This window comes from Parvibaculum sp. (assembly GCF_030694575.1).
Classification (GTDB): domain Bacteria; phylum Pseudomonadota; class Alphaproteobacteria; order Parvibaculales; family Parvibaculaceae; genus Parvibaculum.
In genome coordinates, this window is record NZ_JAUYUS010000023.1 from 1 (window position 1) to 57,671 (window position 57,671).

The window sequence follows — 57,671 nt, forward strand, 5'->3', positions numbered from 1 at the left end:
CGCCATGCGTGCCGAAACGCAAGTCCTCGCCGATGAAATCAAGCAGTCGCTCGCGCTGCTGAGGAGGCATCTTTGACTGGGATGCTGCCCTTCGCCGTTTCGATGAACTGACGGCCAAAGCCGAAGACCCCGATCTCTGGAACGATCCCGCCGCCGCGCAGGACATGATGCGCGAGCGCACGCGCCTCGAGGAAGCGATCGGCCGCTACCGCGCGCTCGAGGCGAGCCTCAACGACAATCTCGAACTGATCGAAATGGGCGAGGCCGAAGGCGATGCCGCCATCGTCGCGGAAGCCGAAGCCGCGCTCAAGGCCGCGCGCGACGTCGCCGCCGAGGCCGAGATCGAGACGCTGCTCTCCGGCGAGGCCGACGCCAACGACACCTATGTCGAAATCCATGCCGGCGCCGGCGGCACCGAAAGCCAGGACTGGGCGCAGATGCTCTTGCGCATGTATACGCGCTGGGCCGAGCGCAAGGGCTACAAGGTCGAGCTGATGGAGCGCCACGAAGGCGAAGAAGCGGGCATCAAGTCGGCCACCATCCTCGTGAAGGGCCACAACGCCTTCGGCTGGCTGAAAACCGAATCCGGCGTCCACCGCCTCGTCCGCATCTCGCCATACGACAGTGCGGCGCGCCGCCACACCAGCTTCTCCTCCGTCTGGGTCTATCCGGTGGTCGACGACAAGATCGACATCGAGGTGAGCGAGGCCGATGTCCGCATCGACACCTATCGCTCGTCCGGCGCCGGCGGCCAGCACGTCAACACGACCGACAGCGCGGTCCGCATCACCCATATCCCGACAGGCATCGTCGTCGCCTGCCAGAACGAACGCTCGCAGCACAAGAACCGCGCCACCGCCTGGGACATGCTGCGCGCGCGGCTTTACGAGGCCGAACTCCAGAAGCGCGAAGATGCCGCCGCCGCGCAGGCCTCCGGCAAGACCGACATCGGCTGGGGCCACCAGATCCGCTCCTATGTTCTCCAGCCCTATCAGATGGTGAAGGACCTCCGCACCGGCGTCGAAACCTCGGACACCGACGGCGTCCTCGGCGGCGACCTCGACCCCTTCATGGCCGCCGCCCTCGCCGCCCGCGTCAAAGGCGGCGTCGAATCCGTCGAGGACATCGACTAGGTCCGAAGCTCGGCCTAACTCCCTCTCCCCTGGGGGAGAGGGAAGGGGCCCATTGGACCGGCGGAGCCGGATCAATGGGAAGGGTGAGGGGGTGAGAGGCGGTTCGCGTAGCGAACGAAAAGGTCCGCTGGACCTTTTCGAGCCTCGAACGCCCTGAGCCATGCGAAGGGCAGGGTGGCACTGCATCCCAAAAAAACCAGTGTCACCCCGGCGAAAGCCGGGGCCCATTGGTTCCCTCAGCAAGAAAAAGCTATGCGCGGCGTGAACGCCATTCATTCTCTCTTTGCTGCGGCAAGAGACGCTGCGAGTGGGCCCCGGCTTTCGCCGGGGTGACATTTGTGGAAGAGGTCGGTGCAATCCCTCTTATCCGTTTTTCGCAACCAAAAAGGACTCCCATGCCCACTCCGTCCGCCTTCGACGTCATCATCCTCGGCGCGGGCGGCGCCGGCCTCTTCTGCGCGGCTGAAGCAGGCCGCCGCGGCCGCCGCGTCCTCGTGCTCGACCATGCCGCCGCGCCCGGCGAGAAAATCCGCATCTCCGGCGGCGGCCGCTGCAATTTCACCAATCTCCACACCGCGCCGAAAAACTTCCTCTCCGAAAACCCCTCCTTCTGCATCTCCGCGCTCAAGTCATACACGCAGCACGATTTCATCGCGCTGGTAAACCGCCACGGCATCGCCTGGCACGAAAAAACCCTTGGCCAGCTATTCTGCGACGGCTCCTCGCAACAGATCATCGACATGCTGCTCGATGAATGCGAGAAGGCGGGCGTGACGATCCGCCTGCGGACGAAAATAACCGCCGTCGAAAAATCCGAAACCGGCTTCCGCGTGGAAACGGATGCAGGCCCGCTCGCCTGCGCCTCGCTCGTCATCGCCACCGGCGGCAAGTCGATCCCCAAAATGGGCGCCACCGGCTTCGGCTACGACATCGCCCGCCAGTTCGGGCTCCCGCTCGTCGAGCCGCGTCCCGCGCTCGTCCCCTTCGTCTTCGACGAAAAATTGAAGTCCCGCCTCGAAGGTCTGGCGGGCGTCGCCGCCGACGCCACCGTCGCCTGCGGCAAGACGCGCTTCGCCGAGGCGCTGCTCTTCACGCATAAGGGCCTCTCCGGCCCCGCCATCCTGCAGATCTCGTCATATTGGGCGCCCGGCCGCGAAATCACCGTCGACCTTGCGCCCGGCACGGACGTCTTCGCCTTCCTGAAGGAAGCCCGCACCGCCCAGCCGAAGCAGGATGTCGAAACCGTCCTCTCCCGCCTGCTGCCGAAGCGCCTCGCCGACCGCCTCTGCGCGCTCGCCGACGTGCAGGGCAGGGTGGCCGACCTCTCCGACCTCCGCCTCCGCGCGCTGGCCGATGCCGTCAACCGCTGGCGCATCGTCCCCGCCGGCACCGAAGGCTTCCGCACCGCCGAAGTCACCGCCGGCGGCGTCGCCACCAGCGCCCTCTCGTCAAAGACGATGGAAGCCCGCGACATCCCCGGCCTCTTCTTCATCGGCGAAGTCGTCGACGTCACCGGCCACCTCGGCGGCTTCAACTTCCAATGGGCCTGGTCGTCGGGGTTTGCGGCCGGGAAGGCGGTCTGACCTTCACTCCCTCTCCCCCCGGGGAGAGGGGTGAGAGGACATAAGAAAAAGTCCAGTGGACCTTTTCGTCCTCGAACGCCCGGAGCGAAGCGAAGGGCCGGGCCCCCCAAAGGCGGGAAGGGTGAGGGGGGCGCCACCCACCGGCACCAGCATCGTCATTGCGAGCGAAGCGAAGCAATCCAGAAGCCGCGCCTCGCGCGGCGTCTCTCTTCACAAAGACTCTTCCGCCGCCAAAACCGCCGCGCGTCCCACCCAAAGGTGTCACCCCGGCGAACGCCGGGGCCCACTCGCAGCGCCTCTTGCCGCAGCAATAATGATGCCCGAACCCGCTTTCCCAACATCGTCATTGCGGGGTTAGGTCCTTTGTTGTTCGGTCAAGCGGGTTCGATTGCCGGAGCGCCGTATTTCATAACCCAAAACGTCATGGCCCGCTTTATGCGGGCCATCCACGTCTTTGCGACGGGCATGAAGAGTTGATACCGCGCAATGCAGCCGAAGCCTACCGGAACGACGCCCGATAATTCGCCGCGTCGAGAATAAGCTGGCTCTCCAGCGGCGGCGCGATCTTGAAGGCCTTGGCGTCTTTCGCGAAATCGTAGAGCCGGAAAATCCGGAAACCGTCAGGCCGCTCCTCGGCAAACGCCTTCTCGTTGCGTGAAATGAAGAAGGGCGTCTGCATATGTCCAGCCGTCGTCTTCACTTCGAGAAAGCGTTCCTCGCCGCGCGCGGTGAAGGAAAGAATGTCGTAGCCCGCGCCGTCGCCTTCCTCCTGCGCCACCCAGCGCACCTTGCGCGCGAGATCGTCGCGGCCTTCGCCGCGCAGCCGCGCCTGCTCCGATTTCAATACCCGCTCTTCGCCAAGCCGCCCGAGCGCGCGGTTGCGTTCGTCGCGCGCCGCCGGATCGAACTTGCGCACGAGGCGGGCAAGCGCGGGGTTTGAATCCTCCGGCCGCTCGATCTTTTGCGGCGCTTCGCCGATGAAAAGCGCACCCTGCTCGGCAAGCACCATTTCCTTTGCGGGCAATGGGAGCGCAATTTCGCCGCGACGGTCGAGAAACCGTTCGACGCCGCCGATCAATGCCTTCTGAAAATTCATTGCCGGTTTGTAGCCGGCGATCCACGGCTCGCCGAGCGTCATCAGAACGGCGCTGATATTCTGGTGCTTGAATTCGATGGAGCCTTTCGACCGGCCCGTCAGCTTCTGCAACTCGGCATTGCGCTGCGCCTTCACATAGGGCTCGCCGCGAAGCTCCTTGTCGCGCATGTCGAAATAGTCGGCGACGATCAGGTCGATTTCCTGCTCGTTCCAGTCCTCGCCTGTCCGGTCGCTCGCCGCCATCCACCCCTCGCCTGTCGCCCGGCCAGGTTAGGCAGAAGGCGCGGGCCTGTAAAACCGGCCAGTCCTGACTTCCGTCTCCGCGTGCCAAATCCCTGCCGCGCGTCCCCCACCCGCGACCCGTGAGATTTCCTCACACAGGGGATAAGCGGGCGCACGCTGGTCCGCACGCCCGGGCGTCCTTCCCGATGTACCTCTCGACGTGACGGCCGGTGTAAACGTACATGCCCATGCACGCGCCCGTGCACGCGCCCGGTCGTTGCTGCGCGTGCGCGCGGCGTCCCGCCGGCGGTCTCCCCGGTCCCCCGAAGCTGTTTGTGACAGATTTTTGACAGTTCGATGACAGCGGACGCGAAAACGGGGACAACTTGCGTTGTCCCCGCTCCCGAAATCGCTCGAAATGCCGTAGCCGTGCTTACTGCGCGGCCGGCCGTTTCACCACCACGCCGCCGTCGTTCACCACGACCGGGCTGTCGCCGGTCGGGGCGGGGCGGGGCGTTGCGCGCGGCAGGTCGCCGAGCAGCGGTGCGCCGCCCGGGCGGGGTGCCGTCGTCGTGCGGGCCGGTGCCGCCTGGCTGATCGGATCGTCGGAATGGCGGCAGTTTCCTTCGAAAAACGCGCCCGTTTCCACGGCCAGCGCCTCGTGCAGGATGTCGCCTTCGACATGACAGGTGGAAGAGAGCTGCACGCGCCGTCCCCGGATCGTGCCCATCACGCGGCCGCGGATCACGATGTCTTCCGCCACCACTTCGCCGGTAATCGACGCTTTTTCGCCGATCGTCAGCGACTGGCTGCGGATATCGCCTTCCACGGTGCCGTCGATCTGGATGTCGCCGGTGGCGACCAGATTGCCATGCACCACCAGATCGCTTGAGATGATCGACGGTGCCGTTCTCACGCTCGGGCGCCGGCTGTTGCTGCCGCCGGGCGCTGAAACGGGCGCGGATGCGGCGGGAACCGGTGCTTTTTCGGTGTCTTTATCCTTGCTTCGCGAAAACATAATGCCCTGCCTCAATGAACTTGGAGGGGTTGCGGACGATACCGTCGAACCAGACCTCATAGTGAAGATGGGGCCCGCTGCTGCGGCCAGAAGACCCTACTTTGCCGATGACCTCACGGAATGCAATTTTCTGGCCAGCTTTGACGTCGATCCGTCCCAGGTGCCCGTAGCGCGTCCGGAAACCATTCCCGTGGTCGATTTCGACGACCCGGCCATAGCCGCCCTTCCAGCCCGCATAGCTGACCGTGCCGGCCCCCGGCGCGAACACCGTGGCGCCGTAGCTGGCCGCCATGTCCTCGCCCGAGTGGAACGCCATGCGGCCGTTGAAGGGGTCGCGGCGGGCCCCGTAGCTGCTCGTCTTGCGGTACGAAACGAGCGGTTCGGCAAGCGGCATTCTGGCAATGGAATCCTCAAGATCGGCCATTTTCTTCAGGTTCTCGCTCACCCTGAAGATCTGCCGCTGGAAGCTCGTTTCATCCTCCCCGCCGGCCAGCGCGTCGGAACCCGCCAGGCTGATGAAGGGGCCGCCCTGCGCGTCGCCCCGGGCCTTGCTGCCGCGCTTCAGAAGCTCGTCCGGATCGATCACCTTCGTCATGCTGATGATCGATTTGAGCTCCCTGACACGGCGGTCGGTGATTTCCTCGACATTGTTGATGAAGCCCTGCTGGGCGTGGTCGAGGCGGGAAAGCCGCGTGTCGATCTGCGACACCGTGCCGTTCTGGGCGCCGCCTTCGGCGCCGGCGAGGCCGGTAATGTCGAAAAAAGCGCCGTTATCTGCGGCTTCGATGACGAAACGCTCCAGTTCGGCGGCCCGCTGCGGACGCTCGGTCGTCGGCACGAGGTCGGGACCCTCGGAGGGCTCGTCGACGCGCATCAGTACGGTATTGCTGCTGGCCTCGCCCTCGCCCTGGCCGTGCAGGGTGGCGGCGTAACGGCGGCGCATGGTTTCGAGCTGCGAACCGGCCGTCTGGCGCTGGCTCATCAGGGCCGAGAGCTGCTTGTGCTTGTCCTCGAGCTGCCGCGTGGTCGCGAGGAAGCGCTCCTCGGTAATGACCAGCTGGCCGTTGAGCTCGTCGTAAGCCGACTGCAACTGCGCCATCCGCTCTTCGTATGCGGACTGCATTTTGACGTAGCGGCGGTCCTTCGCCGCGATGATCTGCTCCTTGAAAACCACGTTCACCGAAGAAAACGCGATCCAGCTCAGGAACACGAACGCGATCGCCGCAAAAACCGTCTGCGTCAGCGGCGACAGCGATATGAACTGCACATGCCCGTGGCTGCGGATATAAATCTGCCGCTCCACATACATATGCCGCACAAAATTGCGGAATTTATCGGCCCAGCCCGACCGTTGGTGCATGCCCCTCAATGCCCCATAGCCCCCTGTTGTAAGTGCCTATATCACCCCAATTTGGCACAGGCTGACAACATACTCGTGTCTGGTTTCGAAGTTAATGGTTAATATGAATTTACCATAGCGCTAACGCATGCACAGACCCGTCAGTCCCGCGCGAGGGGTTCGTAGTAGCGCGCCGGAAGCCCCGCCTTGTCGCGCGCCGCCGCGTTGAATGGCCGTTTAAGTGCGCCCCTGAAATGACGGCGAACGAGATGTTGGAATGTCTCTTCCGGTTCGAGTTCGCGCTCAGCGCAGAGAAACCGGAACCATGTCGCGCCTGCCTGCACATGGCGCTGTTCGTCCGTGTAGATCGTTTTGAGAATATCGGCGCTTTCGGTGTCTCCGGTTCTTTCCAGCCGTTCCATCATGGCGGGAGTCACATCGAGGCCGCGCGCCTCCAGCACCATCGGTACAACGGCAAGACGCGCCAGCAGATCGTGACATGTCTCTTCGGCCGCCTGCCAGAGCCCGTCATGAGCCGGCAGATCGCCATAGCGCGCGCCGAGCGATCCCAGACGTGCCTGCAGCATGCCGAAATGCCGTGCCTCATCGTCACCTACGGCAATCCAGTCGTCGAAGAAGGCACGTGGCAGCGGCTCCATCGAAAAGCGGCCCACGAGGTCGAAAGCGAGATCGATCGCGTTGAGTTCGATATGGGCAAGGGAATGCAGAAGGGCGACGCGGCCCCGCGCGCCTTTGAAGCTTCGGCGCGGCATGTCTCGCGGCGGCAGCAGTACAGGCCGCTCGGGCCGGCCCGGGCGGCCGGGCATCGAACTCCCGGCTCCGGCCGTCAGCGCCCCCGCTCGCCACGCGGCGGCAACGCTTCGCGCATGACGCGCCTTTTCATCGGCATTCGCACAAAGAAGTACGCCGCGTGCGGCCTCTGCAAGAGAGCCGACGGATGCTTTGGCGGGGAGTTCCAAGGGGCCTAAATCTCTTTGACGGCGGCGAGCACTTCCTCGGCGTGACCGGCTACTTTGACCTTCGGCCAAACCTTCCTCACCACACCCTTCTCGTCGATAAGCAAAGTCACGCGGTTGATGCCCATGAACTTACGGCCATAGAGGCTCTTTTCACCCCAGACGCCATAAGCCTCAAGCACTTTTCCCTCTTCATCCGACAGAAGGCGCACCGTCAGGTTGTGCTTATCGCGGAACTTGCAGTGCTTCTCGATCGGATCCTTCGAAACGCCGAGCACGATTGTACCGGCGGCATCGAACTTTTTCTTGAGGGCGCTGAACTCGATACCCTCGGTCGTGCATCCGGGGGTGTCGTCCTTCGGGTAGAAGTAAAGAACTACCTTTTTGCCGGCGAGCCCTTTCAGCGTGACGGTCGTGCCATCATCTGCCGGAAGGGAGAAGGGCGGCGCTTTCCTGCCTTCAGCCGGAATTCCGTCGGCCTTTGCCGTTCTCGTAGTCTTCGGTGCTGCCGTTTTCGCCATTCGGGCCTCCATCGGGTCTCGCGGGGCCGTTACGCCGCCGCCGCATAAACATTGCCAATATGATAGGGATGCCTCGGGGAAGCCAGACGCGTTAAGGCTGATATCCGCCGATCCTTCGCGGGACGCCAATTTTGCAGACTTGGACCGGGCCAACGGCTAGAAAGGGCTGACTCGCTTTCGCCTCATTGTGCGATTTCCATGGCGCGGCGAGCGAGAGGAGCTACAGCGTTTCTTGATCCGTCGGACCAGTAAGATTGCATTGGAGATTATCGGCGCTGCCGTCGCAGTGACGACGGTCCTGCTTGCCGTTCTCGCCTGGCGTCTTTCGGCCGGCCCCGTTTCCGTTTCGATCCTCAACCAGATGATCGAGGACGCGGCCCATCCCGCGCTCCAGGGCGGAGCGCTCCATATTGGAGACACGGTCCTCATTTGGGCGGCTGAGGAGCGCGAGCTCTCGCTGCGGTTGACCGACGTCCGGCTTACAGGCGCGGACGGCAACGCAATCGCCAGGGTGCCTCAACTTGCCTTCGATTTGAGCGTGCCCGCCCTCTTTCGGGGCATGTTGGCGCCCACAGCAATCGATCTCTACGGCGTGAGGGCGACAATTCTCCGCCGGCCGGGAACGGGCATCACGCTAGCGCTCGCCCGTGCGGATGAGCAGCCCGATCCGGAGGCGGCATCACTCATAGGTCCAATGCTCGAAGCGTTGGTGGCGGACGACGACCGCTCGTCGCAGCTCGGTTATCTCAAACGTCTCGGTATTCGACAGGGCAAACTGCGTTTCATCGATGAGGTGAACGGTGTGCGCTTCGACGCCCCGTCCGCACGTCTGGAGATATCGCGAGGGAAGGAGGGCCTCGCCGGTGTATTGAGCGCCGAGGTCGTGATCGGCGACACGACAGCGCAGCTGGAAATGAATGGCATTTTGCCGACGGGGGAGGACAGGGCGCACATTCAGGCTAGCGCGACGAAACTGGTGCCGGCGGCTCTGGCGCGTATGTCGCCTGTTTTCGCGGATTATGCCATTTTCGATGCGCCGATTACCGCCGAAGGCAGTTTGGAAATCAACACGGACGGCTCACTCCATTCCGCTCATCTTTCACTGCGCGCAGGGCAGGGCGAGATCAATCTGCCGGAACCCTGGGCGGCTACGATCCCACTCGAGAAGGCGCAAGGCGAAATCAATCTTGACGGTGTCGCGCGGCGCCTCGAATTCGAAGAGCTTTCATTCAAGGCGGGACCGCACGAGGCATCGCTCAAGGGCACGATGGATTATCGCATGGGCGACGGCTTGAATATCGCTTCCGCCGTCGTGAACCTTGTCGCCGATCGGTTGCATACTGAGGTACCCGAATTTTTTGAGGGGCCGGTCGATCTGGACGCGGCGCGGCTGAAGGCCGACATCGACTTTGATGCATTGCATGCCGATGTCGAGGAGCTTTTTATTGGCGCCGGCGGCGGGGGCCTTCGGCTGTCGGGTAGCATCGCGGACGCCGAGCGCTCTCCTGCGATCAAGGTCGCGGGTGTGATCCAGCCGATGCCGTTTGACGAACTAACCGCGATCTGGCCGCTTCCGCTCGCAAAGGGTGCGCGCGTATGGGTCGACAAGAACCTGTCCGGTGGCACGGTAACCGGCGGTGCCTTCGACATCGATTTGGCGGGGGGCATGATCGCGGACATGGAGGACCATAAGCCGATACCGAAAGAGAGCCTGCGCTTCGAATTTTCGGCCAGCGGCGCGACCATGAAATATTTGGGCGAAATGCCGCCAATGGAAAATGTGGAAGCGCGTGGCCTTGTCGAGGGCGTCCGGTTCGATGCCTGGGTGTCCTCGGCGGTCATTCGCCAGCAGGGTTTGGGCGACATAGCAGTCAGTGACGGGCATTTTTACGACGACAGAATTCATATCAAGGGAGCGCCGGGGCACATCTCCTTCACCGCCGGCGGCGCGACCGCCGATATCCTGAGCCTCCTGGACCACGAGCCGCTCACCCTCATCAGCGAGTTTGGTCTCGACCCGCGCAGTATCGGCGGAACCGGCAGGCTTACCGGCAAGATCTCCCTTCCCCTCGTGAAGGACGTCACGATGGATCAGGTTGAGGTCTCGGGCGTCGCCCACGTGGAAAATGTCGCCATTCCCGATATTCAAAGGGGCATTTCGGTTACATCGGGCACGCTCGACGTGAACGTCACACGGACCGGGCTTTCCGCGAAGGGGCCGATCAGCATCAACAATGCCGCGCCGCTCGAGCTTGAGTGGCGGGAGAATTTCAAACGCGAAGCCAGCCCGAGTTCGACCTACCGGCTGCGCGGCGATCTTGACGATCCCGGTCGTGCGGCACTCGGATTGCGCCTCGACGATTTCCTCGCCGGTTCCGCGACTATCGATGCCACGTTGATGGGCGATGGGCGCAGCGTCAATCGGGCGTCGATCAAGGCCGATCTGACGGACAGCATCGTGAAGCTTGATCAGGCCGGATGGTGGAAGAAGGCTGGCACCGTCGCCGTCACTGCGTTCGACATCGCGTTTCTCGAAGACGGCGGTTATCGCATCTCCGGTTTTTCTCTGACGGGCGACGGCATCGAAGCCAGCGGGTCGATCACGCTCGGTGACGACGGGCGCATGGTCGCCGCTAATTTTCCCGTCGTGAAGCTCGGCGCGCATAATGATTTTGCGTTCGTCGCGCAGGCCAGCGAGGATGCCGCCCTCGCCATGGATGTCACAGGCGCGAGATTCGATGCCCGCGGTATCCTTGGCGATCTCTTCTCTGGAAGAGACGCGGAAGAGGCGGGAAATGTTCCGGGAGAGCCTCAGCCGCTTCTGAGTGGAGTTGAAGCGGGCGATCCACTTCGCCGCAGTACGCTCCGCGCCCACCTGACACAGGCGACCGGGCATAACGATACAAGCTTCAACGATGTTCGCGTGGACATGGTGGAGGTCGACGGCCGCATGTGGTCGATGGATATCGACGCCGTCGATCAGGGTGGCACGCCCCTCACTTTGAAAATCGGACCGGACGCCAGCGGCGTCCGGTCCCTCGCCGTTGCCTCCAACGACGCCGGCAATGTCTTTCGCGCACTCGATTTTACGCGAAGTGTGCGGGGCGGCATTTTGTCGGCGTCGGGTAGCTACGATGACGGAAAGCCGGGCTCGCCCCTCGCGGGTACGGTGACCATCGAAAATTTCCGCATTGTCGATGCGCCCGTGCTGGCAAGCATCCTCACCCTCGGTTCGCTCACCGGCATCGGCGACACGCTGCGCGGCGAGGGCATTCTCTTCAACCGCCTGGAAATGCCTTTCACTGTTACGGAAAGCCGAATCCGCATTGATGACGCACGTATGTCCGGTCCGGCGATCGGCCTTACAATGAACGGTCAGATTGATCGGTCAGCCGATCTGGTCGATATGGAGGGAACACTCGTGCCCGCCTATACGATCAATTCGTTTCTGGGACAGGTGCCGTTACTTGGCCCGCTGATTGTCGGGCGCGAAGGTGAGGGTATTTTCGCCATTACTTATAGCGTCCGTGGAAAAGCGGATGATCCCACCGTCGTGGTGAACCCCCTTTCGGCCATCGCCCCCGGTTTTCTGCGGCGAATATTCGAGTTCGGCAGCACGATGCCATCCGAATCCGGAACAGGCCGCAGGGAAGGAGCGTCTCCGGAGGCCGAGCCCTCTCCGCCTGCGGATGCTGCGCAAGCACAGGAGGGGCCCCCCGAATTGGAGCGCTCTGTGCCTCCCGCAGTGCAAAATTAGCATTCGGCGGCATTTTTAGATTGCGGAGCAAAGCTCCGCATATGACTATTGCTTCATCTGGAATTGATCGGACAGCGGAGGAGGAGCCTATGTCCACCAATCAAAAGATGACGACGGACGCCGCCTATGAAGCGGTGGCGCCGGACGATTTCCCGGCGATGATGGAAGTCGACCGCTATGGCAACCGTTCCACGGCCTTCGACAAGATCATCTCGGCAACCCACGACCATTTCTGGGATCCGCTGGACAGCAAGTATATCGACTACACGCAACCCTGGGACCTCGACAACGAGTTGTTGATGCCGGCCGATTTCAATATGGAGTTGAAGACGGCCGTTTCCGACAAACTGGACGACAAGCAGAAGATTTATCTGGTCAACGAAAGTGTCCGCTGGACCATGTCGTCGATACTGCATGGTGAGCAAGGTGCGCTGGCTCTCTCTGCAAGTCTTTGTCACATCCTGAAAGATCCGGGTGCGCAGGAGTACGCCGCGAACCAGACGCGCGAGGAAGCGCGCCATGTGACCGGTTTCGCCAACTATGTGCAGGCCCGCTGGGGCAAGCCCAAGCCCTGCGGCGTCGTGCTTGAAAAGCTGCTCTGCGAGATCGTCGCGACGCCGCTCGTCTGGAAGAAACTCGTCGGCATGCAGATGATCGTCGAGGGGCTCGCTATGGGCACCTTCGCGACCTTCTACGCCAAGACGAACGACCCGCTGATGCGCCGTCTCATGCAGCTCGTCATGACGGACGAGGCGTTCCACCACAAGTTCGGGAAGATCTGGGCGGATCGGACCGTGCCGAACCTGCCGGCGGCGGAGCGCGATCTCATCGAGGATTGGGCACTTGAAGTCTTCATGACGCTCATGCGCAACTCCACGGGACCGGAACAGAAGAAGGAAATCTACGAGAAGATCGGCCTCGATTGGCGCTGGGTACAGGGCGCTCTCGCGGAGGCGTTGACCGACAAGAACATGCGCCGTGAGCTTCAGGAGTCGACCAACGTCTTCCGCGTGCTCATCAAGACACTCGTCAAGGCGGGCATCGTCACGAGCCGCACAGCGCCAATGTATGCCGCTTATGTGGATATGGCCGAACTCTATGGCGAGGGAGACCGAATGGTCGGCGATGACATTGCCGAAGAGGGCATCAAGTATCTCCAGCAGATCAACGGCGCCGGCGGCAGCAATGCCGTCTTCGCCCTCAGCGGTGCAACCGCCGCCGAGTAGGAGCCAAGCGGCAGCCAATAGCCGCAGAACGCGACAACAAGAAGAAAGAAAAAGACCAAGAAATAAGGGAGCGTTCAGGAAGAGGCCCTCTCCGGAAACGGAGAGGGCTTATTTCTTTCGCTCAGGCCTTTGGCTTCAGCAGCACATGCTTCTTCTTGCCGAGCGAGAGCTTGACGACGCCGTCTCCGGTAAGGCTTTGCCGGTGGAGCACCATCCTCTCGTCGGCCACAGCCACATCGTTGACACGCACGGCGCCGCCCTTGATCTGGCGGCGCGCATCGCTCGTGGAAGCACATAGTCCCGCTTCAACGAGCGCGTTGAGAAGTCCGTGACCGGTGTCAAATGCACCGGCGTCGATTTCCACGGTTGGCAGATCGGCACTGATGGCGCCTTCTTCAAAAGCGGTACGCGCGGCTTCCGCCGCTTTTTCCGCGGCTGCGCGGCCATGTGCCATCGCGGTCGCTTCGGTCGCGAGAATTTTCTTGGCCTCGTTCATCTCGGCGCCTTTGAGCTTTTCGAGGCGCTTGATTTCTTCGAGCGGTAGCTCGGTGAATAATTTGAGGAAGCGCCCGACATCGGCATCTTCGGCATTCCGCCAGTATTGCCAATAGTCGTAGGGCGACAGCATGTCCTCGTTCAGCCACACGGCGCCGGCCGCCGTCTTGCCCATTTTCGCGCCGGAGGAGGTGGTGAGCAGCGGGCTCGTGAGCCCGAACAGGGATGCGCCGTCAGTGCGCCGCCCCAGCTCGATGCCATTGACGATGTTTCCCCACTGGTCGGAGCCGCCCATCTGCAGGGTGCAGCCATGTTTGCGGTTCAGCTCCACGAAGTCATAAGCCTGCAGGATCATGTAATTGAATTCGAGGAACGAAAGGTTCTGTTCCCGCTCAAGCCGCAGCTTCACGCTGTCGAAGGACAGCATGCGGTTGACCGAAAAATGGCGGCCATAGTCACGCAAAAAATCGATGTACCGCAGATCGTCCAGCCAGTCGCGATTGTTGACCATGACGGCGTCGGTCTTGCCGTTACCAAAATTCAGGAATTTGGCGAACACCGCCTTGATGCCGGCCAGGTTCTCGTCGATCTTTTCATCCGTCAGCAGGGGACGTGCATCGTCGCGGAAGCTCGGATCGCCGATCCGCGTCGTGCCCCCGCCCATCAGCGCAATCGGCTTGTGCCCGGTCTTCTGGAGCCAGCGCAACATCATGATCTGGACAAGGCTGCCGACATGAAGGCTCGGCGCCGTCGCGTCGAACCCGATATACCCCGTGACGATCTTCTCAGCCGCCGCTTCGTCGATGCCGTCGGCATCGGAAAGCTGGTGGATGAAGCCGCGCGCTTCGAGTTCGCGCAGGAAGTCGGATTTGAAATTGGACATCTTCACGGGCTCGGGGTTTCGGATAGGCTGGAATGCGCGGCTGGTGTATCACGCTTTGGCTGAGGGAAAAACGGACAAACACCCATGATTCGTGCTTTGGGGCTTATGAGCGGCACCTCGCTCGACGGTATCGACGCCGCCATCATAGAGACGGATGGCGAAGGCGCCGTGCGCTCGGGCCCCTCGCTTGCCGTGGCTTACAAGCCGGAGGAGCGTCTTTTGCTCAGCCTGGCTCTGGAGGCAGCGAAGAGTTGGGAGCCCGGCGAGCCGATGCCGGAAGAGGTTGTGGAGGCGGAGCGGCATCTGACGCTCGCAAACGCGCTGGCGGTCCGTTCACTTCTGAATGAAGCGGGTTTGAAGCCTGCCGACATTTCCGTGATCGGCTTTCATGGCCAGACCGTGCTGCACCAACCGGAGCGCCGCCGTACGGTTCAGATCGGCCTCGGCGACGTCCTGGCCCGATTGACCGGAATCGACGTCGTGAACGATTTCCGCAGCGCGGACGTCGCGGCGGGAGGGCAGGGCGCACCGCTGGTGCCGCTTTATCATCAAGCATTGGTCAGAAGCGCGGGTATCACGGAGCCGGTCGCCCTCATCAACATCGGCGGCGTCGGGAATATTACTTATGTGGGTACCGACGGCACGCTCCTCGCCTTCGATACGGGCCCCGGAAACGCTCTGATCGACGATTGGGCTTTTGCGCATACCGGTGAGCCGGTGGATCGGGACGGCTCGCTCGCCGCGGCGGGCGAGGTCGACATGGATGCGCTCGAAGCGCTGATGGAGCACGCCTTCTTCGACGCACCACCGCCGAAGTCGTTGGACCGCTTCTCCTTTTCGCCGGACGCGGTAAAGCACCTGCTTCCCCCCGACGGCGCCGCAACACTCACCGCCTTCACTGTCGAGGCGATTGCCCGTGGCCTCGCCCATGTGCCGGGCGTTCCTTCGCGCTTCATCGTTTGCGGAGGCGGGCGACACAACCCGGTGCTGATGTCGATGCTGAGCAGACGACTTCAGGGCGGCGTATTGCCGGCTGAAGACCTGGGCTGGCGAGGTGACGATGTCGAGGCCGAGGCTTTCGCCTATCTCGCCGCCCGCTCGTTGCGAGGCCTTCCGCTCAGCCTGCCGACCACGACGGGCGTGCCGGAGCCGACCCGAGGGGGGCAACTCCACAGGGCAGGCTCATCCGGCGGATAATCAGGATTTTTCCGGCGCTGCTGCAAGTCTCTTGTCGAGATAAGCACCGACCATGACCGCCAGCGGTTCCAGCTGGTTTTCGAAGAAATGGTTCGCGCCTTCGACTGAGGCATGCTCGATGGTGATGCCCTTCTGCGTCTTCAGCCGCTCGACAAGCTTCAGCACGTCCGCCTGCGGCGCAACCTGGTCGGTACCGCCATTGATGATGATGCCGGAAGACGGGCACGGAGCAAGGAACGAGAAATCGTACATGTTGGCGGGCGGGGCGACCGATATGAAGCCTTCGATCTCCGGGCGCCGCATCAGCACCTGCATGGCTATCCACGCGCCGAAAGAGAAGCCGCCGATCCAGCACTGTGAGGCGTCGGGGTTCTGCGACTGCAGCCAGTCGAGCGCCGCCGCCGCGTCCGAAAGCTCCCCGATTCCGGAGTCGAAGGCGCCCTGGCTCCGTCCGACACCGCGGAAATTGAAGCGGAGCACCGAAAACCCGCGGTTCACGAATGCCTGAAACAGGGCATAAGTGACGGGATTGTTCATGGTGCCGCCGAACTGCGGATGAGGATGCAGCACCAGTGCAACGGGTGAATTGGCCTTCTTGCTGTGGTGGTAGCGGCCCTCGATACGGCCGGCAGGACCATTGAAAATCACTTCAGGCATGTCTGGGTCTGTCTCAATCTGTAGGGCCCCGGGGCCGGTTCGATCGATCTCCTACCATGGGTGTAGGAGAAATATCAGCCGCTATCCGCCGATTCCTCTGGAAAATCTGTCACGAGATGCTAAGTAGTTGACTAAGACGCTCGGAAATCCTAAGGCCTAGCGCCTGAGGCCTTAACACTGGTCCGCATCCGCGCTCATTGCGCGAGAAGGGCGGTTGTCGGTGTCGGGGCGCACGTTCTTAACACAGGCGACGGCCGGTTGTGCAAGCTTTTGACCGCCTTTTGCCACTGTCATGAAGGAGTTGGCCCGTGAAGCTCACCACAAAGGGACGCTATGCCGTGATGGCGATGGCCGATCTGGCGCGTCATTCCAGCGGTAGCCCCGTGGCGCTCGCTGAGATCGCCGACCGGCAGGAGATTTCCCTGTCTTATCTGGAGCAGCTTTTTGCGAAGTTGCGGCGGGGCGAGCTGGTAAAGAGCGTTCGGGGGCCGGGAGGCGGATATCTCCTGTCCCGCAGTGCAGACGAAATCCGCATATCCGATGTGATCCTGGCCGTAGACGAACCGATCAAGGCAACGCGCTGTGATCTGGGTTCGCCGAAAGGTTGTCTGCCGTCGTCCGGGCGCTGTATCACCCATGATCTATGGGAGGGGCTCAGCCACCAGATTCAGGTTTATCTCGGTTCGGTCTCGCTGGGCGATGTGATCGACGGACGTATTGCCGCCCGGTCGGGTTTCGATACCCGTCGCAGCGGAGCGAGCGGCATCGCGGCGAACGCAGCCGATTAACGGTATCCTCGATCACTTGGCCGGAATGCTGAAGGCGAAGACGATGAAGCGCGCCTATATGGACCACAATGCGACAACGCCCCTGCGCCCCGAAGCGCGGGCGGCGGTGCTGCGCGCGCTGGATGTTCTGGGTAATCCGTCATCGATCCATGCCGAGGGAAGGGCAGCCCGCGCTCTTGTGGAAGACGCGAGGGCGGATGTCGCGGCGCTTGCCGGCGCCAGAACCGCTGAGGTGATTTTCACGAGTGGGGGTACCGAGGCGGCACGCTTGGCGTTCCATTCAGCGAGGGTCGCCCAGGGCGTTGAGCGCTTGATCGTCTCCGCGGTCGAACATGACGCGGTGCTGGCCTCCGCCGAGGGGGCCGGTTTGCCCGTGGAAATAGTGCCGGTCGATGGCAATGGCCGGCTGGATTTGACGGCACTCAAGGCGCTACTTGCGGGATCGGAGAAGCGGTCGCTCGTTGCGCTGATGCTGGCGAACAACGAGACTGGCGTCCTTCAGCCTGTTGCGGAAGCGGCGCGGCTGGCGCACGAGATTGGCGCATCGCTGCTGTGCGATGCCGTGCAGGCAGTAGGCAAGGTGCCGGTCGATTTCGACTTGCTCGGTGCGGACATGTTGATGCTGGGCGGCCACAAGATCGGTGCACCGCTGGGTGTAGGCGCTTTGGTCGTTCGCAATGGTCTGCCATTCGCTCCCCTCGCCGTGGGTGGAGGTCAGGAAATGCGCCGCCGTGCCGGCAGTGAGAACGTTTCGGGGATCGCGGGCTTCGGCGCGGCCGCCCGCGCCGCGCTCGCCGGACTGGAAGAATTTGCAAGGCTGACTGCGTTGCGCGACCGTATCGAAGCCCGCATCGCCGATATGGCGCCCGACGCGGTGTTCTTCGGCCGCGATGCGGAACGCCTGCCGAATACCAGCTATCTTTCGGCACCGGGCCTCGACGCAGAGACATTGCTGATGGCTCTCGATCTTGACGGCGTCGCCGTCAGCGCCGGTGCGGCATGTTCGTCCGGCAAGATTGGCCGTCCGCGTGTGCTCGAGGCGATGGGGGTCGAGTGGGATATTGCGCGCGGTGCCATTCGCGTCAGCCTTGGCTGGTCAAGCGAACCGGAGGATGTCGATCGCTTTGTCGAAAGCTGGTTGAGGGTCTATGCCCGCCTTCGCGGGAAGACCCCCGCAACTGTAAGCATGAATGTAACCGCAGGCAGGCGGGAAACGCCCCGGCTTGCGGCATTGGAGAGTTGATATGGCTGCCGTACGGGAAACCGTCGAGACCGTTGGTGAGGTGGAGAAGTACAAATATGGCTTCTTCACGGACATCGAGTCCGAGAAGGCTCCGCTGGGTCTGACGGAAGACACGGTTCGTTTCATTTCCGCGAAGAAGAACGAGCCTGAGTGGTTGCTCGAATGGCGTCTTGCCGCCTTCCGCCGCTGGCTTACCATGACCGAGCCGACCTGGGCGAAGGTGACCTATCCGCCGATCGACTTTCAGGATGCGTACTACTATTCCGCACCGAAGCAGATGGCGAAGCTCGACAGCCTGGACCAGGTCGATCCGAAGCTCCTCGAAACCTATGCAAAGCTCGGCATCCCGCTTACAGAACAGAAGATGCTGGCCGGCGTTGCCGTGGATGCGGTTTTCGACAGCGTGTCGGTTGTAACGACTTTCAAGGAGAAGCTCGCCGAAGTTGGCGTCATTTTCTGCCCGATGTCGGAGGCAGTGCAAAAGCATCCCGAGCTCGTGAAGAAATATCTGGGTTCGGTCGTACCGACCTCGGACAACTTCTACGCGACGCTCAATTCAGCGGTCTTCTCGGAAGGCTCTTTCGTCTACATTCCCGAGGGCGTTCGCTGCCCCATGGAGCTGTCGACCTATTTTCGCATCAACGAGAAGCAGACGGGCCAGTTTGAACGCACGCTGATCATCGCCGACAAGGGCTCATATGTGAGTTACCTTGAAGGTTGCACGGCGCCTCAGCGCGACGAGAACCAGCTTCATGCGGCCGTCGTCGAGCTCGTTACCCATGATGATGCCGAAATCAAATACTCGACGGTGCAGAACTGGTTCCCGGGCGATGAGGAAGGGAAGGGCGGCGTCTACAATTTTGTGACGAAGCGTGGCGATTGCCGTGGCGTGAATTCGAAGATTTCCTGGACACAGGTTGAAACGGGCTCGGCCATCACCTGGAAATATCCGAGCTGCATCCTGCGCGGTGACAATTCGCGCGGCGAATTCTACTCGATCGCGATCTCGAATGGCCACCAGCAGGTCGACAGCGGCACGAAGATGATACATCTCGGCCGCAACACGACGAGTCGTATCATCTCGAAGGGTATTGCCGCAGGCCACTCCTCGAACACCTATCGGGGCCTCGTCAGTGTCCACCGCAAGGCGGAGAACGTTCGTAACTTCACGCAGTGCGACAGCCTGTTGATCGGCGACCGCTGTTCCGCACACACCGTCCCCTATATTGAAACGAAAAATCCAACTGCCGTGCTGGAACATGAGGCGACGACATCGAAGATCAGCGATGACCAGCTTTTCTATTGCATGCAGCGCGGGATTGGCGAAGAGGAAGCGGTCGCACTCATTGTCAACGGTTTCTGCCGCGATGTGCTGCAGCAACTGCCGATGGAATTTGCCGTCGAGGCGCAGAAGCTCGTCGGTATCAGTCTTGAAGGAAGCGTCGGCTGACGCTTGAACGTGAAAGAAACGAGTATGCTTGAGATTCGAAACCTGCACGTAACTGTGGATGGAAAGGAGATTCTGAGGGGAATCGACCTTGATGTCCGTGCGGGCGAAGTGCACGCCATAATGGGCCCGAACGGTTCCGGCAAGTCGACGCTCTCCTATGTCCTTGCAGGCCGCGAAGGCTATGAAGTGACGGAAGGATCGGTCCGCTTCAAAGGGCGCGATCTTCTGGAAATGGGTGTGGACGAGCGTGCGGCAGCCGGCATCTTTCTGGCCTTCCAGTATCCGCTCGAAATTCCAGGCGTCACCACCATGACCTTCCTCAAGACCGCGCTCAACGCGCAGCGCAAGGCGCGGGGCGAGGGGGAACTCGACGCCGTGCGTTTCCTGAAGCTCGTGCGCGAAAAGGCGAAACCGCTCAATGTCTCCGACGACATGCTGAAGCGTGCGCTGAATGTTGGATATTCAGGAGGCGAAAAGAAACGTGCCGAGGTTCTGCAGATGTCGCTGCTCGAACCCGCGCTCGCTGTGCTTGATGAAACCGATTCCGGGCTCGACATCGACGCACTCAAGACCGTCGCCGACGGCGTCAACGCTCTTCGTTCATCCGATCGGGCGATGGTCGTGATCACGCATTATCAGCGCCTTCTGGACTATATCGTGCCGGATGTGGTGCACGTCCTTTCGCAGGGCCGCATCGTGAAGACGGGCGGCAAGGAACTGGCGCATGAACTCGAGAAGTCCGGCTACGCCGCCTATGGCGCGGATGCCGCGTGAGCATGAATATGACTGAAAAGGCAACGCAGAACTTCATCGAGACTTATGAGCGGACGCAAGCCCGCCTTCCCGGCGCAGATAGCTGGCTCTCGCGCCGCCGCGAGACGGCCGTGAAGGCATTCGCGGAAGCCGGGCTGCCGCACCGCCGTCTCGAGGAATGGAAGTATACGGATCTTCGCCAGGTGCTGGAGAAGGCCGCCTTTGCGCCGGCTCCGGCGCATGAGGGGGCTGTCATTTTGCCCGACAGCCGGTCAGCCGCCGCATTCGCCGCGATCGACCGGTATACGGTCGTTTTCGTCAATGGTCGCTATCGCGCGGACCTCTCCCATACGTCGCGGTTGCCTAAGGGTGTCGAGTTGCATCCGCTCGTCGATGTAGTTCATGAACAATGGGCAAGGGATCTCGTCGAGCGCCGTCTCGACGATGGCCGCCAGGCCGAGAATGTTGTTGACCTCAATACGGCCTTGATGAACGACGGCGCATGTCTGCGCATTCGCAAGGGTGTGAAGCTCGACAAGCCGCTTCATCTGCTGTTTTTCACGGCCGATGCCGGTGCGTCCCACACGCGCAACCTCATTCTGATCGAGAACGAAGCGGAAGCGACCATCTTCGAGACGCATGTCGGTGCCGAAGCCGGCTTTGCCAATATCGTGACGGACGTCTCCCTCGCGGAAGGTGCGCGGCTCGGTCATCTGAAACTTCAGGATGAAGCGACGGGCGCTGTCCATCTGGCGACGATGCGCACGCGTCTTGAAGCAAGCGCCCATTTCACGAGCTTCACGCTGACGCTTGGCTGCGGCGTCTCGCGCGGGCAGAATTTTGTGCTTTTCGCGGGCGAGGGCGCCGAAGCCCATGTGAATGGCGCCTATGCGCTCAGAGGCACACAGCATTCCGACCAGTTCTGCGTCATCGATCACGCCGTGCCGGGCTGCACCAGCCATACGCTCTTCAAGGGCGTACTGGACGATTCTTCGGAAGGCGTTTTCCAGGGCAAGGTCATCGTGCGCCCGCATGCGCAGAAAACGGATGGCCGGCAGATGACGCAGGCGCTGCTGCTGTCGCGCAACGCGGCGATGAACGCCAAGCCGGAGCTGGAAATCTATGCCGACGACGTGCAATGCGCACATGGCTCCACCGTCGGCGAACTCTCTCGCGACGCGATATTCTACCTGCGCTCGCGCGGCATACCTGAGCTTCAGGCTCGCCAGCTTCTGATCTCGGCTTTTCTCGATGAAGCTCTCGATCTGGTGCCGCACGAAATGGCGAGAAATGCGCTCAAGTCGTTGACGGACGACTGGTTTGCGGAGGCCCGGGCATGAACAGCCCCGTTCTTGAAACCGGTACCTACGATGTGGCGAGAGTTCGCGCCGATTTTCCCATTCTGTCCCGGGAGGTCTACGGCAAGCCACTCGTCTATCTCGACAACGCCGCCTCCGCTCAGAAGCCGAGGTCGGTGATCGACGCGGTGACGGACGCCTATTCCAACGAATATTCAAATGTGCATCGTGGAATGCACTATTTGTCAAACGCGGCAACCGAGAAATTCGAGCAGGCGCGCGAAACGGCTCGGCGTTTTCTCAATGCTACATCGACGGATGAGATTGTATTCACCTCCGGCGCAACCGACGCGATCAATCTCGTAGCCTCCTCATTTGCGGAGCCAGGGATAAAGCCGGGCGACGAAATCATTCTCTCGGTCATGGAGCATCATTCGAACATCGTGCCGTGGCATTTCCTCCGCGAGCGCCACGGAGCGGTATTGAAATACGTGCCGGTGACGGATGAAGGCGACCTCGATATTGAGGCCTACGGAAAGCTCTTCAGCTCCCGTACGAAGATGGTCGCGCTGACCCAGATGTCGAATGCGCTCGGCACCATAACGCCCATCAAGGCGATGATCCGGACCGCACATGAGCATGGCGTGCCGGTTCTCGTCGACGGCTGCCAGGGCGTCGTCCATATGCCGACCGACGTTCGCGACCTCGATTGCGACTTCCTCGTCTGCTCGGGCCACAAACTCTACGGACCCACGGGTATTGGTCTTCTCTACGGCAAGATCGAGCATCTGAAGGCGATGCGACCCTATCGCGGCGGCGGTGAGATGATCCGCGAGGTTGGCCTCGACAATATTACCTATGCCGCACCGCCGCACCGTTTCGAAGCCGGCACGCCTGCCATCGTTCAGGCCATTGGCCTGGGCGCCGCGCTTTCCTATATTGAATCGGTGGGACGCGACAACATCGCGGCTCATGAGGCGCAACTGCGGGACTATGCGACGCGTCGCCTTTCCGAGATCAACAGTCTGCACATCATCGGTACGACGAAATCGAAAGGCAGCATCGTTTCGTTCGTGATGGAGAACGCACACCCGCACGACATTGCGACGGTAATAGACAGGGCGGGGGTTGCGGTTCGTGCCGGCCATCATTGCGCGCAGCCGGTCATGGAGCGGTTCGGCGTCGGCGCCACGACCCGTGCCTCCTTTGCGATGTACAACACGCTGGAAGAGGTGGACCGCCTCGCCGAGGCGCTCATCGACAGCAAGAAGTTCTTTGGATAAGGATCGCGGCATGTCCGAGGATGCGAACATGATTGGAACGGAAGAGCCGGCGCCGGCCGCCGGGTCGCCGCATGCCTCCGCCATTCCACCGGAAGAGCTTGCACAGCTCACCGACGACATCATTGCCGCTTTGAAGACGGTCTACGATCCCGAAATTCCCGTTGATATTTATGAACTCGGGCTCATCTACAAGGTCGACATTTCAGACGATAGGGACGTCGTGGTCGACATGACGTTGACGGCGCCCGGCTGTCCCGTGGCCGGCACGATGCCGGTCATGGTCGAGGATGCGGTGCGAACCGTCGAAGGTATCGCGGATGTGCGGGTCAACATGACGTTCGATCCCCCATGGGATCCGAGCCGGATGTCGGACGAAGCACGCGTCGCGCTCAACATGTATTGAAGGTACTCGATATGGCGAGATCCATGCCAAAGGCCATCACACTCACGGAAACTGCGGCGGCCCGCATGAAGGAAATCATGGCAGCCTCGGCCGGGAAGTATATCGGCGTGCGCATTGGGGTGAAAAACGGCGGCTGCGCCGGCATGGAATACACGATGGAATATGCCGAGGACGTGCAGCCGCTCGACGAAGTGGTGGAGGATCGGGATGTGAAAATTCTGATCGATCCGAAGGCCGTCCTGTTCCTGCTGGGTACCGAAATGGATTACGCTGAAGACAAGTTCTCGTCGGGATTCCGCTTCAACAATCCAAACCAGACGGATGCTTGCGGCTGCGGCGAGAGCGTTTCGATCACGCCGGCCACCCTCTAGGCCATGGCTGTCAGCGATGAATACAAGGAATTCGTGGCCGATCAGCTTGGGCCTTTAGGGCCTGTCCGCATTCGCAACATGTTCGGCGGCGCGGGCGTCTATCTCGACGATCTGATGTTCGGTCTCATTGTGGGCGAAACGCTTTTCCTGAAGGCCGACGAGCGCAATCGCTCCGACTTCGAAGCCGAGGAAATGGGACCGTTTCTCTACGAGCCGCCTTCGGGCAAAACGGTCGCCATGTCTTACTACGAATTGCCCGAGCGTCTGTACGACGATCCGGATGAGCTTGTTCTCTGGGCGCGCAAGGCACTGGATGCGGCGCTGGCCGCAAAATCGGCACAGCCGGCGCGCAGGAAAACCGCGCGCCCCGGAATCTGAAGCGCGCGGTCATGCCTTATGTTCTTCTTTTCATCGCCGTCATGTTCCTCGCGCTTCTCGCGAGCTGCATCGTCGGCTGAATTTCAGTTCCCCTTGAATTGCGCTGGTCGCTTTTCAAGGAAGGCTCGCACGCCTTCCTTGAAGTCCTCCCCGTTGCCGGCTGTCCGCTGAAGCTGGCGTTCGAGGTTCAACTGCTCTTCATAGGTGTTGTCGGTGCTCTCCCAATAAAGCTGCCGGATCATGCCGAGTGCCTTGGTCGGCCCGTTCGCGAGATCGGCGGCGAGCTTCCTGGCTTCGCCGATCAGGCTCTCGTCGTCGAAAACGCGATTGACGAGACCCCATTGAAGCGCCGTCTCTGCGGGAAGCTTTTCGCCCAGCAGCGAGAGTTCCATTGCGCGCGCCTTGCCGACGAGGCGCGGCAGTATCCATGTCGAACCGCCGTCGGGCACGAGTCCGATGCGGCGGAACGCCTGCAGGAAGTAGGATGAACGGGCACAGAGCACGAGATCGCCCATCAGCGCGAAACTCATGCCGACGCCGGCCGCCGGTCCATTCACCGCCGTTACAAACGGCATCTTCAAGTTGCGCAGGCGACGCAGAAACGGATGATACATCGTCTCAAGCGCGGAGCCGGCATCGGGCCGTGCGCCGGAATTATCGCCGCGTCCCTGCAGGTTGGCTCCTGTGCAGAAGCCTCGTCCCTCGCCCGTCATGATGAGGCAGCGAATTCCGTTCTTCTCGTCTTCCACGGTGTCCATGGCCCGCATGAGGCCGCCCAGCATTTCGGGTGATACCGCGTTCATGACTTCCGGATGATTGAGCGTCAGCGTACCGACGCTGCCGTCGATATCGAGTCTGACCCGTTCGAAATCCATTGCTTTCTCCAGTTCATCTATCGGGATTTTGTTCAGGCTTTGAACTCGGGCTCGCGCTTCGTCAGGAAGGCTTTCACGCCTTCTGCGAAATTCGGATGGTCGCCGAGCACGCCCTGCACGTCGCGTTCATAGTCGAGCTGTTCGGAAAAGCCATTGTTGCCTGCGGCGTCGATCGCTTTGCGAATTTGAGCAAAAGCAGTCGTCGGCCCTTTCGCGAGTTTCGTCGCAACGGCCATCGCCTCGTCCATCAGCGCATCGTCGGCCACGCATTTCCAGATGAGACCCCACTCGGCTGCCGTTTCGGCCGGCAGCTTCTCGCCGGTCATCGCCAGACCGAGCGCGCGCGCCCGGCCGACGAGCCTCGGCAGGTGCCACGTGCAGCCGAGGTCGGGAATGAGCCCCAGTCTTGGCCCGAAGACCTGCACGAACGAAGCGCTCTTCGCGGCGATCGCGATATCGGCGGCAAGCGCTAGCCCGACACCACCGCCGGCCGCGACGCCGTTGACGGCAGAGACAATCGGCTTCGGCAGTGCATAGAGCTCCCGCATCATCGGATTGAAGCCGGTCGTCATGCCATGGGCCACGCCCTCGCCGATAGACATCCCGTTTTCACGTTGTCCCTGTGCGGCAAGATCGGCCCCCGCGCAGAAGCCACGCCCGGCGCCGGTGATGAGTAGCACCCGCGACGCGGAATCCTGCGCAACTTTCGCGACAGCCTCGCGCATATCCGCGATGAATGCCATGTTGATGCTGTTCAGAACTTCCGGCCGGTTCAATGTGAGAAGGGCGATGCCGTCCTTCGTTTCGAGAGTGAGAGTTTCCATAGGCGCTTCGTCCCGTAACCGCTGTTGTTTCGGGCGAGCATACTCATGAGCTGCCCGGCGCGAAAGGCCGCGTGGGCGCGGTGCCGGTCGACCGAGCGTTCCGTTGCGTCAAAGGAGAAAGAGAAGGTCTCCGGGGAGGGTCAGCTCGCCTGAGCTTGCGGAATCTCCGCCATGCAATCCTCGGTCACCACGCGGTTTCGACCGGCATGCTTGGCTTCGTAGAGGCAACCGTCGGCGCGTTCTATCAGGGAGGCGGCATTGTCCCCCGGTCGAAGAAGCGCGATCCCCATCGACATCGTGACCCGGCCGAGAGACTCGCCGGTCGAGCGCTTCACAAGCTCGCGCGCCTGCACCGTCTGACGTACTTTGTTGGCGACAGCTTCGGCCGTTGCGATGTCGGTTGCCGGCATGATGACCGCGAATTCCTCGCCGCCATAGCGCGCCACGAAATGCTGTTCCAATGCGCCGGTTTTCAGGCAGTTCGCAACGAGCCGCAGAACCTGGTCGCCTGTGCGGTGGCCGAACGTGTCGTTGAATTTCTTGAAGTGATCGATATCGCCGATGGCGAGGCAGAGCGGGGCGTCGCTGGTCGCTGCGGCAGAAATCGCGCGCGCCATCGCCTCGTCGAATGCCTTCCGGTTGTTGACTCCGGTGAGCCCGTCGGTGCGTGCCTCGGTATGCGCCTTCTCGAGATTCTGCTGCAGCTCGTCGAGTTCTTTTTTTGTGGCTTGCAGATGCTCTTCAAGCTCGGCGCTCCGGTCCTCCATCTTGCGCGATGCTGTCACGATGGCTTCGACGGCACGGCGTACGTCGTTCGGTGTCGACTGGTTGGTCAAGCCTTCGCTGGCTTCGCGAACCGTGGTGCCGAGGGCGGTGGAGTTGCCAACCGTCTCCTCGATGATTTTCAGGATCTGATTTACTTCCGTATTGAGTTTGACGCCGGTGCTCAGCGTCATGTCGGTAAGCTTGCCTTCGGAGAAGAAGCGCTCCTGCAGCGCCGCAGTCACCTCGACGTCGACCGCATGCCCATTCTCGATGCAGCTGTCGATCTCCTTGTTCAGCTCCGGCAGCTTGCCGGAGACATAGCGGAACCAGATGGAATAGTTTTCAGGGCACGGGGGAATACCGTGATCTGCCATCAGACGAAGCGCCTGGCCGCTCCATTCGGTTGCGAACTCGATGTCTTCGGCCTGCATCACGAAAGCAATCCTCTCCTCGGCCCCGACGGGCCAACGGTTGATCGACACTCGGACGCTAGGATAATTGGGTTACTCCACCGTAAATTATCGCGGAAAATAGCCATTTTCGGGCCATTGCCGCTGCGTCCGGTTTTCGCGGCGCAGTGTGATCGAATGCGTTGCTCGGGGGGCTCTCAAACGGCTGTTTTGTGTATATTCTGGCGAAATCTGCGAATTTTCACGGCCCGTTGCCGGGACCCGGAGCGGGGCGGTTCGAGAGGCCGGTTGAGATAGGCAATCAGTAACGGCGGTCTCAATGCCGTTACGTATCAGGAGGAACCAAATGAGCTTGGCGGAGCAAACGACCCACGAAACGGATTCGGCGACTATTTCGGCCTCCATCCGCGCGATCCTCGACAAACAGAAGGCGGCTCATATCAATGAAGGCCCGGCAAGCGCTGAGCGCCGCATCGACTGGATCGATCGTGCAATCGCGCTCGTCGTGGACAACCAGAAGGAAATCGTGGAGGCGCTCGCCTCCGATTTCGGCCACCGTAGTCATGAACAGACGCTGCTGACCGATGTGATGGGCTCCATCGGGCCGCTGAAGCATGCGAAGAAGCACTTGCGCCAGTGGATGAAGCCCGAGAAGCGGAAGGTACAGTTTCCGCTCGGCTTGCTCGGCGCGAAGGCGCGGGTCGAATATCAGCCGCTCGGCACGGTCGGGATCATCAGCCCCTGGAACTTCCCGGTGAACTTGACCTGGACGCCGCTCGCCGGTGTTTTCGCGGCCGGCAATCGCGCCATGATCAAACCGTCGGAATTCACGCCGGCCACCTCCGAGCTCATGGCGCGCATGCTGCGCGAAGCCTACGACGAAACAGAGGTTGCCGTCGTCACGGGCGGCCCTGCTGTCGGCGAGGCGTTCAGCCGGCAGCCTTTCGACCACCTCCTTTTCACCGGCGCCACCTCGATTGCCTATCATGTCATGCGCGCGGCGGCGGAAAATCTGGTGCCGCTCACGCTGGAGCTGGGCGGCAAGTCCCCCGTAATCGTCTCGAAGTCGGCGAAGATGGACGATGCTGCGGCCCGCATCATGAACGGCAAGACGCTCAATGCCGGTCAGATTTGCCTCGCACCGGACTACGTCTTCATCCCGGAAGGCAAGGTCGAGGAGTTCGTCTCGGAGGCAACGAAGTCGGTCACAAAGATGTTGCCGACCATGAAGGACAATCCCGACTACACTTCGATCATCAACCAGCGCCACTATGACCGCCTTAACGGCCTCGTCGAGGACGCGAGGAGCAAGGGCGCGCGGATCGTCGAGATCAATCCGGCCAATGAGGATTTCAGTCAGCAGCAGGCCCACAAAATCCCGCCGACGCTCGTCCTGAACCCCACGGACGACATGAAGATCATGCAGGACGAGATTTTCGGTCCGCTCTTGCCGGTGAAGACCTACAGGGAAATCGGCGATGTACTCGGCTACGTCAACGCCCATGCGCGTCCGCTCGGCCTCTATTATTTCGGTGCCGACGAGAAGGAAGAACGCACCGTTCTTGACCGGACGACGTCGGGCGGCGTGACCGTAAACGATGTCATCATGCATGTCTCGATGGAGGACCTGCCATTCGGCGGCGTCGGTCCCTCCGGCATGGGTGCCTATCACGGTCTCGATGGCTTCAGGACTTTCAGCCACGCGAAGGCGATCTACACGCAGTCGAAGGCGAAAATGGTTGCGGAGATGTTCCGTCCGCCCTACGGCGCCAAGACCCGCAAGATGCTCGCATCGCAGATCAAGAAGTAGATCACGCAACGGCAACAGCAAAAAGGCGGCTCAGTGAGCCGCCTTTTTATTGAGAGACGATGGTGTTGGATCAGGCGTCTTCCGCCTCGGCTTCCAGTTCCTCGTCGATATCCTTGGTTTTCTTGGGCAGCTTCACGGCGCGCAAAATGAATGCCGGCACGTGATCGCCAAGCCCGACAACCGGTCGGTCGTCGTCCCGCTCGCGTCCCCGTCCGCCGCGTTCCCGCCGCGCGGGGCGTTCTTCGGCTTTGACCGGCTCGGGCTGCGTGTGTTCTTCGCTGCGTTCGGCAGCGGCATCGCTATCGGCTGCCTCTGCCTTCGGTGTCTCGGCCGCTTCGGTCTTGTCCTTGCGGCCGCGTCCGCCTCGGCGTCCACGACTCCGCTTCTCTTCCTTCGGCTCCTCGTCGCACGTCTCGGCGCTCGCTTCGGGAGCTGCTTCCTGCGGTACGGCGAGGGCTTCCTCTTTCGCCGCGGGGATCGGGTTGCCGATCAGCTTTTCGATAGCGGCGAGGTACTTGCCGTCCTCGCGTGTCGCGAGTGTCACGGCCGTACCGCTCTTGCCCGCGCGGCCGGTGCGGCCGATGCGGTGCACGTAGTCTTCCGCATGGCTCGGCACGTCGTAGTTGAACACATGGCTGACATCGGGAATGTCGAGCCCGCGCGCGGCGACGTCGCTCGCCACCAGAAGCCGGATCGTACCCTTGCGGAAGCCGTCCAGCGTCTTGGTGCGCGTCGACTGGTCGAGGTCGCCATGGATGGCGCCCGCCGACAACCCGCTCTTCGATAGCGCCCGCTCCAGCACCGAAACGTCGCGCTTGCGGTTGCAGAAGATGATCGCGTTCTTGACGTTGTCTTCTTCGATCATCCGCTGCAGAACGTCGCGCTTGCCGTCCCGCGTCGTCTTGACGAGAACCTGCGTGATCGTCGCGCCGGTGGAAGACGGGCGCGCCACTTCGATCCGCTCCGGATTATGCAGGAAGGTATCGGTCAGCCGCTGGATTTCGGGCGGCATTGTCGCCGAGAAGAACAGCGTCTGCCGCGTAAAGGGCAGCTTCTTGCAGATTTCCTCGATATCGGGAATGAAGCCCATGTCGAGCATGCGGTCGGCTTCGTCGATCACAAAAATTTGCACGCCCGTCAGCAGCACCTTGCCTCGGCCACAATGGTCGAGGAGGCGGCCGGGCGTTGCGATCAGCACGTCGACGCCGCGATCGAGTTTCTTTTCCTGGTCGCCGAACGAAACGCCGCCGATGAGCAAAGCCATCGAAAGCTTGTTGTATTTGCCGTAGGTCTCGAAATTCTCGGCGACCTGTGCGGCCAGTTCGCGGGTCGGCTCGAGGATCAGCGAGCGCGGCATGCGTGCCTTGGCACGGCCTCGCGACAGCTTGTCGATCATCGGCAGCGTGAAGGAGGCAGTCTTGCCTGTGCCCGTCTGGGCGATGCCGAGCACGTCGCGCCCGGCCAGAACATGGGGAATGGCCTGAGCCTGGATAGGCGTCGGCACTGTATAACCGGTTTCAGCTACAGCTTTCAGTACCTCTGGCGCGAGGCCGAGTTCGTCAAATGTCATTCAGGAAGCCCTATACACCGTTGATGTGCTGCCCGTGGTGGCCCACTTTCAGGGCCCGTGGACGGAACCTCCGCGAACGGATCGGGGAGGGTGAGCAGCTCGTAGCGCGTTGTTAAGCGGTCGCGCAGACCCGCAAGTATGCGCGGAACATAGGGATTATCGACAAATTGTCAACCTGACCGGCAGTCAACCGCCGGTCGGGCGGCTTATTCGACGCCGGTAGATGCGAGAATATCTGCAATTGTGACGTGGATGCCGCGCTTGCTTGTCAGATATCGAGATCGTGGGCGAATGCCGCCCGCTCCTGGATGAACTGGAACCGCAGCTCCGGTTTGTTCCCCATCAGCCGTTCGATGGCGCTGCTCGTCTCCTTCGCATCCGCCTCCGGCACGACGACCCGCATCAGCGTCCGTTTTCCCCGTGCCATTGTCGTCTCCTTGAGTTGCGCCGGCATCATTTCGCCGAGCCCCTTGAAGCGGCTGATCTCAACCTTGCCTCGCGTCGCGAATTCCTTTTTGAGCAATTCGTCCTTGTGGGCGTCGTCGCGTGCGTAAAGCGTCTTCCCGCCTTGCGTCAGCTTGTAGAGGGGGGGCACCGCCATATAGAGATGCCCCTGCCGGATGAGTTCCGGAAGCTCCCGATAGAAGAACGTAATGAGGAGCGACGCGATATGCGCGCCGTCCACGTCGGCGTCGGTCATGATGATGACCTTGTCGTAGCGGAGATCGGCCTGCCGGTAATGCGATCCGGTGCGGACGCCGAGCGCCTGGATGAGATCGGAAATCTGCTGGCTCTGTGCCAGTTTCGCGCCGCTGGCGCTTGCGACATTCAGTATCTTGCCGCGCAGAGGCAATATGGCCTGGCTCGCGCGGTCGCGTGCCTGCTTCGCGGAGCCGCCGGCACTGTCGCCTTCGACGAGAAAGATTTCCGAGCCGTCCGCCGCCGACTGGCTGCAATCGGCGAGCTTGCCGGGCAGGCGCAGTTTCCGCGTCGCGCTCTTGCGCGCCACATCCTTCTCCTGCCGCCGCCGAAGCCTGTCGTCGGCGCGGTCGATCACCCAGTCGAGCAGCTTGTTTGCCTGTTGAGGCGCCGCCGTCAGCCAATGGTCGAAATGGTCGCCGATGGCGCGCTCGACGAGACGCTGCGCTTCCGCGCTCGCCAGCTTCTCCTTTGTCTGTCCCTGGAATTCCGGCTCGCGAATGAACACGGAAAGCATCGCGCCAGCCGTGCCGAGAACGTCCTCGGCCTGTATCTGCCCCGCCTTCTTGTTGCCCACCATGTCGGCATAGGCCTTCAGCCCCTTGGTTAGCGCCGCGCGCAGCCCCGCCTCATGTGTGCCGCCTTCCGCCGTCGGCACGGTGTTGCAATAGGAGTTGAGAAACCCGTCGCCGCCGCCGAACCACGCGATCGCCCATTCCACTGAGCCGTGGCTTCCCGCCCGCGAGACCTTTCCGGTAAAGGGCTCCGCCGTCACCGTGTCGTAGCCGTTGATCGATGCCTTGAGGTAGTCGACGAGACCGCCCGGAAAATGCAGTACGTCGTTCGCTGGCGTGTCGTCCTTCTCGCCGATGAGTTCCGGCGCACAGTTCCACCGGATTTCGACACCGCCAAAAAGATAGGCCTTCGAGCGCGCCATCTTGTAGAGGCGCTTCGGAATAAAATGTGCGCCTTTACCGAAGATATCGGGATCCGGATGGAACGTAATACGCGTGCCTCGCCGGTTCTGCACGCGACCCTTGTCCGTGAGCTTCGATGTCGGCGTGCCGCGCACGTAGCTCTGCGTGTAAAGGGTCTGGTCGCGCGCGACCTCGACCTCGAAACGGTCTGACAGCGCGTTCACCACCGAGACACCCACGCCGTGCAGGCCGCCCGATGTCTCATAGGCCTTGCCGCCGAACTTGCCGCCGGAATGGAGCGTCGTGAGAATGACTTCCAGCGCCGACTTGTTCTTGAACTTCGGATGCGGGTCCACGGGGATACCGCGGCCATTGTCGGCGACGGTGAGGCTTCCGTCTTCCGAGACGCTCACGTCGATCCAGTTGGCATGGCCGGCAACGGCCTCGTCCATGGAGTTGTCGAGCACTTCCGCGAAGAGGTGATGCAGCGCCTTCTCGTCGGTGCCGCCGATATACATGCCCGGCCGCCGCCGCACGGGCTCCAGTCCCTCCAGAACCTCGATATCCTTGGCGGAATAGGTGCCATCGTCCCGTGGCGCCGCTTTCGCGGCTCTCGCGGGTTTCGCCGCTTTGGGGGCGGCGGCAAAGAGATCGGCTGTATCGTCGGATTTGCTCGTCTTGCGGGCGGCCATGAACTCGAAACTTTATGTGGAGAATCAATCGCGATTGTAAGGCGCGGTGAAGGCTGCGCCAATCTTGCGACTTTTGCCATTCCGGCCGGCGTGAGGCCAGCTTAATCGGCTTCCACGATCTCGTAGTCGATCGGCTTGAAGGCATAATTGTTCGACTGTTCCGCCGAACAGGCCGTGAGGCCGATGATAAGGTCCATTTTCGCCTCGATCACAAGATAGTCGCCCGCGCGGCTCAACGGCGGCTCGACCCTCAGCACGCCGGTCTCGGCGTCGATCGGCACATTCATGAAGACATTGAAGGCCGTCGGTATCCGGTCCGGGCCGATCCCGTAGGGAGCGAGTGCTTCGGCGAGATTGCCGAAGCAGCCGCGATGAGGATGCTCATGGCCGTAGATGATGCGGAACGTGTCGGCGGAGCAGGGCGTCAGCAGGAAGTCGTGACGGCCCACCTTGTCCTCCACGATTTCGAACATGATGCGGCTGCGGTTGGAATAGACGGGGTCGCCGGCCGTGAGATAAATCCTGCTCAGGTAATCGAGCGTCCGCCCGTTCGACAGCACTTCGTCCGTATCGTCCCGGTTGAACGCGACCAGGTCGGCGACCTGTTCCCCCTCCGGATCTGTTATCTTGAGACGCGCCCCTTTTGGCAGCACGAATGCCACGCCCGAGCGTGGCGGAATGCGCTTGATCTTTCCGGTCATGCGCGAACGAAGGGGCAGCGCCAGTCGTCATCGACCGCCCGCCCGCTATATTGTCGCGCCTCGCTGACGGTGCCGTGCTCGGCGATCATCGGGTTCGGTGTCCCATCCAGTTTCACATCGCGGTCAATGATGGTTTCCTTGATCCGCCCATATTGTCCTCTTGCCCTCAAATCCTGAAATTGTTCGTGCAGGTTGAACACGATGGCCGGGTGGGGGAGTCGCCGCGCCGTTCGGCTCGAACCGGGGTGAAGGCCGACGATGAAGAACGCATGCCCACCCAGGCTGAAGCCGAAATTGGGAGATTCCGGATCGGCGCTCACCTCGCTGCTCCACGCGAATGTTTCGGCATCGAGTCGGTGCAGCGCATTCAGCCGTGCCCAGAGATGTGCCTCGAATGTCGCTTCGTCGAGATCGCGCGGTCCCTGAAAGAGCGCGGCAAAGCTCGTGAACATTTTGGGCTCCGCTTCATGGTCGCGCAGGAACCCGTGAACGGCATTGAGAATTTTCCGGTCGCCGCCGGCGCACCGGATGTCCGCCGCCGTGACCAGCGTCAACTGATCGCGCGACAACGTCGATTTCGCGCCCACGCACGGGAAATCGGTCTGTCTGATAAAGTCGCGAAACTCCTCGCACAGGCTTTCATCGCCCTGCGTCATGGCATCACCGCATATTGCTGAACCGGGATTTCTCTCGTGGCCATATAACGGACGCCTCCTCGAAGGGTTCCGTTGGCGCGGAAGGCGGCTTGTGTCAAAGTCGCAAAAACCGCACTGCCTTATGGGAACCCCATGTCCGAAAATGTCGATATTTCCTCGCCGCTGACGCTGCCTTGTGGCGCTACGCTGAAGAACCGCATCGCCAAGGGAGCAATGACCGAGGGGCTGGGCGATTCGCTGAACCGCGCGACCGAGGGGCATGTCCGCCTCTACCGCCGCTGGGCGGAAGGCGGTGCGGGGATGCTTCTCACCGGCAACGTGCAGGTCGACCGGCGCTGCATGGAGCGGCCCGGCAATGTCGCCATCGACGGCCCTCAATCGAATGAGGCCATCGTGGCGCTTCGCAGTTACGCGAAAGCGGGAACGGCGAACGACACGCATCTCTGGATGCAGATTTCGCATGCGGGACGCCAGACGCCCGCTTCCGTCAACAAGGAACCGCTTGCCCCCTCCGCAACGCCGCTCGCGATGCCGGGCGGACAGTTCGGAACGCCGCGCGCGATGACGGGCGCCGAGATCGAGGACGTGATCCGCCGCTTCGCCTTCGCCGCGACCGTCGCCCGCGACACCGGCTTCACCGGCGTTCAGGTGCATGGCGCGCATGGCTACCTGATTTCCGAATTCCTTTCGCCGGATGTGAATGTCCGCACCGATGAATGGGGCGGCAGTCTGGAAAATCGCGCACGGCTTCTGCTGGAGGTTGTGCGTGCGATCCGCCGCGCCGTCGGAGCCGATTTCCCCATCTCCGTGAAGCTCAATTCCGCCGACTTTCAGCGCGGCGGTTTCAGCCATGAAGACGCAATCACCGTCGCCACATGGCTCAACGCAGAAGGTCTCGATCTTCTCGAGATATCCGGCGGCACCTATGAACAGCCCCGCCTCGTCGGTCTCGACGACATGACGCTCCACCCGGAAAAATCCGAGACGCGCAAGGAAAGCACTATCGCGCGCGAAGCTTACTTCCTCGAATATGCGAAAGACATCCGTGCCGCCGTAACCATGCCGCTGATGGTCACTGGTGGTTTTCGGACACTTGCGGGCATGAACGCGGCGCTCCAGTCCTGTACCGTCGACATGATCGGTCTCGCGCGTCCTCTCTGCGTCGATCCCGCCGTCCCCGCGAAACTCCTGGCGGGCACGGTGCGGCAGACGGCGATGTATGAGAAGACGCTTCGCATCGGGCCCGGCATTCTCGGTCCCCACAGCCGTTTCAATCTCGTCAAGGCGATGAATGGCTGGGGGCAGCAAGGCTGGTTCTGCCTGCAGCTTCTGCGCATGGGTGAGGGCAAGGACCCAGACCCAAAGATGGGCGTCTTCTCCGCCTTCAGAAACTACGCGAAGAACGAGGCGAAGACCGCCGCCGCGCTTCAGCGCTAGAGGGGCGGACTGAACCGATGGAGAGCGTGGAAGGCCACAAGGTCGGTTTCGGCCGCCGGCAGATCGTTGGATGGCTGCTCGGCCCGCTGATGCTTTTGCTTACCTTTATCGTGCCCGCGCCGGAGGGTCTGAGCCAGCTTGGCTGGCACACAGCGGGAGTTGCCGCCCTGATGGCGGTCTGGTGGATCGCGGAGCCCATTCCCATTCCGGCGACCTCGCTCCTGCCGATGATCCTCTTTCCGCTCATCGGCATCGTCGACATTCGCGCCGCCGCCGCGCCCTACGCCCATCCCATCATTTATCTTTTCTTCGGCGGCTTTCTCCTCGCGCTGGCGATGGAACGCTGGAACCTTCACCGCCGGATAGCGCTCGGCCTGATCGGCGTCATGGGAACGAAGCCGACGCACATCGTCGCCGGCTTCATGGTTGCTGCCGCCTTTCTGAGCATGTGGGTCAGCAACACCGCGACGACGCTGATGATGCTGCCAATCGCGCTCTCGGTCATCGCGCTGCTCGAGGCGCAAGCGACCGACGGGAAGGCGAAGGACGCGGCGGCGAAGTTCTCCCTCGTTCTTCTTCTTGCTGTCGCCTACAGCGCCACGATCGGTGGTCTCGGCACCCTGATCGGCACGCCGCCGAATGCGCTGCTCGCGGCCTTCCTCAGCCAGACTTACGGTTTCCAGATCGGTTTCGGCGAATGGATGCTGGTCGGCGTTCCCGTCGTCATCGTCGGTGTGCCGTTGGCATGGTTCCTGATGACGCGCGTCATCTTCCGTCTCTCGTCCATTGAGATCGAGGGTGCCGCCGGCGTCATTGCCGCCGAGCGCGGCAAGCTTGGCCGCATCACGCGCCAGGAAATTGCCGTTGCCGTCATCTTTGCATGCACGGCTCTTGGCTGGATCACGCAGCCGTTGATTGCCAAAGTGCTGCCCTTCGTTTCCGACACCGGCATCGCACTCATGGGCGGCTTCGCGCTCTTCCTCGTGCCGGTCGATGCGCGTAAGGGCATCTTCCTCATGGACTGGCAGACGGCCAAACGCGCACCCTGGGATGTCTTCCTGCTTTTTGGCGGCGGCCTCAGCCTCGCGTCAGGCATCGAGGCGCATGGCGTTGCTGCCTGGCTCGGCTCTCTCTTCGACGGCGCGGGCGGCATGCCCACGCTGCTGCTCGTCGCACTTGTCTGCATGCTGATCCTGATGCTCACCGAACTCACCAGCAACACGGCGACGGCGGCGACGTTCCTGCCCGTCATCGCCGCGGTCGCCATAACCATCGGCGAAAATCCGCTGCTGCTTCTCGTTCCGGCTGCAATGGCCGCCAACTGTTCGTTCATGATGCCCGTGGGCACGCCGCCCAACGCCATCGTGTTCGGAAGCGGCCGCATCACGTTGCCACAAATGGCGCAGGCGGGCTGGTGGCTCAACGTCGCCTTCGTGTTTCTGATCGTCGGAATGGTCTATGTGCTCGGGCCCATCGTCTTCGGCATCGAACCGGGGGTATTGCCTGACTGGGCCCGCAACCCGGTTGATGCCTCATAGGGGCTTCGCACGGGAAAGCACGAAGTCCATGCGGCTCTCGATACTCGCTTTCGGCAGTTCGACGGGTTCATAGCCTGCCTGCACATAGGCGGCGCGGATCGCATCATGCGTGGCGATGGCCTCGGCAAAACCCTGCCGGCGCTCGGTATCGGCCGTATAGATGTCCTCCCACGGAGGCGCGACGAACACCAGGCTGTTGTACCTGTGGAGCGCAATCGCGCGCTCGATATGGGCCGGCACGCTCGCGCCGATCAGCTGGCTGTAACCGGAGAGGTCCGGCAGCCCTCGGTCGAAGAAGACGATCCTCGTTTCTGTCGTCATCCTCCTGTAGCTCTCGATAGCATGGTCGAACATCAACTCGCGATAGGCGATCCTGTCGCCGTCATGCGTCGCGTTGCCGCCGGACTGCCTCTGCTCGCGGATGATCCTGCGCCCGGCCTCCTCGACATGAGGGTAGCCGCGCCGGGTGAGCGCTTCGATCAGGCTCGTCTTGCCGGCCCCCGGCCCTCCGGTGAGGACGAAAAAATTGGCGTGAACAGCCTTCAACGCGGACTCCCGTGCTTGAACAATGCCGGCGATACGCGCAGACAAAACGCTCGCGCCGCCACATGACGGTGAAAAAGAGAGGGAGTGGAAAGTGGAGGGGGAGAATGCGGGAAAAGGGATGAGCCCTATGGCGCAACCCCGCTCAACGGAAGCCCCGGTTTCCTGTCAGGCGTTCCTCGCGGGGTTGCTATTGGATGTGCTGCTTGCACTCGCCCGAGCTGATGAGCCGGGCCTTTCTCCATTACCTTTTTGCCTGCGCGCTCAATTAGCATGAGCTGACGTCAGTGTTTCTTCGCGCTTTTCCCTTGGCCTATAAGATTTGCTGACCGGCCACGCATCAGAACAGCGTCAGGTCTTGGCTATGTGTCTTGGTCGCTTTCATTTCACCGAAAGTCGAATTGCGTCGGTGGAGCCATCTTCTAAACCTCCTCCTTCGTTAGACAAGGAAATGCTACGCCTTTACGAACGAAGAGGTCAAATAGAATAGGCATTTCCCGTAATGGACATGAGTCAGCTTTGTTGACCGATCTTCGGAATAGTCTCTATACGGATTGAATGGTTTCTCTTCCAACGAAAAAGGCCGGAGCTTTCGCCCCGGCCTTGTCCGTCTCAAGTCGGCCCGTTGGGCCGAGCGGTATTAGACCGAATAGTACATGTCGTATTCGACCGGGTGCGGCGTCATTTCGTAACGCATGCACTCTTCCCACTTCAGTTCCAGATAGGCGTCGATCTGGTCGTCCGTGAAGACGTTGCCCTTCGTCAGGAACTTGCGGTCGGCGTCGACGGCGATCAGAGCTTCGCGGAGCGAGCCGCAAACCGTCGGGATCTCCTTCAGCTCTTCCGGCGGAAGGTGATAGAGGTCCTTGTCCATCGGACCGCCCGGATCGATCTTGTTCTCGATACCGTCGAGGCCAGCCATCAGCATCGCCGCGAAAGCGAGATAGGGGTTCGCCGTCGGATCGGGGAAGCGGATTTCGATGCGCTTCGACTTCGGCGACGTGCCGTGCGGAATGCGGCAGGAGGCCGAGCGGTTGCGCGCCGAATAGGCAAGCAACACCGGGGCTTCATAGCCCGGCACGAGGCGCTTGTAGCTGTTGGTCGAGGGGTTCGTGAAGGCGTTGAGCGCCTTCGCATGCTTCAGGATGCCGCCGATGTACCACAGGCATTCCTGGCTGAGGTCGGCATACTTGTTGCCGGCGAAGACCGGCTTGCCGTCCTTCCAGATCGACTGGTGGCAATGCATGCCCGAACCGTTGTCGCCGAACACGGGCTTCGGCATGAACGTCGCCGACTTGCCGAACGCCTGCGCCACGTTGTGGATCACATACTTGTAGATCTGCATGTGGTCCGCGGCCGTGGTCAGCGTCTGGAACTTCGTTCCGAGTTCGTGCTGAGCGGCGGCGACTTCGTGGTGATGCTTCTCGATCTTCACGCCCATCTCTTCCATGACCGTCAGCATTTCGCCGCGGAGGTCCTGGCACGAGTCGATCGGGTTGGCCGGAAAATAGCCGCCCTTGGTGCGCGGACGATGGCCGAGATTGCCCGTTTCGTAATGCGTGTCGGTGTTGGTCGGAAGCTCGATGGAGTCGACCTCGAAGCCCGTCTTGTAGGGCGAGGTCGAGAACTTCACGTCGTCGAAGATGAAGAATTCGGCTTCCGGGCCGAACACGATCGTGTCGCCGATGCCGGTCGACTTCAGATACGCCTCGGCGAGTTTGGCCGTGCCGCGCGGATCGCGGGAATAGAGTTCGCCGGTGGACGGCTCGAGAATGTCGCAGAAAACGGCGAGCGTCGTCTGCGCATAGAACGGGTCGATCGTCGCGGTGTTCGGATCGGGAAGGAGAACCATGTCCGACTCGTTGATCGCCTTCCAGCCCGCGATCGACGAGCCGTCGAACATCGTGCCCTCCGCGAAGAAATCGTCGTCGCAGAAGCCGATGTCGAACGTCACGTGCTGCATCTTGCCGCGCGGATCGGTAAAGCGCAGGTCGACGTACTTGACGTCCTTTTCCTTGATGATTTGCTGAATGGATTTGTCAGCCATAAGTTCCTCTTTTCCCTGTTTTCGGGTCGATTGAAGTATCGGGTATCTACCCGCCGTATACGTTTCGCGCAGCCATAGGGGCCGCCGCGTCCCGGGCCTTATCTGATGATCGCCAGCTAAGCCCCCTTAGATTGCCTCCACGCCCGTTTCGCCGGTACGGATGCGGATCGACTCTTCGATATTGGAGATGAAGATCTTGCCGTCGCCGATGCGCCCGGTGCGCGCCGCCTGCTGGATCGCTTCCACGGCCTTCGCGACCATCTCGTCGTTGAGCACGACCTCGATCTTCACCTTGGGCAGAAAATCGACGACATATTCGGCGCCGCGATAGAGCTCGGTGTGCCCCTTCTGGCGGCCGAAACCTTTTGCCTCGGTAACGGTGATGCCTTGCAGCCCCACTTCCTGCAGCGCCTCTTTCACTTCGTCGAGCTTGAACGGCTTGATGATCGCCTCGATCTTTTTCATTCGCTCACTTCCTTAGTCATGGGGCTCGCCGCCCGCATCCATATGTGGAGGGAATAGCACGGCTCGTGCCAACCCGGGCACAGTCGGAAAAGCCTTTTGAATCAGATGGTTGGAATCCTGCACGGCGCAGGATGCCCCCATTTTGGGCAGCATGAATGCACAAAATATCATCACTTTGTTCAAAAAACAGGCTGTCCCTTAACGATATCTCGCCGCCAGCCGAAAAATGGCGGAGACGCGAGCATTTGAGCCGAGATTGACAGCGAGCGCCATGCCCGCGACAACGCCTGCGACGATTTGTTTGGAAAAGGCGGGGGCGGCGCGCATGCGGGCGGCGAACAGCGTGTTTTCAGGGCTGGGCACGACCATCTTCACGGTCATGTCGGCACTCGCGACGGAGCACGGCGCGATCAATCTGGGCCAGGGCTTCCCCGACGACGAGGGGCCGGACGACGTCCGCGCCGCCGCCGCCAAGGCGATCATGGACGGGCCGAACCAGTACCCGCCGATGATGGGGCTCCCGGCGCTCCGCCAGGCCGTCGCCGCCGCCAACAAGCGCTTCTACGGTCTCGATGTCGACTGGCAGACGGAGGTCATGGTCACCTCCGGCGCCACCGAGGCGCTCACCGACTGCCTGATGGCCCTGCTCAATCCGGGTGACGAAGCCATCCTCATCGAACCCGCCTATGACAGCTACAAGCCGATTATCGAGGCGGCAGGCGCAAAGGTCGTCACGGTGGCCCTGCAGCCCCCGCACTGGTCGCTGCCGCTGGAAGAGCTTGCGGCCGCCTTCTCGGACAAGACCAAGCTCATCCTCGTCAACACGCCCATGAACCCCATCGGCAAGGTCTTCACTCGCGCCGAACTCGAAGCCATTGCCGCGCTCGTCATCCGTCACGATGCCTATGCGCTGTGCGACGAGGTCTATGAGCATCTCGTCTTCTCCGGCCACGAGCACATTCCCCTGATGACCTTGCCCGGCATGCGCGAGCGCACGCTCCGCGTCGGTTCCGCCGGCAAGACCTTCTCCCTCACCGGCTGGAAGATCGGCTACGTCACAGGCCCGGTCCATCTGATGGAGACGGTCGGCAAGACCCACCAGTTCGTTACCTTCACCACGCCCCCCGCGCTGCAATCCGCCGTGGCTTATGGCCTCGGCAAGGACGATGCCTATTTCGCAAGCCTCGCCTCGTCGCTCGAGGCGAAGCGCGACCTGTTGGCCAAAGGTCTGAAGGAGGCGGGCTTCGACGTTCTCCCCGCCGACGGCACCTATTTCATCAGCGCCGATTTCCGTCCCCTCGGTTTCAACGGCACCGACGAGGAGTTCTGCCGTGAGATCACGGTGAGGGCGAAGGTCGCCGCAATCCCGCTCTCGTCGTTCTACGCACCGAACGCGCCCCACGCCCCCCGCCATCTCGCCCGCTTCTGCTTCTGCAAGCAGGACGCGATCCTGACGGAAGCAAGTTCGCGGCTTCTTTCATATGCGAAAGGAAGGGGCGCGTTGTGACGCTCGCCGCCCTCCGTCGTCCCGCCGCCTCCGGCAAGGCCGAATGGCTGGTCGTCTTCCTGCACGGCTACGGTTCCGCGGGTGTGGCGCTGATGAGCTTTGCTGATTTCTGGCAAGGCTCCATGCCGAACGTCGCCTTCGTCGCGCCGGATGGGCCGACGCCTGCGAAAGACGGCGGCTTCCAATGGATCGGCAAACGCCCCGGCACCGATCCGCGCCTCTATGACGACGCGGTGGAAGTCGCGCCCGCTCTCCACGCCTTCATCGATGCCGAACTTGCGCGCGAAAATCTCGGGCCGGACCGCCTCGCGCTTGTCGGCTTCAGCCAGGGGACAGTGATGACTCTGCATCTCGGCCTCCGCCGCGCCGTTGCCCCCGCCGCCGTGCTCGGTTACTCCGGCGGCCTCGTCGGTGCCGACAAGCTGAAAAACGAAATCACATCGAAGCCGCCCGTCATGCTCGTGCACGGCGAGCAGGATGCGCTCGCGCCGGTCTATGGCATGATGGCCTCGGTAAAAGCGCTGGCCGAAGCGGGCATCGTCTGTCAGGGCGTGCCGCTCCCGAACCTCGGCCATGAGGTCAATGCCGACGCCCTCATCTACGGCGCACGCTTTCTCCTGTCCGCCTTCGCCTTTCGCGAGCGGCACGGGCTTGCCGACCCTCGCTGACCGGACGATGATCGTCGCTAGGGCGAGGTTCCGTAGAGTCCAGCGACAACGCCCTTGGCGGTTTCGGTGATCAACGCGCCGGCCTGGCTGTAGAATATGCCGTAGCCGCCGGGGTTGGATTCCCGGCGCACTTCATAGCGGCCCACGACTTCTTCGCTCGCGGCGTTGAGAACCTCGACGTCGACGCTGAGCTTGTTGTCGCCGGCAAAAGCACCGGCCAGCGCCCGGGCTCCCGCGTTGACGAGGTCGTAATTGGTGATTGTGATCCGGAGCTTCACCGGCGTTCCGCCACCGCTCGTGGCCGGGGCCGCCTTTCGGACTTCCTGTGCCAGACGCGACGCAACTTCCTCCGGCCCGGTTACCCCCGGCCCGTATGCTGCGGAAACGTCGCTCAGCACAAGATTGCTTCGGACCGACGGCGCTATTTCCTGTGTCGTGTTGATCTTCGTCGAACAGCCGGCAAGCAGAATGACGACCGCGGCGAGTAGAACGAGCTTCTTCATCTTCAGCCCCCCCAAAGGATTGAGGCTGGAGGCTAGCGGGGGATTGTCGGGTCCGCAATGCGAGGAAAGGAAGGAAGCAGCGTGTGAAAAAACTTATCCCCCTGTCTTCCCGCGCCCCATCTTGTTCCATACCGGTTTTCACGAGAGGGGCGCTCCGGAGCGTCCGTGGTGCGAGAACCGGGCGGCGCCTGCGCCGTCGGGGAGGTAACGCACCTCGGCGTCCCGGGGCTCGGATGCAGGTTGAGGTGCGGACACTACGACCCGCTCGGCGGAAGGCTGTCTTCGGACGGACCGGAGGCTGTGGGTGGCGAGGGCGTCGGGCTAAGACGTCGTGCGCGGGGTGTCTTCGGGCGCTCACAAAAATAAAATTGTTGCGGTCGAAGTCACTCTGCGCTCCCTCTCATTTCAACTCCGCGAGCCATGCTCGACGGGGCTCTCGGCGCATCTGCCTGACGCAGCGGCAGGGCGCTCCCCGCGCACTCGCTGGACAGGCCGCCGCCAACGGTTATTCTCTGCGCCAATGGTTAGCATTACGAACTAAAAACGTTTCAGGGAGTTCTTTCATGTCCGACATCAAGCTCGACGACCGCATGCCGGTCCTGGTGGGCTGCGGCCAGCTCGTCCAGAAGGAAAAGGATGTCGAGAAGGCGAAGTCGCCGATGCATCTGATGGAAGATGCCGCCCGCGCCGCCGCCTCGGACGCGGGGCTTGGCGACAAGCTCTGGTCGGTCGTCGACAATGTCACCGTCGTTCGCTTCATCACCGACAGCCCGGACTCGGGCAAGCTCCCCTTCGGCCGCTATCCGAATGCGCCGAAAACGCTTTCCACCATGCTGGGCGCGAACCCGTCGAAAAACTGCTACGGCCCCACCGGCGGCAACACGCCGCAAATGCTGGTGAACCACACCGCCGAACTGATCGCCAATGGCGAAACCGAAGTGGCCCTTGTTGCGGGCTCCGAATGCTTCGGCACCATGATGCGCGCGCTGGGGCAGGGCAAGATGCTTCCCTGGAACGACGATCCGGGTGGCGAGCGCATCGACATCGGCGTCGAAAAGGCCGGCGTGACGGATGTCGAAAAGCGCCACAAGCTGCAATTCCCCGTGAACATCTACCCGATGTTCGAAAACGCCATTCGCGGCGCGGCCGGCCGCAGCGTGAAGGATCACCAGCTCGCCATCGGGAAACTCATGGCCCCCTTCACGGAAGTCGCGGCGAAGCACCCGCAGGCCTGGTTCCCGGTCGCCCGCACCGCCGAGGAAATCGCCACGCCGACCGACGACAACCGCTATGTCGGTTTTCCGTACACGAAGTATATGAACGCCATCATGCAGGTCGACCAGGCCGCCGCCGTGGTGATGATGTCGGTAAGGAAGGCGCGTGAGCTCGGCATACCGCAGTCGAAATGGGTCTTCCTCCACGGCTGCGCCGATGCGAACGATCTCTGGTATCCGACCGAGCGTGTGAACTATCACTCCTCGCCCGCCATCCGAATGATGGGCAAAAAAGCCTTCGCCATGTCCGGCTGGAATATCGGCGAGATCGATTATTTCGACCTCTATTCCTGCTTCCCCTCCGCCGTCCAGATCGGCCGCCAGGAACTCGGTATCGCGGAGGACGACCCGCGTTCGCTCACCGTCACGGGCGGCCTCCCTTATTTCGGCGGCGCCGGCAACAACTACGTCATGCACTCCATCGCCACCATGATGGACAAGCTCCGGGCGAAGCCGGGCTCGAAGGGCCTCTGCACGTCCAACGGCTGGTACGTCACGAAGCATGGTCTCGGCCTCTATTCCACGACCCCGCGCGAGGGCAAATGGGAGCGTGAAAAGCCCGCCCTCTACCAGGCGGAGATCGACGCGGAGAAGCATCCGAGGGTTGAGGAAAAGCCGAACGGCAAGGCGAAGATCGAGACATATACGGTCGTCCATGGCCGTGGTGGGGCGGAGTTCGCCATTGTCTTCGGCCGCCTCGCGGACACCGATGCCCGCTTCGTCGCCCACACGCCCAACGATCCCGCGACCCTCGCGGACATGGTGGGGCGCGACCAACTCGGCCGTTCGGGTACCGTTGCGTCGCCGGCGGACGAAAGTGTTAACATCTTCACGCCAGAGTGAGATTCGGGTGGGGCCGGGCGGAACCGGACCTCTACCCGGAGTGTTCTCATAGACCTGTCGGGGTGGGGTGTCCTTGCCACGCCCGTTTGCCAAAACCGTGGAATTGAAACTGTTCCGTTGACGCGACGGATTCCGTTTCTTAGCGTGAACCGAGGAATACGCTGGAACGGGTCGTCCGCCTGCGGAAAAAATTGGGGTCCGCCTGTGAAAAAAATCGCATCTCTGTCGGGCATTGCCGCCCGCGCAACCATTGTGTCCATGTCTGTTGCTTTTGCTTCGCCGGCATTCGCGGGCATAAATGAAGTCAGGGGCGGCTTCTACGCTCACGATATTGCCGGTCCGGCTCACGAAGACGACGGCCTCGACATCAACGGCGAAATTCTCTTCGACAGTCCTGATTTTCTGTCCTGGGCATTTGCGCCACGTCCGCGCCTCGGCGCCACAATCAACACCAACAGCGACACAAGCTTCGCCTATCTCGATCTCGGCTGGACGATCGACGTCACCGAAGCCTTCTTTGTGGACCTCAGCGTCGGCGGCGCCGTTCACAACGGCGAACTGGACGGGTCCTCCGCGGCGGGCGAAAACAGCTATGGCTGCCGCGCGAACTTCCACGAATCGATATCGCTCGGCTATCGGGTTTCGCCCGCATGGTCGGTCATGCTGACCGCCGAGCATATTTCGAATGCCGGGCTTTGCGATCCGAACGACGGCCTCACGAATGTCGGTGCCCGCCTCGGCTACAGCTTCTGAGCTTTCGCCGCTCCCGGCGCCCATCCTTTCAGGTGGGCGCCGGGAGTGGCGTTCGTTTGGAGGCTACCAGAGCCATGTCTCCGGGTCGGCGATGCTTTTGCCTTCCAACGTCAGCATGAAACCCTTGATCGAGCGGATCAGGTACCAGACCACCGTCGCCAGTCCCAGCAGCCAGCCGATGGCGATGATCATCGTTAGGACGCTGATAAAGCTGAACAGCAGCCCGATCCAGAAAGTGCGTATCTGGAAAGTGTAGTGCGACGCCGCCGGCGCGCTCGCCTCGTTCCGCTTCAGATAGGCGACGATAACGCCGGCAACCGCGGTAATCCCCACCGCCACGCTGATGAAGTAGAGAATATAGACGAGCTTCGGCCCGTCGAATTCGCCGGACGCAGGTGTCACGACGGGCGGTTGTCTGTCGGTCATAGAGGCCTCCTCCTGTGAATCGCCGTAACAAGGCTAATCCCTTGCCCCCGGCCTGGCCAACCGCCTTGCTTTCGCGTCTCCCCTCGCCGACAAACGGAGATCGCAAATTCGCTATGCCGGAGAATATCCATGCCGACCATCTACATGATCCGCCACGGTGAGGCCGCCGCTGGCTGGGACGCGGACACCGATCCCGGCCTGTCCGAAAAAGGCCGCGCACAGGCCGAATCCGTCGCCCGCGAAATCGAGAGCCGGGTGGGGCGCAAGCTGCCCCTTCTTTCCTCGCCGCTCCGCCGCTGCCGGGAAACCGCAATGCCGCTCTCCGCGCTCTGGGAATGCGAGCCGGTGATCGAAACGCGCGTTGCGGAAGTGCCGTCGCCCATCGACAATCTCGCGGAACGGGGCGCCTGGCTCCGCCGCCTCATGGCGGGCACATGGGCGGAAGCGCTGACCCCGGAGAACACGGGCGGAGGCAAGATAGATCTCCTCGGCTGGCGTCAATCGGTGATCGATGCGCTGACCGGCCTCGGCGGCGACACCGTGATCTTCTCCCACTTCATCGCCATCAACGTCGCCGCCGGCGCCGCGCTCGATGACGACCGCCTCATCTCCTTCCGCCCCGACAATTGCTCGGTCACCGTCTTCGAGACCTCGGGCGGAAATCTCAAACTGGTGGAGCACGGCAGGGAAGCGGAAACGAAGGTGAATTAGCCGCCGCTGCAAATCGTCAATTACCCGCCGCAATCGCGTGGCTATAGTGGCCGCCATGATGGCCACTTCCGATTCGTCCGCTCTCCTCACCGTCGCCGAAATGGGCCGCGCCGACGCGCTCACCATCGAACGCGGTACGCCCGGCATTGTCCTTATGGAAAACGCCGGCCGTGCCGTCGCCGAGGCGATTGCCGCGCGCTTCCGGCAGGGCCCGGTCTCCGTCCTGTGCGGTCCCGGCAACAACGGCGGCGACGGCTTCGTCGTCGCGCGCCTCCTTGCAGAGGAGGGCTGGCCGGTATCGCTCTTCCTTCTCGGCGACCGCGACCGTCTGAGAGGCGACGCGGCTGAAGCGGCAGGCCGCTGGCCAGGCGCCGTTCACCCGCTGTCGGCGGATGCGGGCCACGGCGCCTCCCTGATCGTCGACGCGATCTTCGGCGCCGGTCTCTCGAAAGACGTCACGGGCATCGCCGCCGACGCCATCACGCGCATCGCGGAACGGCAAACGCCCGTCGTCGCCATCGACATCCCGACCGGCATCGATGGCGATACCGGGCAGGTGAGAGGCGCCGCTTTCGATGCCGTGCTCACCGTGACTTTCTTCCGCGCCAAACCGGGTCACCTTCTGTTGCCCGGCCGTCTTCATTGCGGCGAGTTGCAGGTGGCCGATATCGGTATCGCACCGGATGTGCTCGAGGAGATCGCCCCGCAAACCTTCATCGACGAACCGCCGCTCTGGTCGGCATCCTTTCCCCGCCCGCGCCTCGACAGCCACAAATATACGCGCGGCCACGCTATCGTCGTCTCCGGCGATGCCTCGCGCACGGGCGCCGCCCGTCTTGCCGCGCGCGGCGCGCTGCGGGCCGGCGCCGGGCTCGTCACGGTCGCCTCGCCGCCATCCGCGCTCCTCGTCAACGCCGCGCACCTGACCTCGGTCATGCTCCAGCCCTTCGACGGTGCCGACGCGCTCACGGCCATCCTCGAGGACAAACGCAAGAACGCGCTCCTCATCGGCCCCGGCGCCGGCGTCGGCGCCCACACGCGCGAGAACGTGCTGGCGGCGCTTCTCTCCGGCGCGGCCATGGTGCTCGACGCCGACGCGCTCACTTCCTTCGCCGAAATCCCGCGCGACCTTTTCGTCGCCATTGCGGGCTACTTCGCCGGCCCCGTCGTCATGACACCCCACGACGGCGAGTTCGCGCACCTCTTCCCCCGGATCGCGGCCGGGGAGGGTGGCAAGCTCGCCCGCGCCCGCGCCGCCGCCGCCGAAGCGTCGGCCGTCATCGTGCTCAAAGGTGCGGACACCGTCATCGCCGCGCCCGACGGCCGCGCCGCCATCGCCATGAACGGCGGCCCGGAACTGGCCACCGCCGGATCGGGGGACGTGCTGGGCGGCATTATCCTCGCCCTGCTGGCCCAGCACATGCTTCCCTTCGAGGCTGCCTGTGCGGGTGTCTGGCTCCACGGCGAGGCCGGTTCCTCCTTCGGTCCCGGTCTGATCTCCGAGGATTTGCCTGAGATGCTGCCCGCCGTTCTGCGGGATCTTCTTCCCGCCCTGTGACGCCCCGGGCGCATCCTTGCGCTTTTACTGGCAATCGCCGGTGCCCCTTGATATAGAGAGCGCCAATTTAGGGAGCGGCCGGCTCGTTTGGGTCTCGCCAGAGCCCTGTTGGCGGGCGTGGCGGAATTGGTAGACGCGCTGGATTTAGGTTCCAGTGCCGCAAGGCGTGGGGGTTCGAGTCCCTCCGCCCGCACCAGCCCGGAAGCTCCGGTAAATAATGGCCGATAAATAACGGATTGAATGATGCAGGTCACGGTAACGAACGCGGACGGTCTGAAGCGCGAATTGAAGGTTCAGGTCCCGGCTCAGGATCTTGAAGCCAAGCTCGGCGCCAAGCTCGACGAGATGAAAAATCAGGTCCGCCTGAAAGGCTTCCGCCCCGGCAAGGTTCCGGTCAGCCATCTCCGCAAGACCTTCGGCAAGCAGGTCATGGGCGACGTCATCCAGGAGACGGTGGGCGAGTCCAGCCAGAAGGCCATTCAGGACGAAGCCCTTCGCCCCGCCTTCCAGCCCTCGATCGATCTCGAAGGCGAGATTCAGGACGTGCTGGACGGCAAGGCCGACCTCACGTTCAAGATGAGCTTCGAGGTCATCCCGTCCTTCGAACTCTCCGACTTTTCAACGGTTTCGCTGGAACGCCTCACCGCTGAAGTAAAGGATGAGGACATCGACGTCGCGCTGAAGCGCCTCGCCGAGAACCAGAAGAATTTCGAACCCCGCGCGGAAGGCGCCAAGGCCGAGAACGGCGACCTGCTGACGATCGACTTCGTCGGCAAGATCGACGGCGAAGCCTTCGAAGGCGGTTCTGCCGAAGACGCCAATCTGGAAATCGGCTCCGGCCGCTTCATTCCGGGCTTCGAGGAGCAGCTTGTCGGCGCCAAGGTCGGCGACGACGTCGAGGTGAAGGTGACCTTCCCGGAGGAATACGGCGCGGCCCATCTCGCCGGCAAGGACGCCGTCTTCGCCGTCAAGGTGAAGGAAGTGAAGGCCCCCGCCGAAGTGAAGCTCGACGACGAGCTCGCCAAGCGCTTCGGCCTCGAAAGCATGGACAAGCTCCGCGAGGCGCTCGGCGAACAGATGAAGGGCGAATATGCCCGCATGTCCCGCATGCACCTGAAGCGCGCCATGCTCGACAAGCTCGACGAACTCCACGACTTCGAATTGCCGCCCACCATGGTCGAGCAGGAGTTCCAGCAGATCTGGCAGCAGTTCGAGCATGAACTGACCCACCAGAACAAGACCGCCGCCGATCTCGACGATCCGGAAGAGGATGTGCGCGCCGAATACCGCAAGATCGCGGAGCGTCGCGTGCGCCTCGGTCTCCTGCTCGCGGAAGTGGGCGAGAAGAACAGCATCACCGTCACCGAGCAGGAACTGAGCCAGGCGCTTGCCGAACGCGCCCGCCAGTTTCCCGGCCAGGAGCGCCAGCTCTATCAGTACTTCCAGCAGAACCCGCAGGCGGTCCAGGAACTGCGCGCGCCGATCTTCGAGGACAAGGTCGTCGACTTCATCGCCGAACTGGCCAAGGTGACCGACAAGGTCGTCAGCCGCGACGAGCTCTTCGCCGACCCGGACGCCGACGAGCACGACCATCATCACCATGATCACGACCACGATCATGACCACGACCATCATGATCACGATCATGGCGACGAGAAGCCGGCGAAGAAGAAGCCGGCCGCCAAGAAGGCAGCGGCGAAGTCGGACGAAGGCGAGAAGAAGCCCGCCGCCAAAAAGCCGGCTGCGAAGAAAAAGAAAGAGGACTGAGCGGCGCCCGTCGCCCCTCGCGAAAAGGCCCGGAGCATGCTCCGGGCCTTTTTGTTTCCGTCCCCCGCCGAATTGCGGCGCGAATGCGGCGGGCACATTAAGAATTCGTTAGCAAAAAAAATCGCCGCGCACCGAAAAACCTGTTGCGCGGACTCATCGATGCCTATATCTCCGCGCATCACAAGACGCACACGCACGTGCCGCTGGCCCTTAGCAGGTTTATGCAACGACGGAAGCGTCCTTTTTGGATCACGCCGGTTTGAAAGCCGGGTCTGAAAAAGGGTGTTTACGATGTTCGCTTCCGAGCAGGGCCGTCGTGCCCGTTCGCGCATCTCCATCAAATCCGCCGCCAAGTCGGTTCCCGCGACCAAACCGGTCGCGCCCGCGAAGGTTGGCACCCGGCGCAAGCCGCGCCTCCGCCTCGTGCCGCAGGCGGCCGAGTTGCCGCTGGATCGCGGCGGCCTGCCGCCCAAGATCGCGCGCTATCTCGCGACCGCCGATCTGCCGTCGCCTTGCCTCGTTGTCGACGTCGACATCGTCGCCCATAACTTCGAGGAGCTGGCCCGCTCGCTCCCCGAGGCGCGCATCTTCTACGCCGTGAAGGCGAACCCGGCCGACGAGATCGTCTCGCGCCTCGCGGGCCTCGGCTCGTCCTTCGACACCGCCAGCATGGGCGAGATCGATCTCTGCCTGTCGCATGGCGTCCCGGCCGACCGCCTCTCCTTCGGCAACACGATCAAGAAGGAGCGCGACATCGCCGAGGCCTATGCCAAGGGCGTCCGCATGTTCGCCTTCGACAGCGCCGCCGAACTCGACAAGATCGCCCGCGTTGCGCCGGCCTCGAAAGTCTATTGCCGTGTGCTGATGGAGTGCGAAGGCGCCGAATGGCCACTCTCGCGCAAGTTCGGCTGCGAGCCCGCCATGGCCGCCGAGCTGCTTCAGCGCGCGCAGGCGCTTGGCCTCGACGCCTACGGCCTCTCGTTCCATGTCGGCTCCCAGCAGACCGACCTCACGCAGTACGACAAGGCGCTCGCGCTCTCGCTGTCGCTCTTCCGCGATCTCGAGGCGCGCGGTGTGAAGCTGCGCATGGTCAACATGGGCGGCGGCTTTCCGTCGCGCTACCGCACCGACGTGCCCTCGATCGCTGCCTATGGCGCGGCGATCCGCGAAGCTCTCTCGCGCCATTTTGGCGACGAGCAGCCGGACGTGATCGTCGAGCCCGGTCGCGGTGTCGTCGGCGATGCCGGTGTCATCCAGGCCGAAGTCGTTCTCGTCTCGGAGAAGGGCGGCGAAGACGCGCGACGATGGGTTTATCTCGATGTCGGCAAGTTCCACGGTCTTGCCGAGACGATGGACGAGGCGATCAAGTACCGCCTCCTGACATCGCGCGACGGCGGCGACACGTCGCCGGTCGTCCTTGCCGGTCCCACCTGCGACAGCGCCGACATTCTCTACGAGAAGACGGACTACCGCATGCCGTCGGCACTCGCCTCCGGCGACAAGGTGTGGATCCTCGCCACGGGTGCCTACACGACGACCTATTCGGCCGTCGCGTTCAACGGCTTCCCGCCGCTGGCAAGCGTCTGCATCTGAGAGCGACGGAAGAGAACCCGTTCACCCGTATACGAGACGGGCAGCCGAACGCGCATGGACGCGGGATCGGCTGACTCCGTCCAATCTGGAAACGTCGATGAAGATCGTTGTCGAGACTGAAACCCACAAACCTGCGGTCGAAAAGCTGGTCGCCGGCGCCTTCGGCCCGGACCGCTTCGCGAAAACCGTCTACCGCCTGCGCGATGGCGTCGAGGCGGATGCCTCCTTGTCGCTCGTCGCCGTGGAAGGCGGCGAGGTCGTCGGCACGCTCCGCTTCTGGCCGGTCGAGATCGATGGGCAGGTCCCGGCGCTCCTCCTGGGGCCATTGGTCGCAGCACCGGCCCTGCAGGGGCGGGGCATCGGCGCCAAGCTGATGCACGAAGGCCTCGCGCGCGCCGCCGCCCAAGGGCACCGCATCGTGGTTCTGGTGGGGGATGAGCCTTATTACCGCCGCTTTGGTTTCACCCGGGCGCTCGCCCGCCGCCTCGAATTGCCGGGCTGGGTCGATCCCGCCCGCTTCCTGGCTCGGGAACTCGCCTCCGGCGCGCTGTCGGGCGTAACCGGACTGATCGGACGTCCCGCCGGGTCTACGGAGCGGAACGTCGGCAAGGCTGCCTGACGTTGCGGCAAAAGCCCCCGCGGAGAGAGGGGGCGAAATCTGGCGTGCCTGACCTTATATTGCTCTTGCGCTAGAGTTCTGAACCGTCCATTTACCGAATCGAACTATCCCTGTTCCATGCGGTTTCGTGGGACGGGAGGCATACCGCGCGCCGGGCTTGGCGCAGGTGCTTCCCGGGCCGTGATCCAGGGAACCGGGCTGACGCTCAGGAGAGACAATGAAAGACCCCATCGAAACCTATATGAACCTCGTACCGATGGTGGTCGAGCAGACCAACCGTGGCGAGCGGGCATACGATATTTTTTCGCGCCTGCTGAAGGAGCACATCATTTTCGTCGCCGGCCCCGTCGAAGACGGAATGGCGATGCTCGTCACCGCGCAGCTTCTTTTCCTCGAAGCGGAAAATCCGAAGAAGGAAATCTCGATGTATATCAACTCGCCGGGTGGCGTGGTGACGTCGGGCCTCGCGATCTACGATACGATGCAGCACATCCGTCCCCCCGTCTCCACGGTCTGCATGGGCCAGGCGGCTTCCATGGGATCTCTCCTTCTGGCGGCCGGGGAAAAGGGCATGCGCTTCGCGCTTCCCAATGCGCGGATTATGGTCCATCAGCCGTCGGGCGGTTTTCAAGGGCAGGCGAGCGACATCGAAATTCACGCTCGCGAAACGATCGCGATTCGGGAACGACTCAATAACATCTATTGCAAACACACCGGCCAGACCCTGAAAGCTGTCGAAGATGCTCTGGAGCGTGACAACTTCATGAGCCCGGAACGTGCCCTGGAATTCGGCATCATCGATCACGTCGGAGTAGAGCGTCCGCCGTTGACCGGAGCGGAAGGCGCCAAAAAAGGCTGAAATAGAGCCTCTTTGCCGGGCCGGCGCGCCCGTTTGCGCCGAAGAGAGCGGCATATGCTCAAGAATCAGGCCCGGATTTCATCGCTTATAGGCGGTGAAACGGACGTGACGTGCAGTTGCGAGGGGTAATGAAATGTTGATCCCTCGCCGAATAACATGCTCGTATGTCGAGAAGGTGACCGGTTGAGGCATCCATTTTGCCCCTTCAAACGTAAAGGGAATATGGGTCATCTTGATCCGCCACCGCAAGGCGGGCACGGTTGGTGCATAGGTTTGGCTGAATGCATCTTTACCGGCCTGTGGGTTACTAAGGAGTTCTTATGAGCAAGGTGAGCGGCGGCGACTCCAAGAACACGCTCTACTGTTCCTTTTGCGGCAAAAGCCAGCATGAGGTCCGGAAGCTGATCGCGGGACCGACCGTCTTTATCTGTGACGAGTGCGTTGAACTCTGCATGGACATCATCCGCGAGGAAAATAAAAGCTCGCTGGTGAAGTCGCGTGACGGCGTTCCCGCGCCGCAGGAAATTTGCAGTGTGCTCGACGATTACGTGATCGGACAGATGCACGCCAAGCGCGTGCTCTCGGTCGCTGTGCACAACCACTACAAGCGCCTCAATCACGCAGCCAAAAACAACGACGTCGAACTCGCGAAGTCGAACATCCTGCTGATCGGTCCGACCGGTTGCGGCAAGACGCTGCTCGCGCAGACGCTCGCCCGTATTCTCGACGTACCCTTCACGATGGCCGATGCGACGACGCTCACCGAAGCGGGCTATGTCGGCGAGGATGTCGAGAACATCATCCTGAAGCTGCTGCAGTCGGCGGACTATAACGTCGAGCGTGCGCAGCGTGGCATCGTCTATATCGACGAGGTCGACAAGATCAGCCGCAAGTCCGACAATCCCTCCATCACGCGCGATGTGTCGGGCGAGGGCGTTCAGCAGGCGCTGCTGAAGATCATGGAAGGCACCATTGCCTCCGTGCCGCCGCAGGGCGGCCGCAAGCATCCGCAGCAGGAATTCCTGCAAGTGGACACGACGAACATCCTGTTCATCTGTGGCGGCGCGTTCGCGGGTCTGGAAAAGATCATCGGACAGCGCGGCAAGGGTGCCGGCATCGGCTTCAGCGCCAAGGTTCAGTCGGTCGAAGACCGCCGCACCGGCGACATCCTGAAGGACCTGGAGCCGGAAGACCTGCTGAAGTTCGGTCTGATCCCGGAATTCGTCGGTCGTATGCCGGTTCTGGCCACGCTGGAGGACCTCGACGAGGAAGCCCTCGTGACCATCCTGACCCAGCCGAAGAACGCGCTGGTGAAGCAGTACGAGCGTCTGTTCGAGATGGAGAACGTAAGGCTCACCTTCTCGGAAGAAGCGCTCCGCGCCGTTGCGCGCAGGGCGATCGAGCGCAAGACCGGCGCCCGTGGCCTTCGGTCGATCCTCGAGTCGATCCTCCTCGACACGATGTTCGAGCTCCCGACGCTTGAGGGCGTCGAGGAAGTCGTCATCAGCGCCGAAGTGGTCGATGGCAAGGCCCGCCCGCTCTACATCTACGCGGAACGCCAGGGCGACGTCGGGACCGGCGCCTGAGACAAAACGCGCAAAATCGGCGTTTTCCGAAAATCGAAGGTGGCCTTGAAAGCATGAGCTTTCGGGGCCATTTTCATTTCAACCAGTAGGCCCGCCAGCGCTGCGAGCTTGCCGAGGCCACAAGGGCTCCGGTGGACTTTCGTCCAAAACCGTCCGAAATCCGGGCGGCATGCCCGAATCCCGTTATTCTGAACGGACGGCCGGCAACTCAGCATTCATTCAGAATCGAATGCTAGGCTTGAGCATCGCTGCGGGCGGCAGAGAACTAGTGAAAGCAGGTGTGCGACCATGACAGAAAAAGACGAAGGCAAGCAGGCTCCGGCCGGCGGCTCCGGCAAGGAAGGCGTACTCGTTCTTCCCGTGCTTCCGCTGCGCGACATCGTGGTCTTCCCGCATATGATCGTGCCGCTCTTTGTCGGTCGCGAGAAGTCCGTGCGCGCGCTTGAAAACGTGATGCAGGACGACAAGCAGATTTTGCTCGTCGCCCAGAAGAATGCCGCCGACGACAATCCGGCCACGGACGATATCTATGAAATCGGTGCCGTCGGTTCCGTCCTCCAGTTGCTGAAGCTGCCGGACAACACCGTGAAGGTGCTGGTCGAAGGCGTTCGGCGCGCCCGCGTGAAGCGCTACACGGGCAACGAGGAGTTCTTCGAAGCCGAAGTGGAACTCATCGACGAGACCGATGCCGACGACGAGCAGCTCGAAGGCCTGTCGCGGTCCGTCGTGTCGCAGTTCGAAGGCTATGTGAAACTCAACAAGAAGGTGCCGCCGGAAGTGCTCGGCTCAATCGGCCAGATCGAAGACCCGGCCAAGCTCGCGGACACCGTCGCCAGCCACATCAACATCAAGATTCCCGAGAAGCAGGAACTTCTCGAGATGTCTTCGGTCGCGGAGCGGCTGGAGCGCGTCTACTCGCTCATGGAAGGCGAAATCAGCGTCCTCCAGGTCGAGAAGCGCATCCGTAGCCGCGTGAAGCGCCAGATGGAGAAGACGCAGCGCGAGTACTATCTGAACGAGCAGATGAAGGCCATTCAGAAGGAACTCGGCGACGGCGAGGACGGCAAGGACGAGATGCGCGAACTCGAAGAGCGCATCCAGAAGACCAAGCTCTCCAAGGAAGCCCACGAAAAGGCCATGGCGGAGCTGAAGAAGCTCAAGCAGATGAGCCCGATGTCGGCCGAAGCCACCGTCGTGCGCAACTATCTCGACTGGCTGCTGTCGGTTCCGTGGAAGAAGCGGAGCCGCGTGAAGAAGGATTTGCTTGGCGCGCAACAGATCCTCGACGCCGATCATTACGGCCTCGACAAGGTCAAGGAACGCATCGTCGAATATCTCGCCGTGCAGAGCCGGTCGAACAAGCTGAAGGGTCCGATCCTGTGCCTCGTCGGACCGCCCGGCGTGGGCAAGACCTCGCTCGGCAAGTCGATCGCGCGTGCGACCGGCCGCGACTTCGTGCGTATGTCGCTCGGCGGCGTTCGCGACGAGGCGGAAATCCGTGGTCACCGCCGCACCTATATCGGCTCGATGCCCGGCAAGGTCATCCAGTCGATGAAGAAGGTGAAGCACACCAATCCGCTCTTCCTGCTCGACGAGATCGACAAGATGGGTTCGGATTTCCGCGGCGATCCGTCGTCGGCGCTTCTCGAAGTGCTCGACCCGGAGCAGAACGGCTCGTTCGCCGATCACTATCTCGAGGTCGACTATGACCTCTCCGACGTCATGTTCGTGACGACGGCGAACACGCTCAACATCCCCGAACCGCTGATGGACCGGATGGAAATCATCCGCATCGCCGGTTACACCGAGGATGAGAAGGTCGAGATCGCTCGCCGCCATCTGATCCAGAAGGCGGTCGAAGGTCACGGTCTGCGCAAGGGCGAATGGGCGATAGATGACGAGGCGCTTCGCCAGTTGATCCGCGTCTACACCCGGGAAGCCGGCGTCCGCAATCTCGAGCGCGAGCTGAACAATCTCGCCCGCAAGGCGGTGAAGGAAATCCTCACCACGCCGGGCAAGAAGTCGATCAAGCTCACGATGGAGAACATCGCGGACTATGCCGGCGTGCCGAAGTACCGCTACGGCGAAGCCGAGGGCGAGGATCAGGTCGGTATCGTCACCGGCTTGGCATGGACGGAAGTCGGCGGCGAGTTGCTCACCATCGAAGGCGTCATGATGCCCGGCAAGGGCCGCATGACCGTCACGGGCAACCTGCGCGATGTGATGAAGGAGTCGATCTCGGCGGCGAGTTCTTTCGTCCGCTCGCGGGCGACCCGCTTCGGCATCGAGCCGCCGCTCTTCGACCGCCGGGACATCCACGTCCACGTGCCCGAAGGTGCGACGCCCAAGGACGGCCCGTCGGCCGGTGTGGCCATGACGGTCGCCATCGTCTCGGTGATGACTGGCATCCCCGTCCGCAAGGATGTCGCCATGACCGGCGAGATGACGCTGCGGGGCAGGGTGCTGCCCATCGGCGGCCTGAAGGAGAAGCTCCTGGCGGCTCTGCGCGGCGGCATCAAGACGGTGCTGATCCCGCAGGACAACGCCAAGGATCTGGCCGACATTCCGGACAACGTGAAAAACAGTCTGGAGATCGTGCCGGTCACGACCCTCGACGAGGCGATCAGGCATGCCCTGACCCGGACGCCGGAGCCCATCGAATGGGACGAGGAGGCATGGCTCGCGGAGCAGGCGGCGGCCGGTAAGCGGCCATCCGACGCGCCGGAGCAGGTTATGGCGCATTAAAACCGCCTTTTTGGACGGAAAATGCAGAAACGGGAGCCATTGGCTCCCGTTTTTTGCATGTGCGAAACGTCAATTTTCCGCAGAAATCCTTTGTTTTTGCTTTGACCCCCTTCTTGGCGGGCAGGTAGACTCCAAGGCCTTAGGGGAATCCTCTCGATTCCCGTAATCGCATCTAGAGGGGCCTCACGTGAACAAGAACGATCTAATTGCAGAAGTGGCGGACCGGAGCGGTCTATCGA

At 62.2% G+C, this 57,671-nt stretch carries 49 protein-coding genes and 1 tRNA gene (1 of these 50 running past the window's edge); 31 read left to right on the forward strand and 19 right to left on the reverse strand.

The genetic code is table 11. From position 1 onward, the window contains the following. Nucleotides 1–4: 4 nt before the first annotated feature. Both prfB and Q8S60_RS03720 read left to right on the forward strand, forming a co-directional pair. A protein-coding gene (gene prfB / locus Q8S60_RS03715; RefSeq protein WP_305277574.1) for a peptide chain release factor 2 occupies nt 5–1,133 on the forward strand; the annotation gives its coding sequence in 2 pieces (ribosomal slippage) (nt 5–73 and nt 75–1,133; 1,128 coding nt in all). Between the two features lie 395 nt (nt 1,134–1,528). Continuing rightward, nucleotides 1,529–2,716, forward strand: a complete 1,188-nt coding sequence (locus tag Q8S60_RS03720) for an NAD(P)/FAD-dependent oxidoreductase (protein WP_305277576.1) — start codon at nt 1,529–1,531, stop codon at nt 2,714–2,716. Between the two features lie 499 nt (nt 2,717–3,215). On the opposite strand, the gene Q8S60_RS03725 is transcribed toward Q8S60_RS03720, so the two are convergent. From Q8S60_RS03725 to bcp, 5 genes are all read right to left on the reverse strand, one after another. Then, entirely contained in the window at nt 3,216–4,055 is an 840-nt protein-coding gene (locus tag Q8S60_RS03725; RefSeq protein ID WP_305277577.1) for a DUF3883 domain-containing protein, read from the reverse strand. A gap of 412 nt (nt 4,056–4,467) precedes the next feature. Further along, the gene (locus tag Q8S60_RS03730) at nt 4,468–4,950 is read right to left on the reverse strand and encodes a polymer-forming cytoskeletal protein (protein ID WP_305277578.1); all 483 of its coding nucleotides are present in this window, start codon (nt 4,948–4,950) and stop codon (nt 4,468–4,470) included. A gap of 79 nt (nt 4,951–5,029) precedes the next feature. Further along, nucleotides 5,030–6,412: a peptidoglycan DD-metalloendopeptidase family protein gene (locus Q8S60_RS03735; RefSeq protein ID WP_305277579.1), complete on the reverse strand. Its 1,383-nt coding sequence runs from the start codon at nt 6,410–6,412 to the stop codon at nt 5,030–5,032. Between the two features lie 140 nt (nt 6,413–6,552). Then, nucleotides 6,553–7,371, reverse strand: a complete 819-nt coding sequence (locus tag Q8S60_RS03740; protein WP_305277580.1) for a ferritin-like domain-containing protein — start codon at nt 7,369–7,371, stop codon at nt 6,553–6,555. Nucleotides 7,372–7,376: 5 nt separating this feature from the next. Then, a complete protein-coding gene (bcp, locus tag Q8S60_RS03745; protein WP_305277581.1) occupies nt 7,377–7,889 on the reverse strand; it encodes a thioredoxin-dependent thiol peroxidase in 513 nt (170 codons plus the stop codon). A gap of 463 nt (nt 7,890–8,352) precedes the next feature. On the opposite strand from bcp, the gene Q8S60_RS03750 reads away from it, so the two are divergent. Beyond that, a complete protein-coding gene (locus Q8S60_RS03750; protein ID WP_305668377.1) occupies nt 8,353–11,646 on the forward strand; it encodes an AsmA-like C-terminal domain-containing protein in 3,294 nt (1,097 codons plus the stop codon). A gap of 89 nt (nt 11,647–11,735) precedes the next feature. Then, nucleotides 11,736–12,872, forward strand: coding sequence for a ferritin-like domain-containing protein (locus tag Q8S60_RS03755; RefSeq protein WP_305277583.1), 1,137 nt, complete (start codon nt 11,736–11,738; stop codon nt 12,870–12,872). A 121-nt stretch (nt 12,873–12,993) separates the two neighbouring features. Here Q8S60_RS03755 and tyrS read toward each other — a convergent pair whose 3' ends face one another. After that, on the reverse strand, nt 12,994–14,250 hold the full coding sequence (gene tyrS, locus Q8S60_RS03760; RefSeq protein WP_305277584.1) for a tyrosine--tRNA ligase: 1,257 nt from the start codon (nt 14,248–14,250) through the stop codon (nt 12,994–12,996). An 84-nt stretch (nt 14,251–14,334) separates the two neighbouring features. Here tyrS and Q8S60_RS03765 point away from each other — a divergent pair, with 84 nt between their 5' ends. Next, nucleotides 14,335–15,447: an anhydro-N-acetylmuramic acid kinase gene (locus Q8S60_RS03765; protein WP_305277585.1), complete on the forward strand. Its 1,113-nt coding sequence runs from the start codon at nt 14,335–14,337 to the stop codon at nt 15,445–15,447. Here Q8S60_RS03765 and Q8S60_RS03770 read toward each other — a convergent pair whose 3' ends face one another. Then, the gene (locus tag Q8S60_RS03770; protein ID WP_305277586.1) at nt 15,448–16,104 is read right to left on the reverse strand and encodes an alpha/beta hydrolase; all 657 of its coding nucleotides are present in this window, start codon (nt 16,102–16,104) and stop codon (nt 15,448–15,450) included. A 308-nt stretch (nt 16,105–16,412) separates the two neighbouring features. Here Q8S60_RS03770 and Q8S60_RS03775 point away from each other — a divergent pair, with 308 nt between their 5' ends. The 9 genes from Q8S60_RS03775 to Q8S60_RS03815 are packed head-to-tail and all read left to right on the forward strand — an operon-like array spanning nt 16,413 to nt 24,071. Beyond that, entirely contained in the window at nt 16,413–16,892 is a 480-nt protein-coding gene (locus tag Q8S60_RS03775; protein ID WP_305277587.1) for an Rrf2 family transcriptional regulator, read from the forward strand. Between the two features lie 25 nt (nt 16,893–16,917). Continuing rightward, a complete protein-coding gene (locus Q8S60_RS03780) occupies nt 16,918–18,135 on the forward strand; it encodes a cysteine desulfurase family protein (protein WP_305668378.1) in 1,218 nt (405 codons plus the stop codon). A gap of 1 nt (nt 18,136) precedes the next feature. Then, nucleotides 18,137–19,585, forward strand: a complete 1,449-nt coding sequence (gene sufB / locus Q8S60_RS03785) for a Fe-S cluster assembly protein SufB (RefSeq protein ID WP_305277589.1) — start codon at nt 18,137–18,139, stop codon at nt 19,583–19,585. Between the two features lie 24 nt (nt 19,586–19,609). Further along, a complete protein-coding gene (gene sufC, locus Q8S60_RS03790; protein WP_305277590.1) occupies nt 19,610–20,359 on the forward strand; it encodes a Fe-S cluster assembly ATPase SufC in 750 nt (249 codons plus the stop codon). A gap of 2 nt (nt 20,360–20,361) precedes the next feature. After that, on the forward strand, nt 20,362–21,678 hold the full coding sequence (gene sufD / locus Q8S60_RS03795; protein WP_305277591.1) for a Fe-S cluster assembly protein SufD: 1,317 nt from the start codon (nt 20,362–20,364) through the stop codon (nt 21,676–21,678). Next, nucleotides 21,675–22,919: a cysteine desulfurase gene (locus Q8S60_RS03800; RefSeq protein WP_305668379.1), complete on the forward strand. Its 1,245-nt coding sequence runs from the start codon at nt 21,675–21,677 to the stop codon at nt 22,917–22,919. Before sufD ends, Q8S60_RS03800 begins: the two co-directional genes overlap by 4 nt. Before the next feature lie 10 nt (nt 22,920–22,929). Then, nucleotides 22,930–23,322, forward strand: a complete 393-nt coding sequence (locus tag Q8S60_RS03805) for an SUF system Fe-S cluster assembly protein (RefSeq protein ID WP_370867288.1) — start codon at nt 22,930–22,932, stop codon at nt 23,320–23,322. A gap of 23 nt (nt 23,323–23,345) precedes the next feature. Next, nucleotides 23,346–23,693 carry an iron-sulfur cluster assembly accessory protein gene (locus Q8S60_RS03810; RefSeq protein WP_305277594.1) on the forward strand — a complete coding sequence of 116 codons (348 nt, stop codon included), beginning with the start codon at nt 23,346–23,348 and terminating at the stop codon, nt 23,691–23,693. Nucleotides 23,694–23,696: 3 nt separating this feature from the next. Further along, complete coding sequence (locus Q8S60_RS03815) at nt 23,697–24,071, forward strand: TfoX/Sxy family protein (protein ID WP_305277595.1); 375 nt, start codon at nt 23,697–23,699, stop codon at nt 24,069–24,071. Nucleotides 24,072–24,154: 83 nt separating this feature from the next. On the opposite strand, the gene Q8S60_RS03820 is transcribed toward Q8S60_RS03815, so the two are convergent. The 3 genes from Q8S60_RS03820 to Q8S60_RS03830 all read right to left on the reverse strand — a co-directional run bounded on the left by Q8S60_RS03820 (nt 24,155) and on the right by Q8S60_RS03830 (nt 26,966). Beyond that, a complete protein-coding gene (locus Q8S60_RS03820) occupies nt 24,155–24,946 on the reverse strand; it encodes an enoyl-CoA hydratase/isomerase (protein WP_305277596.1) in 792 nt (263 codons plus the stop codon). 32 nt (nt 24,947–24,978) lie between these two features. Further along, complete coding sequence (locus Q8S60_RS03825) at nt 24,979–25,770, reverse strand: enoyl-CoA hydratase-related protein (RefSeq protein WP_305277597.1); 792 nt, start codon at nt 25,768–25,770, stop codon at nt 24,979–24,981. A gap of 140 nt (nt 25,771–25,910) precedes the next feature. Then, the gene (locus Q8S60_RS03830; RefSeq protein WP_305278272.1) at nt 25,911–26,966 is read right to left on the reverse strand and encodes a GGDEF domain-containing protein; all 1,056 of its coding nucleotides are present in this window, start codon (nt 26,964–26,966) and stop codon (nt 25,911–25,913) included. A gap of 325 nt (nt 26,967–27,291) precedes the next feature. Between Q8S60_RS03830 and Q8S60_RS03835 the strand changes: the two genes are divergently transcribed. Further along, entirely contained in the window at nt 27,292–28,755 is a 1,464-nt protein-coding gene (locus Q8S60_RS03835) for a coniferyl aldehyde dehydrogenase (RefSeq protein WP_305277598.1), read from the forward strand. A gap of 70 nt (nt 28,756–28,825) precedes the next feature. On the opposite strand, the gene Q8S60_RS03840 is transcribed toward Q8S60_RS03835, so the two are convergent. The 4 genes from Q8S60_RS03840 to gntA all read right to left on the reverse strand — a co-directional run bounded on the left by Q8S60_RS03840 (nt 28,826) and on the right by gntA (nt 33,990). Next, a complete protein-coding gene (locus Q8S60_RS03840) occupies nt 28,826–30,325 on the reverse strand; it encodes a DEAD/DEAH box helicase (protein WP_305277599.1) in 1,500 nt (499 codons plus the stop codon). Nucleotides 30,326–30,593: 268 nt separating this feature from the next. Then, the gene (gene parE / locus Q8S60_RS03845) at nt 30,594–32,633 is read right to left on the reverse strand and encodes a DNA topoisomerase IV subunit B (RefSeq protein WP_305277600.1); all 2,040 of its coding nucleotides are present in this window, start codon (nt 32,631–32,633) and stop codon (nt 30,594–30,596) included. 101 nt (nt 32,634–32,734) lie between these two features. After that, the gene (locus Q8S60_RS03850) at nt 32,735–33,334 is read right to left on the reverse strand and encodes an urea carboxylase-associated family protein (protein ID WP_305277601.1); all 600 of its coding nucleotides are present in this window, start codon (nt 33,332–33,334) and stop codon (nt 32,735–32,737) included. Next, nucleotides 33,331–33,990: a guanitoxin biosynthesis heme-dependent pre-guanitoxin N-hydroxylase GntA gene (gntA, locus tag Q8S60_RS03855; RefSeq protein ID WP_305277602.1), complete on the reverse strand. Its 660-nt coding sequence runs from the start codon at nt 33,988–33,990 to the stop codon at nt 33,331–33,333. The genes Q8S60_RS03850 and gntA overlap by 4 nt, the downstream gene beginning before the upstream one ends. Before the next feature lie 132 nt (nt 33,991–34,122). On the opposite strand from gntA, the gene Q8S60_RS03860 reads away from it, so the two are divergent. Both Q8S60_RS03860 and Q8S60_RS03865 read left to right on the forward strand, forming a co-directional pair. Further along, nucleotides 34,123–35,427: an NADH:flavin oxidoreductase/NADH oxidase family protein gene (locus Q8S60_RS03860; RefSeq protein ID WP_305277603.1), complete on the forward strand. Its 1,305-nt coding sequence runs from the start codon at nt 34,123–34,125 to the stop codon at nt 35,425–35,427. Between the two features lie 17 nt (nt 35,428–35,444). Continuing rightward, a complete protein-coding gene (locus tag Q8S60_RS03865; RefSeq protein ID WP_305277604.1) occupies nt 35,445–36,965 on the forward strand; it encodes a DASS family sodium-coupled anion symporter in 1,521 nt (506 codons plus the stop codon). On the opposite strand, the gene Q8S60_RS03870 is transcribed toward Q8S60_RS03865, so the two are convergent. From Q8S60_RS03870 to Q8S60_RS03880, 3 genes are all read right to left on the reverse strand, one after another. After that, a complete protein-coding gene (locus Q8S60_RS03870; RefSeq protein ID WP_305668380.1) occupies nt 36,960–37,511 on the reverse strand; it encodes an AAA family ATPase in 552 nt (183 codons plus the stop codon). The genes Q8S60_RS03865 and Q8S60_RS03870 overlap by 6 nt on opposite strands. A gap of 637 nt (nt 37,512–38,148) precedes the next feature. Next, the gene (gene glnA / locus Q8S60_RS03875) at nt 38,149–39,555 is read right to left on the reverse strand and encodes a type I glutamate--ammonia ligase (protein WP_305668381.1); all 1,407 of its coding nucleotides are present in this window, start codon (nt 39,553–39,555) and stop codon (nt 38,149–38,151) included. A 126-nt stretch (nt 39,556–39,681) separates the two neighbouring features. Then, nucleotides 39,682–40,020 (reverse strand): P-II family nitrogen regulator, encoded by a 339-nt coding sequence (locus Q8S60_RS03880; protein ID WP_012112176.1) that lies wholly within the window; start codon nt 40,018–40,020, stop codon nt 39,682–39,684. 325 nt (nt 40,021–40,345) lie between these two features. Here Q8S60_RS03880 and Q8S60_RS03885 point away from each other — a divergent pair, with 325 nt between their 5' ends. Both Q8S60_RS03885 and Q8S60_RS03890 read left to right on the forward strand, forming a co-directional pair. Next, nucleotides 40,346–41,527: an aminotransferase gene (locus tag Q8S60_RS03885; protein ID WP_305277607.1), complete on the forward strand. Its 1,182-nt coding sequence runs from the start codon at nt 40,346–40,348 to the stop codon at nt 41,525–41,527. Beyond that, nucleotides 41,524–42,195, forward strand: coding sequence for an alpha/beta hydrolase (locus Q8S60_RS03890; RefSeq protein WP_305277608.1), 672 nt, complete (start codon nt 41,524–41,526; stop codon nt 42,193–42,195). Before Q8S60_RS03885 ends, Q8S60_RS03890 begins: the two co-directional genes overlap by 4 nt. Before the next feature lie 17 nt (nt 42,196–42,212). Here the strand turns inward: Q8S60_RS03890 and Q8S60_RS03895 are convergent, their stop codons facing one another. After that, nucleotides 42,213–42,698 (reverse strand): DUF4410 domain-containing protein, encoded by a 486-nt coding sequence (locus Q8S60_RS03895; protein ID WP_305277609.1) that lies wholly within the window; start codon nt 42,696–42,698, stop codon nt 42,213–42,215. A gap of 563 nt (nt 42,699–43,261) precedes the next feature. On the opposite strand from Q8S60_RS03895, the gene Q8S60_RS03900 reads away from it, so the two are divergent. Continuing rightward, nucleotides 43,262–44,815, forward strand: coding sequence for an acetyl-CoA acetyltransferase (locus Q8S60_RS03900; protein WP_305277610.1), 1,554 nt, complete (start codon nt 43,262–43,264; stop codon nt 44,813–44,815). Between the two features lie 258 nt (nt 44,816–45,073). Then, on the forward strand, nt 45,074–45,568 hold the full coding sequence (locus tag Q8S60_RS03905) for an acyloxyacyl hydrolase (RefSeq protein WP_305277611.1): 495 nt from the start codon (nt 45,074–45,076) through the stop codon (nt 45,566–45,568). 63 nt (nt 45,569–45,631) lie between these two features. On the opposite strand, the gene Q8S60_RS03910 is transcribed toward Q8S60_RS03905, so the two are convergent. Beyond that, the gene (locus Q8S60_RS03910; RefSeq protein WP_305277612.1) at nt 45,632–45,994 is read right to left on the reverse strand and encodes a hypothetical protein; all 363 of its coding nucleotides are present in this window, start codon (nt 45,992–45,994) and stop codon (nt 45,632–45,634) included. 129 nt (nt 45,995–46,123) lie between these two features. Between Q8S60_RS03910 and Q8S60_RS03915 the strand changes: the two genes are divergently transcribed. The 10 genes from Q8S60_RS03915 to Q8S60_RS03960 form a co-directional block, all read left to right on the forward strand. Continuing rightward, nucleotides 46,124–46,705: a histidine phosphatase family protein gene (locus Q8S60_RS03915; RefSeq protein WP_305277613.1), complete on the forward strand. Its 582-nt coding sequence runs from the start codon at nt 46,124–46,126 to the stop codon at nt 46,703–46,705. A gap of 55 nt (nt 46,706–46,760) precedes the next feature. Next, nucleotides 46,761–48,263, forward strand: a complete 1,503-nt coding sequence (locus Q8S60_RS03920) for an NAD(P)H-hydrate dehydratase (protein WP_305277614.1) — start codon at nt 46,761–46,763, stop codon at nt 48,261–48,263. 111 nt (nt 48,264–48,374) lie between these two features. After that, nucleotides 48,375–48,459: transfer RNA gene (locus tag Q8S60_RS03925), tRNA-Leu, on the forward strand. Between the two features lie 47 nt (nt 48,460–48,506). Then, entirely contained in the window at nt 48,507–50,030 is a 1,524-nt protein-coding gene (gene tig / locus Q8S60_RS03930) for a trigger factor (protein ID WP_305277615.1), read from the forward strand. Nucleotides 50,031–50,321: 291 nt separating this feature from the next. Then, a complete protein-coding gene (locus Q8S60_RS03935) occupies nt 50,322–51,623 on the forward strand; it encodes a type III PLP-dependent enzyme (RefSeq protein WP_305277616.1) in 1,302 nt (433 codons plus the stop codon). 97 nt (nt 51,624–51,720) lie between these two features. Further along, nucleotides 51,721–52,242 (forward strand): GNAT family N-acetyltransferase, encoded by a 522-nt coding sequence (locus Q8S60_RS03940; RefSeq protein WP_305277617.1) that lies wholly within the window; start codon nt 51,721–51,723, stop codon nt 52,240–52,242. 217 nt (nt 52,243–52,459) lie between these two features. Beyond that, nucleotides 52,460–53,101 (forward strand): ATP-dependent Clp protease proteolytic subunit, encoded by a 642-nt coding sequence (locus Q8S60_RS03945; RefSeq protein WP_305277618.1) that lies wholly within the window; start codon nt 52,460–52,462, stop codon nt 53,099–53,101. Nucleotides 53,102–53,421: 320 nt separating this feature from the next. Further along, complete coding sequence (gene clpX / locus Q8S60_RS03950; protein ID WP_305277619.1) at nt 53,422–54,687, forward strand: ATP-dependent Clp protease ATP-binding subunit ClpX; 1,266 nt, start codon at nt 53,422–53,424, stop codon at nt 54,685–54,687. A gap of 288 nt (nt 54,688–54,975) precedes the next feature. Beyond that, nucleotides 54,976–57,432, forward strand: a complete 2,457-nt coding sequence (lon, locus tag Q8S60_RS03955) for an endopeptidase La (protein ID WP_305277620.1) — start codon at nt 54,976–54,978, stop codon at nt 57,430–57,432. 187 nt (nt 57,433–57,619) lie between these two features. Beyond that, nucleotides 57,620–57,671, forward strand: the beginning of a protein-coding gene (locus Q8S60_RS03960) for an HU family DNA-binding protein (RefSeq protein WP_012112162.1). 224 nt of this gene lie beyond the right edge of the window; 52 of the gene's 276 nt are visible here — the first part of the coding sequence; its start codon is at nt 57,620–57,622; its stop codon lies beyond the right edge, outside the window.

Coding starts and splice junctions, on each gene's coding strand:
- Q8S60_RS03810 (WP_305277594.1), top strand. CDS start 23,346: ATGCCAAAGGCCATCACACTCACGGAAACTGCGGCGGCCCGCATGAAG.
- Q8S60_RS03765 (WP_305277585.1), top strand. CDS start 14,335: ATGATTCGTGCTTTGGGGCTTATGAGCGGCACCTCGCTCGACGGTATC.
- Q8S60_RS03850 (WP_305277601.1), bottom strand. CDS start 33,334: ATGACCGGAAAGATCAAGCGCATTCCGCCACGCTCGGGCGTGGCATTC.
- Q8S60_RS03910 (WP_305277612.1), bottom strand. CDS start 45,994: ATGACCGACAGACAACCGCCCGTCGTGACACCTGCGTCCGGCGAATTC.
- Q8S60_RS03770 (WP_305277586.1), bottom strand. CDS start 16,104: ATGCCTGAAGTGATTTTCAATGGTCCTGCCGGCCGTATCGAGGGCCGC.
- Q8S60_RS03880 (WP_012112176.1), bottom strand. CDS start 40,020: ATGAAAAAGATCGAGGCGATCATCAAGCCGTTCAAGCTCGACGAAGTG.
- Q8S60_RS03735 (WP_305277579.1), bottom strand. CDS start 6,412: ATGCACCAACGGTCGGGCTGGGCCGATAAATTCCGCAATTTTGTGCGG.
- sufC (WP_305277590.1), top strand. CDS start 19,610: ATGCTTGAGATTCGAAACCTGCACGTAACTGTGGATGGAAAGGAGATT.
- Q8S60_RS03780 (WP_305668378.1), top strand. CDS start 16,918: ATGCTGAAGGCGAAGACGATGAAGCGCGCCTATATGGACCACAATGCG.
- Q8S60_RS03865 (WP_305277604.1), top strand. CDS start 35,445: ATGGAGAGCGTGGAAGGCCACAAGGTCGGTTTCGGCCGCCGGCAGATC.
- Q8S60_RS03900 (WP_305277610.1), top strand. CDS start 43,262: ATGTCCGACATCAAGCTCGACGACCGCATGCCGGTCCTGGTGGGCTGC.
- Q8S60_RS03860 (WP_305277603.1), top strand. CDS start 34,123: ATGTCCGAAAATGTCGATATTTCCTCGCCGCTGACGCTGCCTTGTGGC.
- Q8S60_RS03805 (WP_370867288.1), top strand. CDS start 22,930: ATGTCCGAGGATGCGAACATGATTGGAACGGAAGAGCCGGCGCCGGCC.
- Q8S60_RS03820 (WP_305277596.1), bottom strand. CDS start 24,946: ATGGATTTCGAACGGGTCAGACTCGATATCGACGGCAGCGTCGGTACG.
- Q8S60_RS03935 (WP_305277616.1), top strand. CDS start 50,322: ATGTTCGCTTCCGAGCAGGGCCGTCGTGCCCGTTCGCGCATCTCCATC.
- lon (WP_305277620.1), top strand. CDS start 54,976: ATGACAGAAAAAGACGAAGGCAAGCAGGCTCCGGCCGGCGGCTCCGGC.
- Q8S60_RS03755 (WP_305277583.1), top strand. CDS start 11,736: ATGTCCACCAATCAAAAGATGACGACGGACGCCGCCTATGAAGCGGTG.
- Q8S60_RS03800 (WP_305668379.1), top strand. CDS start 21,675: ATGAACAGCCCCGTTCTTGAAACCGGTACCTACGATGTGGCGAGAGTT.
- glnA (WP_305668381.1), bottom strand. CDS start 39,555: ATGGCTGACAAATCCATTCAGCAAATCATCAAGGAAAAGGACGTCAAG.
- Q8S60_RS03915 (WP_305277613.1), top strand. CDS start 46,124: ATGCCGACCATCTACATGATCCGCCACGGTGAGGCCGCCGCTGGCTGG.
- Q8S60_RS03945 (WP_305277618.1), top strand. CDS start 52,460: ATGAAAGACCCCATCGAAACCTATATGAACCTCGTACCGATGGTGGTC.
- Q8S60_RS03725 (WP_305277577.1), bottom strand. CDS start 4,055: ATGGCGGCGAGCGACCGGACAGGCGAGGACTGGAACGAGCAGGAAATC.
- Q8S60_RS03825 (WP_305277597.1), bottom strand. CDS start 25,770: ATGGAAACTCTCACTCTCGAAACGAAGGACGGCATCGCCCTTCTCACA.
- clpX (WP_305277619.1), top strand. CDS start 53,422: ATGAGCAAGGTGAGCGGCGGCGACTCCAAGAACACGCTCTACTGTTCC.
- Q8S60_RS03940 (WP_305277617.1), top strand. CDS start 51,721: ATGAAGATCGTTGTCGAGACTGAAACCCACAAACCTGCGGTCGAAAAG.
- Q8S60_RS03895 (WP_305277609.1), bottom strand. CDS start 42,698: ATGAAGAAGCTCGTTCTACTCGCCGCGGTCGTCATTCTGCTTGCCGGC.
- gntA (WP_305277602.1), bottom strand. CDS start 33,990: ATGACGCAGGGCGATGAAAGCCTGTGCGAGGAGTTTCGCGACTTTATC.
- Q8S60_RS03885 (WP_305277607.1), top strand. CDS start 40,346: ATGCGGGCGGCGAACAGCGTGTTTTCAGGGCTGGGCACGACCATCTTC.
- sufD (WP_305277591.1), top strand. CDS start 20,362: ATGAATATGACTGAAAAGGCAACGCAGAACTTCATCGAGACTTATGAG.
- Q8S60_RS03905 (WP_305277611.1), top strand. CDS start 45,074: ATGTCTGTTGCTTTTGCTTCGCCGGCATTCGCGGGCATAAATGAAGTC.
- tyrS (WP_305277584.1), bottom strand. CDS start 14,250: ATGTCCAATTTCAAATCCGACTTCCTGCGCGAACTCGAAGCGCGCGGC.
- bcp (WP_305277581.1), bottom strand. CDS start 7,889: ATGGCGAAAACGGCAGCACCGAAGACTACGAGAACGGCAAAGGCCGAC.
- Q8S60_RS03815 (WP_305277595.1), top strand. CDS start 23,697: ATGGCTGTCAGCGATGAATACAAGGAATTCGTGGCCGATCAGCTTGGG.
- parE (WP_305277600.1), bottom strand. CDS start 32,633: ATGGCCGCCCGCAAGACGAGCAAATCCGACGATACAGCCGATCTCTTT.
- Q8S60_RS03920 (WP_305277614.1), top strand. CDS start 46,761: ATGATGGCCACTTCCGATTCGTCCGCTCTCCTCACCGTCGCCGAAATG.
- sufB (WP_305277589.1), top strand. CDS start 18,137: ATGGCTGCCGTACGGGAAACCGTCGAGACCGTTGGTGAGGTGGAGAAG.
- Q8S60_RS03720 (WP_305277576.1), top strand. CDS start 1,529: ATGCCCACTCCGTCCGCCTTCGACGTCATCATCCTCGGCGCGGGCGGC.
- tig (WP_305277615.1), top strand. CDS start 48,507: ATGCAGGTCACGGTAACGAACGCGGACGGTCTGAAGCGCGAATTGAAG.
- Q8S60_RS03830 (WP_305278272.1), bottom strand. CDS start 26,966: ATGCAGGCCGAAGACATCGAGTTCGCAACCGAATGGAGCGGCCAGGCG.
- Q8S60_RS03840 (WP_305277599.1), bottom strand. CDS start 30,325: ATGACATTTGACGAACTCGGCCTCGCGCCAGAGGTACTGAAAGCTGTA.
- Q8S60_RS03835 (WP_305277598.1), top strand. CDS start 27,292: ATGAGCTTGGCGGAGCAAACGACCCACGAAACGGATTCGGCGACTATT.